The sequence below is a fragment of the Burkholderia pyrrocinia genome, assembly GCF_003330765.1.
Classification (GTDB): domain Bacteria; phylum Pseudomonadota; class Gammaproteobacteria; order Burkholderiales; family Burkholderiaceae; genus Burkholderia; species Burkholderia pyrrocinia_B.
Genome location: NZ_CP024903.1, coordinates 2505431 through 2559918, shown reverse-complemented (window position 1 = coordinate 2559918; position 54488 = coordinate 2505431). Strand labels below are relative to the sequence as shown.

Below are 54488 nucleotides of genomic sequence, written 5' to 3'. Positions count from 1 at the left end.
TCGAACACGATCCGCTCGTCGAGCGCGAGCGTGCCGCGCGCGAAGATCAGGTCGAGATGGTGGCTGCCGTTTTCGCCGCCGCCGAGCCCGAGATGCAGGCCCGGATGGCGTTCCTCGAACCCCGCGTTGCGGCCGTACAGGCCCCGGATCCCGAGGTTCGTGCCGATGCCGAATTCCTCGATCCGCCGGTGATTCGCGTGCCGGTCGAGATAGGTCGAGAAATCGCGCCGGAAGCCCGGATCGTCGCTGTCGAAATCGACGATCGTGCTGCGTTCGACATGCAGCGTCGCGAGCCGCTCGGCCACCTTGTACTTGATCGCGAACGGCACGGTGCCGAGAAACGTGCCGCTGAACACGACCGAGCCGCTGAGGTCGGTGACGTGCGTCGCGATCTCGCCGGGCACGACGTCGAGATTGCCCATCCCGTCCACGCTCGTCCATTTCTGGTCCGGCGCGAGCGAGCCCGTCAGCGTGTTGCCGGCTTCGTCGATGAAGCGGATGTGCGATGCGCGCGCGGCCGCGTCGATCAGCCGGCCGTTGCGCGCGGCGATGTCGTCGAGCGATTCGGCGAAGGCCTCGTCGAGGTGCGGGCCGTAATCCTTGAACAGTACCGACTTGCTCCAGTGCTCGACGATCGCGGGGCGGATCGCGGCGAGGAACGGTGGCCCGCTCGGCGACGGCGTCGGCAGGCACGACGAGTCGTACAGCAGCACGAACAGGTCGGCGGCATTGAGCGCGGCGGCGATGTCGGCGGGTGGGGTGGTTTCGAGGCAGACGGTGGTCGCGTCGAGCGAATCGGGCAGGGCGGAAAACGCGCGCAACGCGATGTCGCGGTTGCGGATGTCATAGCCGACCAGCAGTTTTCCCGTATCGCCGCGCGCAAGCTTGTCGCGCAGCGCGGGGTGAAAGCCGAGCGCGCGGTGCAGGTTCAGCATGCGTGTCTCCGGAGGCGGCGGAAGGGCGGATGCCCTTCCGCGAGAACGGGTGGCCCGCTCAGACCGGCCAGAGCGCGGTGCCGAACGGCACCACGGCGTCCTCGACCATCATATCGATGGCCTCGGGGTGCGTATCTTCCTGCATCCAGTCAAGCAATTCGATCTGCTGGGTTTCCTGCATGTCAATTCTCCTGTGGTGAACATGAGTGATTCAACATGAAAGCGCGGCGAATGGATTGCCGCCACTCATCCGCTATTTCGTGAATACCGGATGAGTGGCGTCGATATTAGTCTGATGATTTAGCGAAGGCAATGCACTGCAAGGTTTTTAGCCGAGGGGTGCTAAACATCGGACGTGCGCGATCCGGCGCGGCAAAGGAAGCAGATAACGCGAATCGCGCAGGTACCCAAGGAGGCCGCTGCCCGCATCAACCGAGCAGCGCTTTCCCGAGCGGCTTGGCCGGCTCGGATCGGAGTACCAGCGAAGTCGTGACCGCGCCGAAGCGGGCAATCGCGTCGACGATGGTTTCCAGTTGCTCCGGTGTCGGCACCCGTACCTTCAGCAGGAAGCAATCCTCGCCGGTCATGCGGTGGACTTCGATGACATGCGGCATGTCGGCGAACGCGCTCAGGGCGGGCTTGATGTGTTCGTGCGTCGTTCTCAGCCGGATGATGGCCATCATCCCCAGCCCCAGTGCCGCCGGATCGATCCGCGCGCCGTAGCCCGTGATGACGCCGCGCTCTTCCAGGCGTTTGACGCGCTCCGAGGTCGCGGGCTGCGACAGTCCGATCTGCCGGCCCACTTCGGAGAGCGGCATCCGCGCGTTTTCCTGCAGGGCTTCGAGGATGGCGATATCCAGGCGATCGAGCTCTCCGTTCGGCATTGCTGCGCTCCTGTTCCGTTAAGTCATCGGCATTTTGTCTCAATAACCGATGACTTGCCATTCCGCGCGTGTTTCAGGCAGGCCAGACTGCAAACTCTTGTGTTCATGGAGGCGGGGATGGAACAAACGATTGTCATCGTGCCGGGTATCGGCAACTCGGGAGCGGATCATTGGCAGAGTCATTGGGAGGCGACGCTTCCCGGCGCCACGCGCATTACCCCGGCTTCATGGGACGCGCCCGATCTGAACGACTGGATTGCGGCGCTGGACGAGGCCGTCGCAAAAGCCGCGGTGCCGCCGCTGGTGATTTGTCATTCCCTGGGTTGCCTGTTGTTCGCGCATTGGCATGCTGCTTCGACGCGCAGCTTGCGCGGTGCGTTTCTCGTCGCGGTGCCCGATCCGGGCGGCCCGCATTTTCCCGTCGCCGCAAAGGCGTTTGCGAATTTGCCGACCGGTGATTTCGACGGCCTGCCGGTTCTGGCGATCGCAAGTTCGGATGACCCGTACGACCCGTCGGGGCGAGGCGTTGCGTGGGCAGCAGAGTACGGCGCGACGCCGCTTCTGCTCGGCGCGCGTGGCCATCTGAACGAGGCCGCGGGGTTGGGGGAATGGCGCGAAGGATGTGCGTTGCTCACGGCCTTTACCGCCAGATTGGGCGGATAGAGCAGGCAAGTGGCTGGCGTGCTCCCGAGCTTTTCGTCGCCGCATGGAAGAACCGGAAGCGGTCGCGATCGTCATTGGACTCCGGTCGCCGAGGTACGCCGTCGGGACGAGCGGTCAAGTATGATCGCTCGGCGGCGCCGTCAGCCTCGGCAATCGGGATTGACGCATGCCCGGAGGCGGATTCCGCGTCGACGGCGCAGCGACTCACGTTCGCGACGTCACGTCGACGTTGCGGGTGCGCGCGTCCTGGCCTGGAACGACAACGGAGACAACCTGATGCCCACAGCGACGCAACCGGAGCGAGCCGGCCCATCGCGGCCGGACGCCGGCACGACCGACCCCGACCGCATGGCCGCGTGGCGGCTTGCGATCTGCCTGTCGCTCGGCAGCGCGATCGCGCTCGGCCTCGCGCGCTTTTCGTATGCGCTGCTGCTGCCGCCGATGAAGGCCGATCTCGACTGGACGTTCGCGCAGGCCGGCGCGCTGAACACGGCGAACGCGGCCGGCTACCTGATCGGCGCGCTCGCGTTTCCGCTCCTGTCGCGGCGCTGGCGCACGGGCACGCTGCTGGCGGCCGGCTGCGCGCTGACCGCGTTGCTGATGGCTGCGTGCGGGTTCACGTCGGACATGCACGCGCTGCTCGCGCAGCGGCTCGCGACGGGCGTCGGCAGCGCGCTGATCTTCATCAGCGGCGGCGTGCTGGCCGCGCGGCTGGCGTCGGCGTCGCCGCGCGATGCAGGGTTGCTGCTCGGCCTCTATTACGGCGGTACCGGGTGGGGCATCGTCGCGTCGTCGCTGCTCGTGCCGGCGACGCTCGCGCATGGCGCGCACGGCTGGCAGCCCGCGTGGTTCGCGCTCGCGTTCGCCTGCGTGCTGTTCTCGGCGGTGGCCGTGTCGGCCGCGCGCCGCATCGAGCGCGCGCATGCGGCACCGGCCGCGCCGCGCGACGGCGCGGTGCCTGCCGCCAGCGCGAGCCCGACCCGCTTCGCGCTCGCGCTGGCCGGCTACGGCCTCTTCGGCGTCGGTTACATCGGCTACATGACGTTCATCGTCGCGCTGCTGCGCGGTGCGGGGATGAGCGGCACGGTGGTCTCCGCGTTCTACGTGATGCTTGGCGTGGCGACCGTCGTGTCGGCGCGGCTGTGGTCGGGGCTCCTCGACCGGATGCGCGGCGGCCAGGCGCTGGCCGTGCTCAACGCGCTGCTCGGCGTCGCGACGCTGATGCCTGCGATGTTCGTGCATCCGGTCGCCGCGTTCGCATCGGGTGTGCTGTTCGGCGCGACGTTCCTGTCGGCCGTCGCATCGACGACCGCGTTCGTGCGGCACAACCTGCCACCCGATGGTTGGGCGAAAGGGATCAGCGCGTTCACGACGGTCTTCGCGTTCGGTCAGATTGTCGGGCCTGTCGCGATCGGCTGGGTGTCGGACAGCGCGGGGCTCGCGCGCGGGCTCGTGTATTCGGCGCTGACGTTGTTTGCGGGTGCCGCGCTTGCGGTGGGGCAGCGCGCGTTGCGTGCGTCCGCGTAGTCAGGCCCGGGCGGGCCGCCGGGCCGTCACCGCACGCACGCCGTGCGCGACACGCGATGAAACGCGCGGCTGAAGTAGATGAGGCTGTCGCCGTCGTCGCGCACGCGGATCGACGTCGCCTCGATGAACATCACCGAATGCGAGCCGACTTCCTTCATCTCGGCGATCGTGCCCTGCAGGCTCGCGAGCGCGTCGCGCAGCACGGGCACGTCCTGCTCGCCGCGATCCCACACGGGCAGGTCGAAGCGCCGCTCCGTCGGCAGATCGGTGAGCCCCGCGAAATGCCGCGCGAGCAGTTCGTGCTCGGCCGGCAGCACGTTGATGCAGACATGGCGGTTGCGCTCGAAGGTCGCGTGCATCGCGCTCGACCGGTTGAGGCACACGAGCAAGGTCGGCGGCGCATCGGTGACGGAGCAGACGGCGCTCGCGGTGATTCCGCAGCGGCCGTGCGGCCCGGCGGTGGTGATTACGTTGACGGCCGCGCCGAGGTGGGCCATCGCTTGCCGGAAGGCCTTCTGCGCGTCGGACGGTTCGACGCGCACCGGTCGCTGGATATCGGTCGTGGAAGACATGGGCGCTCCTGGTTGGACGAAAGCGGCGATCGCGCGCGCTGTCGGTACAGCGGCGAATCGTCGACGATGACCCAAGCGTACGTCGCGAAAATGCGGACGACCATTCGCACGATTGACGATGGAGATGGCGTTCTCGCCAACGCATCTAAAGGTTCTACCTAGATGCGCGGCGCATCGCGCGAAAAAAAGCGCGATTGCGCGTTCGTGCGGCACTTGAAGGGGTATTCAGCGGGTTTTCGGCTCGTTATGATGTGCCGCACACCCCCAGCGAACGACGCGCGCAACAAGCCGGCAACCGGCTTCGTGCGCGCCGCGTGCGATACCCATACCGATACTCAGCGAGACACCCGCGATGACGCCACCCGCTCCGATCGTATACATCGTCGACGACGACAGCGGCATGCGGACGTCGCTCGCGTGGTTGCTCGAATCGGTCGGCATCGCGTCCGAAGGGTTCGCGAACGCCGCCGACTTTCTCGCGCGCTTCGACGTGAACCTGCCCGCGTGCCTGGTGCTCGACGTGCGGATGCCGGAGAAAAGCGGCTTCGACGTGCAGGCCGAACTGAATGCGCGCGGCGCGACGCTGCCGGTGATCTTCGTCAGCGGGCACGGCGACATCCCGATGTCCGTGCGCGCGCTGCAGAACGGCGCGATCGATTTCGTCGAGAAGCCGTACAACTCGCAGCAGATGCTCGAGCGCGTGCAGCGCGCGCTGCGGCTCGCGCAGCAGCGGCATGCGGTCGGCCAGCGTCATCGCGAATTGCGGCAGCGGCTCGATGCGCTGACCGCGCGCGAGAAGGAAGTGCTGCGCGGCGTGGTCGACGGCAAGGGCAGCAAGCAGATCGCGTCGGACCTGTCGATCAGCGTGAAGACCGTCGACGTGCATCGCGCGAGCATCAAGGAGAAGCTCGGCGCAACGTCGATCGCCGCGCTCGTGCGCGACGTGATGGTCGTGTGGGGCGACGACGGGGAGTCGTTGCGATAGCGGTCCGCATGCACACGGACGCAGCCGCACCCGAACGTGCCTCGCGCGCGGCACCGGTCGGCACCGCGCAATCGATGCTGACCGCCGCTCAGCGCATGTACAGCCCGCCGTTGATGTCCCAGCATGCGCCGTTCGCGAAATGCGCGTCGCCCGACGCGAGCAACACGGCTGCGTCCGCAACGAAACCGGCTGACCCGAGCTTGCCGCCCGGCAGGCTCGCGAGCACCTGACGCAGTTTTTCCGGCGCGACGCTTTCATGGACGATCGGCAGATCGAGCGGGCCGGGCGAGATCGCGTTGACAGTCACGCCCTGCGAAGCGAGATCGCGTGCAAATACCTTGGTCAGCGTCAGCGTGCCGCCTTTCGCCGCTGCGTAGTGCGCGCCCGTCGCCGAGCCGCCGTTCTGCCCGGCGAGCGACGCGATGTTGACGATGCGGCCCGCGCCGCGCGTCGCGAAATACTGGCCGAACACCTGGCACCCGAACAGCACGCTGCGCAGGTTCACGTCGATCACCTGGTCGAACTGCTCGGCCGTGATCTCCATCGCGGGCACGACCTTCGATGCGCCCGCGTTGTTGACGAGCACGTCGATCGTGCCCCAGCGCGCGACGAGCGCATCGCGCGCGGCTTCGAAATCGCGCTTCGACGTGACGTCGAGCGGCAGCGCGATTGCGCGTTCGCCGTTGGGGTCGAGTGCGCGCGCATGCGCATCGATGGCGTCGGCGGCGATGTCGGCCAGCGCGACGCGGTAGCCGGCCGCATGAAAGCGCTCGGCGATGACGGCGCCGAGCCCGCGCGCGGCGCCGGTGACGAGGACGACTCGATCTGACATGGTGCGTGATTCCCTGGTTCGCGTGCGCGCGCATGTCGAAGCGGCGCACGCATCGTGGTTCATGCGGCGAGTGCCGCTTCAAAATGCGCGGCGATCGCGCACACGTGTTCGTCCGCGCCCTTGCGCCCGACGATCTGCAAGCCGGCCTTCAGCGGCGAACCGGCCAGCGGCAGCGGCATGCTGAGCGCCGGATGACCGCTCAGGTTGAACGGCCGGATCAGCGACGACATCGCGATGACCGATACGCCGTCGCGCGCTTGTTGCAGCGTAATCGGCAACGCGGGCAGCGTCGGCAGCACGAGCACGTCCGCGTGTTCGAGCGCGGCGTCGACCTGCGCGGTGAAGCGTGCGCGGACGGCTTCGGCTTCATCGAGCGCGGCCGGTGTGGTCGTCGCGGCCATGCGCAGCCGCGCATCGAGATCGGCGCCGAGCCTGCCCGTCGCGACCAGATGGCCGAATGCGCGCGACGTTTCCGCGTTGATCACGGCGAGCCCCGCGGCGAACGCGGCCGGCATCGCGTCGAGCACGATCGCGTGCGAGCGCAGGCCCGACGTGCGCACCGCCGCATCGAGCGCGGCGGCGATCGCCGGATCGGCATCGACGGCGACGTGCGCGACCGTGCAGCCTGCCGAAGAGGCCGCCGCGCGCGCACGATCGAAGCCCGGCGCGATCGCGGCCATCACCGCAGCCAGCGTGCGGATCTCGCGTGCGAACGGCCCGACGCAATCGAGCGTGGTGTCGGCGGGCGCGACGCCGCGCCGCGACACGCGACCGAACGTCGGCTTCAGCCCGGACACGCCGCAGCACGCGGCTGGCCCGCGAATCGAGCCGCCCGTGTCGGTGCCGAGCGCCGCGTCGACGATGCCGAGCCCGACGAGCGACGCGGAACCGCTCGACGAGCCGCCCGGAATGCGCGACGCATCCTGCGGATTGACCGGCGTGCCGGTGTAGTCGTTGATGCCGGTCATGCCGAACGCGAGCTCGTGCATGTTCGCCTTGCCGGCGATCTGCCAGCCCGCGTCGAGCAGCAGGCGGACCACGTCCGCGTGCTGTGCGGCGGGCGGCGCATCGGCGAGCGCGCGGCTTGCCGCGCGGGTCGGATGGCCCGCGATGTCGATCGTGTCCTTGATCGCGATCGTCGGGCCCGGGCCGCCGAGCGTGAAGGTGTCGATGAAGCCTGTCATGGTCGGTCTCGTGCGGAAGCAGTGGGAAGCATCACGACCGTGGCGCGGCGGCGAGCGGCCACGGGCCGTCGAGCACGCGCTCGGTGCGGAAATGGCGGATCAGCCAGGTCGAGCCGTCGCTGGCCGGCGCGAAATCGACGGTCAGCCGCGCGGCGATCAGCTCGGCCGTGCCGCTCGCATAGCGCGACGCCTGCAGCATGATCCAGCGGCCGCGCGCGGTCGCGTTGCCGGTGCCGACCTCGATCGACTCCGACGTCAGGAAATGCAGGTTTGCCGAGAAGTGCGGATCGGGCGGCAGATAGCGGCGCAGCATCGCGACGATCGCGGCCGTGCCTTCGAGGCGGCCGAACTTGCGCGCGTACTGCGGGCCGATGCCTTCCCACACGGCGTCGGCCGTGAACAGGCCGGCGAGCGGCGGGCCGTCGCCGGCATCCTCGGGCACGTCGCACAGCGCCATGTAGCGCGTGATCGTCGCGCGCACCGCGCGCTCGGCGTCGAGCGCCGCCACACGCTGCGCGAGCGCGGCGATCACGTCGGGTGACAGGTCGGTCATCGCATGCCTCACGACGCGGGCCGCGCGGCCGGCGGCACGGTCAGCGCGCGGCCGACCCGCGCCTCGATCTTGCCGTAGCGCCACAGGTTGTATTCGCCGACGGGCGTCGTGCGATACAGGTTGCACACGGCGACCGTCGTGTCGAAATCGGCGACGTCGGCCATGATGTAGAAGGTCCACGGCGCGCCGTCGGCCTGGCCGACCACGAGGCGATCGTCGTCCATCACGCCGAGCACGCGCACGCCGGGCATCGCTTCGACGGCGGCGAGCATCGCGCCGTACGCCTGCCACACTTCGCCGATTTGCTCGCGCGGCAGGTCGAAGAAGTTTTGCGACACGCCGCAGCAGAACAGGACGCGCAGCGGCAGCGGATTCGAATCGGACATAGCAGGTTCTCCAGAGGAATCGGTTGCGTGCATGAGCCGGCCGGCGACGGTGCTTCGGCATCGGCTTCATGCACTTTCAAGGAAGCGGCTTCAGCCGACGCAAGTTACAGATAGCCGGGAAACGGCGTGACGCCGGTGAACACCGCGCCGGCGCCGTCGAAGTTGCCTTCGGCGAGAAACGCGTGCTGCGTGACGACCATCGCGTCGCGCAGCAGCCGCTGCAACGGATGCGACCGATAGATCGCCGCCGTGCCGCCGAGGCGGTACGCGCGTTCGACGACGCTCGCGCCTTCGCGCGCGATGTGCGTGGCCGCGAGCCGCAGCAGGCTGACCTGGTCGGGCGTCACGGGGTTGCCGGCGAGGATCGATTGCCAGACCGTGTCGGTCGCATCGTAGAAGAATGCGCGCGCCGAGCGCAGCTGCGCCTCGGCCTTCGCGAGCTCGATGCGGAAATATGCGCGATCGGCGAGGCGCGGCGCGCCGGTCGTCGTCTGGCGTCCGCCCGACATGCGGTTCGCGACATCGAGCGCCGCACGTGCGAGGCCGAGGTTGACGACGGCCAGCACCTGCGCCGCATACGCGACGGTCGGATAGCGGTACAGCGGCTCGTCGACGGTCGGCTCGCCGCCGCGCACGAAGGTCCAGGCCTCGGGCACGAAGCGATCGTCGACGCGCAGGTCGTGGCTGCCGGTGCCTTGCATGCCGACCACGCTCCAGTTCTCGACGATCTCGACCTCGGCGGCGCGGAACACGGCCGTGCGCGGCTTGTTCGGCGCGGCGTCCTGCGTGCCCGGCACGGCGATACCGACGCCGAGCCAGTCGGCGCCCTTGCAGCCGCTCGCAAATTTCCACGTGCCGTTCACGCGCCAGCCGCCGGGTGCGGGCTGCGCCGGCTGCACCGGGAACAGGCCGCCCGCGAACACCTGGTCGGGGCCGCTCGCGTACAGCTCGGCCTGCGTGTCGAGCGGCAGCGCGGCGAGATAGACGTTCGCGGAGCCGAAGCTCGCGACCCACGCGGCCGAGCCGTCGGCGGTCGCGATCCGTTCGATCATGTCGAGGAACGCGGTCGGCGCGAGCGCGTCGCCGCCGAAGCGGCGCGGCGTGCCCGCGCGATAGATGCCGGCCTGCTTGAACAGCGCGATCACGTCGCGCGGCACGTGCGACAGGCGGTCGAATTCTTCGCGGCGCGCGGCGACGGTTTCGATCACGGCGTCGAGCGGCGACAACTGCCCGGCCGGGGGGCCCGCCACAGGCGGCGAAGTCGGCGCGGGTTCGATAGCGAGGACGGCTTGGGGCATGGGTGTCTCCTGGGCGGATAAGGGTTCGAATGCGGGGCGGCATGCGTAGAGATGTGCGGCACGACGATGCAGCCAGTCTAGAAACGCCGAAAACACCCAGCAATTGGTGCGTTGGGCCGTGCGACTGGTGACGTTCTGTGTCGGACTAAAGAAATCTTCAGATGCGGGCGGCGCGCGCCGGTGCTATGTTGGGTTTCCGGTCGCGCGACACCGCGCGCCTTTCTCCGAATCCGCTCATGAGTTTCCCCGACGAAGACGATTTCCACCGGCTGCTCGACGCGCTGACCACCTGCGTGCTGCTGCACGACGCGCAGTCCAAGGCGATCGTGTGGGCGAACCGCGCCGCGTGCATCGCGCTCGGTTTTTCCGTCGAGGAACTGCTGCCGCTGAAGGCGCGCGACATGACGCGTCCCGAACCGAGTGCCGAATACCAGCGCGAGATTGCCGTTAGCGCGATGGACCGCGCGCTCGCCGACGGGCCGCAGGTGTACGAGTGGTGCTACCGGTCGCGCACGGGCGTCGACATGCTGTCGGAGGCGATCGCGACTTATGTGCCGCTGCGCGGGCACGACGTCGTGATGGTGCAGTTTCGCGATATCAGCGCGGAGGAGGCGATCCGCCAGCAGTTGCGCCGCTACGAGGCGCGGCTGCGCGAGTTCATGCAGGATCTCGACGAAGGCGTCGCGGTCGTGTCGCCGCACGGCGGCGCACAGTTCATCAGCGAGTCGGGGCGCCGCGTGCTCGGGCTCGGGCCCGACGAAGCACTCGGCGAGGTGCTCGACTACTGTAGCGAGGCCGATCGCGACCGGCTCGTCGCGCAGTTGCGCGATGCGCCGTCGACGTGCCCGTCCGAGCCGCAACGCTACCGGATCGTGCGGCGCGACGGCTCGACATGCTGGCTGCGCATCACGTGCCGGCAGGTCGAGATCGAAGGCGATCTCGACGGGTTGCTCGTGCATTTCCGCGACGTCAGCGACGAAGTCGCGATCGAGGACGCGCGGCGCGCCGAGGCGCGGATGCTCGAATACGCGGGCCGCTACAACGCGATGGGCGAGATGGCGACCGTGATCGCACACGAGTTGAGCCAGCCGCTCGCGGCCGTGCGCAACTTCATCGAAGGCGCGGTGCGGCGGCTGAACGGGCACGGCGCCGTCGACGACGTGATCTGGGGGCTGCGCAGCGCGGACCGGCAGGCCGAGCATGCGGCGCTGATCATCAAGAGCGTGCGCGAGTTCATCGTGAAGCGCGAGCCGGCCGACGTGGTCGCCGACCTGCGCGACATCCTGGCCGACGTCGCGTATTTCATCGAACTGCGTGCGAAGGAGGCCGGCGTGACGGTCGCGATCGTGCAGGCCGATGCGCCGCTGCCGATCCGCTGCGAGCGCGTGCTGATCGGGCAGGTGATCCTGAATCTCGCGTTCAATGCGATCGAGGCGTTCGCCGGCTGCGAGCGCGTGCCGCGCATGCTGACGCTCGGCACCGCGAACGTGGCCGGGCACGCCGAGTTGCGCGCGATCGACAACGGCCCGGGCATCGCGGAAGGCGCGCACGACCGGCTGTTCGACGGCTTCTCGTCGTCGAAGGCCGGCGGCAACGGCATCGGGCTGTCGCTGTGCAAGAGCATCGTGACGCGTCACGGCGGCCGGATCGGCGCGAGCCCGGCCGAGGGCGGCGGCCTCGACTGCCGCGTGACGCTGCCGCTCGCCGGCGCGCGCGTATAGCGGCTTCGTCGCGTTACGGCGGCTTAGCGACGCCCGACGTAGCGATGCCCGACACATCGTCAGCGTCCCAGTGCTCGCGCGGTCTGGCCGCCGATGCCGAAGTCGGTGTTCGGAATGTCCTTGATGATCACGCGCGTGGCCTGTAGCGGCGCGTCGAGCACGTTCGCGCCGGCATCGGACAGCGCGGCGATCAGCGCGCGTTTCTGCGCATCGGTGCGGCCGGCGATCAGGATCGCGACGATCACGGGCAACGACGGCGGCGCGCCGTCCGCGGCACTGCGGCCGCCGAGGCCGATGTGGGTCGCGGGCAATTCGGTGAGCAGCACGCGCACGGATTCGAGCGGCGCGCCGATCGCGTCGACGGTTGCGCCGGTCAGCCGCTCGATCAGTTCGGCCTTGCGTGCGTCGTCGTGGCCGGCCGGCAGGAAAACTTCGAGTGTGGGCATGGTCGTGCTTGAAGTCGGGGCGCGAAAACGCGGGATGCCGGTCAGCCGCCGCGCATGCGGCGCCCGACCGGCGGCGGCTTACAGCAAAAAGCCGATCGCGCTGAGCGCTTCGGTCGAGTCGATCAGGCGCACGACCTTTTCGGCGATCCGCATCTCGCCGTCGGCATCGACGTGCAGCAGGTGCGTGACGTCGGCCGCGAACAGCGTCGCGACGCCGCGCTTATACGCAACGACGACCTGCGCGGATTTCAGCTCGACGGTATCGGCGCTGCCGCTTTCCAGCGTGAAGCGCGACACGGTGCGCACCGTGCGCGCCGCGTCGGTTGCCGACGCCGAATAGCCGGACAGCATCCGCTGCACGCGCTTCTCGCGCATGTCGTGGTCGTCGAACACATAGTTCAGCGTCGCCGCGAAATCGGTCGCGTCGGGATCGATCGGCACCACGTAGTGGCCGGCCGGCTCCCACAGATCGAGCCACGCGCGATAGTCGCGGCGATCGAGCATCTCGGCTTCGCGCCACACGAATTCGACCGCGCGGGCGAAGGTCTGCTGCGAGAAAAGGGCGTTGCGGTCGTCCATCATGCGTGCTCCATCATCTTGCGCCATTGCTGGTAGGCCTCGCGCATGCCGGTCTCGTCGGTCGCATGCGCGGTCTTTTCGCCGTTCGCGGCGGTCGTCTCGCGGTTCAGCCCGCGATTCACGAGGATCGGCACGTCGGGGCCCGCATGCGCGCCGCGCTGCACGCGCTCCCACGCTTCCGCATCGTCGGGGCTGCCGAAGCCGAACGGGCCCTGGAAGTGCTCGTGGATGCGCAGCCGCTCGCGGTTCGCTTCGTCGGGGCCGCCGTCCATCGCGAGCGCGACGTGGCGGATCTCGGTTTCGTGCGCAGAGATCGGCCGCAGCACGCGGAAGAACGCCATCGACAGCGCGAGGTTCGGGAACAGGTTCAGGTTGAAGCCGACACCCATCAGCGAGCGAACGATGCGGCGCACTTCGTCCGGCGCGTGGCGATCGGCGAGCTTCGCCGCGAGCGGCGCGAAACGTTCGGGCAGCGGCGCGCCGTCGTCTTCGTCGAGGTCGATCAGCTCGGGCATCAGCACCGCGAGGCTGTGGCCGTTGCCGAGCCCGCGGCAGAACGCGTCCTCGCTCGTCATGAAGCTCGTGATCGCGGCGGCCGTTTCGTCGTCGATCGACTTCATCCACGACTTGTGCACGACCGGGAAGTGATAGAGGTCGGTCGTGTTCTCGAGCTGGATCTTCCAGTTGCCCTTGAACCTGAACTTGTGCTCGCCGTTCGCCTTGATCGGGTAGCCGGCGCCCTGCTTCATGAACAGGTCGATCCACGGCTTCGCGCCGCCGAGGAAATCCTCGAGCGGTTCGATGTCGTCGTTGAAGCTCGCGAAGATCAGCCCCTGGTACACGCCGACGCGCAGCTTCACGAGCGGCAGGTCGCCTTTGTCGCATACGCCTTCGTAGCCGTCGCCGTACGGCAGCGCGCGCAGCGTGCCGTCGAGCGCGTACGACCAGCTGTGATACGGGCACGTGAAGCCTTTCGCGTTGCCCTTGTGCGATTCGCACACGGTCGCGCCGCGATGGCGGCAGCGGTTCTGCAGCACGTTGATCTCGCCGGTCTTGTCGCGCACGACGATCACCGGCTGGCGGCCGATCGTCGTCGTGATGAAGTCGCCCGGCTGCGGCAGTTCGCTTTCGTGCGCGACCCAGATCCAGGTGCGGTAGAAGATGCGGTCGAGCTCGGCTTCGAACAGCGCGGGGTCGTGATACATCGCGGGCGCGATGCGGTCGGGCTGCGCGAGACCGTGCAACGCGCGGGTGTCGATCGTCTGGTAGGGAATGTCGCTCATCGTCGTCGTGGGGAAAGAGTCGCGAGGAAGTGCAAGGCCCGGTCGGGCGGACCTCGTGCGGATAGCGGGACCAGTGTCGTCGTCGCGTTGCCATCCGTCAAATTGATCTAAAAGAGTCAATCAAATAAGCCGGATGGATAATTAGGCGGGCGACTCGCGGTCCGTCGTGCGCATGCATGCGATTCATGGGCGCCATTTTTGGCGGGAATTTGACCGGGCCCGGCTGCGCTCTTATCGTTGGTCGGACGCAGTGCACAGATTCGATCGCGGACCTGCCGCCGGATACCGGATAAGCAGGATAACTGACCTTATTCCCGACACCCCATGAACTCACCAGCGCCTCTTTCAGCGGTTACGTTGCCCGTTTCACGCAGCACGAATGCGGTCCGACGTGCGGTCACGACGGCCGTGCTCGGGCAGGCACTCGAATGGTACGACTTCTTCCTGTACGGGACGGCGGCCGCGCTGCTGTTCGGCAAGCTGTTCTTTCCGGTCGGCAGCGATCCGCTGACCGGCACGATCGCGGCGTTCGGCGGCTTCACGGTCGGGTTCGTCGCGCGCCCGATCGGCGGGCTGATCTGCGGCCACATCGGCGACCGTTACGGCCGCAAGACCGTGATGATGCTGACGATGTTGACGATGGGTGCGGCGACGGTCGGGATGGGGCTGTTGCCGACCTATCGCGAGATCGGCATCGCCGCGCCGGTCGCGCTCGTGCTGCTGCGCGTGCTGCAGGGGCTGGCCGCGGGCGGCGAATGGAGCGGCAGCATCCTGCTGATCCACGAGAACGCGCCGGCGGACCGGCGCGGCGCGCTGGCCGCGTGGAGCCCGTGCGGCGCGGCGTTCGGCTTCGTGCTGTCGACCGCGGCCTTTCTGCTCGTGCAGCAGTTGCCGGTGGCCGATATCGAGCGCTGGGGCTGGCGCATCCCGTTCCTCGCGAGCATCGTGCTGGTCGGGTTCGGCTTGTGGATGCGCCGCTCGATCGGCGAAAGCGCGGAATTCGCCGAAGCGCGCTCGGCGCGGCGTGCGAGCGCGACGCCGCTGGTCGACGTGCTGCGCGAGTGCCCGCGCGAGGTGCTGACCGTGTTCGGCCTGCGTTTCGGTGAAGGCGCGGTGTCGTATCTGTTCTTCGCGTTCTCGCTCGCGTACGGGAAGTTCATCGGCCTCGACGCATCGATGCTGCTGAGCGGGCTCGTCATCTCGATGCTGCTGATGATTCCGGTGACGCTGCTCGCGGGCCGCCTGACCGACCGGATCGGCCGCAAGCCCGTCTACCTGCTCGGCGCCGTCGCCGTCGTGCTGATCGCGTATCCGTATTTCACGCTGCTGCAGTCCGGCCGGTTCTCGCACGTGATCGTCGCGCTGATCCTGGCCAACAGTATCGCGATCGGCATCCTCGAAGGCGCGCAGCCGGCGTTCATCAGTGAACTGCTGCCCGTGCACCTGCGGTTCTCGGGGCTCGGCATCGGCCGCGAGATCGCGTCGGTGCTCGGCGGCGGACTGTCGCCGGTGATCGCGACCGCGCTGCTTGCGCACTATCGCAGCGCGACGCCGATCGTCATCTATCTCGTGATCCTCGGCGCGGTCACGGTCGTCGCGACCTGCTTCGCGCCGGAAACCCATCCGAAGGCGATGCGCGATGCGGCCCGATCGCGTTGACGGTCGCATCGTCTTTCGTTCCGATCCTTCGTCCTTTCAGGAAGTCACCATGCAAGCCAATTCCGTGATTCGCGCCGTCGTGCCCGACGCGCCTATTCCGCCGCATCCGGCCGACCGGTCGCCGCTGTCTCTCGACGCAGTGATCGCCGAGGTCGAACGCAGGCGCGACGAATTCGACCGGCTGTCGCACGTGCCGCGCGACGTGATCGCGATGATGAAGCGCGCCGGCATCTTTCGCGCCGGCACGCCGGGCCGGTTCGGCGGCGACGCGCTGCCGCCGCACGTGTTCCTCGCGATGCTCGAACGGATCGCGACCGCCGACGGGTCCGCCGCATGGGTCGCGGCGTTCGGCTCGGCCAATACCTACCTCGCCGCGCTGCCGCTCGACACGCAGCGCACGATCTATGCGGACGGCCCCGACCAGGTGTTCGCGGGCGGGCTTTACCCGCTGCAGCCGGCCCAGCGCGTGCCGGGTGGCTACCGCGTGACGGGGCGCTGGCGCTTCGCGAGCGGCTGTAAGGGCGCGGACTGGATCGGCGTCGGCATCGGCGGCGCGCCGGGCGATGGCGGGGCGCCGGGCAAGCCGTTCACGGCCGTGTTTCCCGCCGGCGAAGTCGAGATCGTCGAGAACTGGCGCGTGGTCGGCATGCAGGGCACCGGCAGCCATGACCTCGCGCTGGATGACGCATTCGTTGCCGAAGCATGGACGTTCGTTCGCGGCGGCGAGCCGACCGTCGACGAGCCGTTGTACCGCTATCCGGCGGTTGCGTACCAGGCGCAGGTGCATGCGGCCGTGAACGTCGGCATCGCTCGGGCCGCGCTCGACCTGCTCACGGCGATGTCCGGCGCGACGAAGACGACGACGGGCGCACCGCGCCTCGCCGATCGTGCGTACTACCGCGAGGGCCTCGCGAAGGCCGAAGCGGACTGGCGCAGCGCACGGGCATTTTTCTACGAGACGGCGGAAGCGGCGTGGGCGTCGCTGGCCGCCGGGCGGCCGGTGTCGCCGCAGCAAGCCAACCTGTTACGGCTGAGCGCGACGCATGCCGCGCAGGTGTGCGCGAAGGTCGTGATGCAGGCGTACCAGCTGGCCGGCACGGCCGCGATCTATCGGGAGAACCGCCTGCAGCAACTGGTGCGCGATTCGATCGTGGTCACGCAGCACGCGTTTCTCGGCGAGGCGACCTACGACGGTTCCGGCGCCGTGTTCGCCGGCATCGCGCCCGTCACGCCGTACCCGTGACCGGCGGTCACAGCGGTTTTACGCAGCAGGAGCTTTCAATGAACGATGCGCTGATCCAGAACGACGTCCGCCAGGATTTTCGCGAGGCGATGTCCCGCCTGCCGGCAGGCGTCAACGTCATTACCACGGACGGCGCGCATGGCCGCTGGGGTATCACGGCGAGCGCGGTCTGTTCCGTGACCGACACGCCGCCGACGATGCTGGTGTGCGTCAATCGCGGCAGCCGCGCGCACGACATCATGCGCGGCAACGGGCGCGTCGCGATCAACCTGTTGCCTTCCGCGTGCCAGGAGGTCGCGAGGGCGTTCGCCGGGATGACGCCGGCGCCGGGCGACGCGCGCTTCGACGACACGCGCTGGCTGGACGGGAAAACCGGCGTCCCGGTGCTGGCGGACGCGAACGTCAGCCTCGAAGGGCGCATCATCGACAGCAAGTCGGTCGGCTCCCATTCGGTGATGTTCGTCGAGATCGACCATATCGCGCTGCATTCGGCGGCCGACGGGCTGATCTATTTCGGCCGCGCGTTCCACCGGCTCGCGCATCCGCTTGCCGCGCAGGCGGGGTGACGCATGGAAGTCTGCCTGTTCCTGGTCGTCGATCATGGCGGCGACGCCGGCGCGCCGCCGCCCGGCACCGACGATGCGGTGGCGGCGCTGCGCGCGGTGCCCGGGCTGACGCAGCTGGTCGTGCATCGGCCCGTCGCGCTGGCCGCCGACCGCGCCGACCCCGTTGCGCGGCCGGCGTCGCCCGCGTGCGTGCTGCAATGCTATTTCGCCGATCTCGGCACGCTCGAAGCGATGCTCGCGCCGACGGGCGCCGCACACGCATGCGTCGCGCGATGGCAGGCGGCGGGGCGGCGCGTCGTCCAGCAGGCGATGGCCGTGCGCCGGATGCCGGTGGCCGCCGAACGCGCGGCCGCGCAGAGCTGCACCTACCTCGTCAGCTACGACGGCGAGGCCGCGGACCCGAACGCGTGGCTGTCGCACTATCTCGATCATCATCCGCCGTTGATGGCGCAATTGCCGGGCATCCGCGCGATCGAGATCTACACGCGCGTCGATTACCGGACGGCGCTGCCGGTGCCGCGCGCGCACGCGATGCAGCGCAACAAGGTCGTGTTCGACGATGCCGGTGCACTGGAGCACGCGCTGGCGTCGCCGGTCCGCCTGCTGATGCGCCGCGATTTCGACGCGCTGCCGCCGTTCACGGGCGCCACGCCGCATTTCCCGATGGCGAGCGAAGTTTTTGAGATAACATCGGCCGAGTAGCCTGCGCCGCGTCGCGCGGCCGCTTGTCCGGCGTTTCGACGCACATCCGCCGCGGCTCACGAGCGCCATGACCAAATCCCATCCGGTCGTCACCGACCTCAACCTGCTGCGGGTGTTTCTCGCGATCTCGGAGCTGCGCAGCCTGACCGCGGCCGGCGAGCGGCTCGGGCTCACGCAGCCGGCCGTCAGTCACGCGTTGCGACGCCTGCGCAATCTGTTCGACGATCCGCTGTTCGTGCGCACGCCGGCCGGCATGGCGCCGACCGATGCGGCGCGCCAGCTGCATGGTCCGCTGACTCGCGCATTCGGCATCATCGATCTCGCGGTGCAGCAGGTCGCGCATTTCGATCCGGCTACCGCGAGCCGCAGCTTCCGCATCTCGATGTCCGACATGTCGGAGTTCTATTTCCTGCCGCCGCTGCTGGCGAGGCTCGCGGAAGTCGCGCCGGGCATTCGCGTCGACATCGCGAGCGCGGCGGTCGACGCGGTCGGCGCCGCGATGCGCAGCGGCGAGATCGATCTCGCGCTCGGCTACGTGCCCGATCCGGGCCCGGGCTGCGTAAGCGAAACGCTGTTCTCGGACGAGCACGTGTGCATGGTGCGGGCCGGGCATCCGCTGCGCAAGCGGACGCCGACGCAGGAGGACCTGACGGCGCTGCGCTACATCTACGCGAGCAGCAATGCGACCGGCCACCGGATGGTCGAGAAGTGGCTCGACGAGCTGCACGTCGAGCGCACCGTCGTGCTGCGACTGCCGCATTTCATCGTCGCGCCGGAAATCGTGCAGCACACCGATCTGGCGATCATCTTCCCGCGCAGCGTCGCCGAGCGTTTCAACCGCGGCCGCGCGTTCCGGATTCTTCCGCTGCCGTTCGTGCTGCCGCCGATCGAGATCCAGATGCATACGCACATGCAGTTCTCGTCGGACCCGGGCATCGCCTGGCTGCGCGGCGTCATCCACGAGATGTTCCATCGTCCGGAAGCCTGACGGCCATCCCGCGCGCATGCCGCATCGCGGCCGGTCGTTCGCCGGCGCGGCGTCGTGCGCGAAAATATCCGCTTCACTGATTTAGAATGCGTTCACGCATCAATTTGACGAATAGTGGAGGCGGTCATGACGTCGGTCGATCATCTCGATCTGAACCTGTTGCGCGTATTCCAGGCGATCGTCGAGGAACGCAGCCTGACGAAGGCCGGTGAGCGGCTCGCGCTGTCGCAGCCGGCCGTCAGCTATTCGCTCGGCCGGCTGCGCACGTTGTTCGACGATCCGCTGTTCGTGCGCACGCGCTCGGGCATGCAGCCGACGCCGGTGGCGCTCGAACTCGCGAGCATCGTCGGCAAGGCGCTCGACATGGTGCGCGTGGCGTTGCGCTACGCGGAACGCTTCGATCCGGCGACCAGCACGCGCACGTTCCGGCTGTCGCTGTCGGACGCGGGCGAGATGGCGTACCTGCCGGCGATCTGCCAGGCGCTGCGCGAGCGCGCGCCGCGCGTGATGCTGAGCGTGCAGCCGCTGCCGGTCGAGGAGATCGAGGAGGCGCTGCGTGCGAGCCGGCTGGATTTCGCGATCGGCAACCTGCCGGAACTGATGCCGCGCACGCGCCACCAGGTGCTGTTCGAGGAAACCTACGTGTGCATGACGGGCCGCCGCCGCGGGTTGCCGACCGGCGCCGCGCTGAATCTCGAACAATTCGTGCGCGCCGCGCACGTCAACGTGAAATCGGTCGAGCACAGCCACCATGCGCTCGACGACGCGTTGCGCGCGCAGGGCGTGGGCCGCAACATCGCGCTCGAAGTGCCGCACTTCGTCGCGCTGCCGAGCGTGCTGTCGGTCACGGATCTGTACGCGACGCTGCCGAAGCGGCTCGCGCAGATCCTGAACCGCGACAACGCGTTCCGGCTCTACGGCCTGCCCGTGACGCTGCCGGCCGCGCCGGTGACGATGCACTGGCACGAGCACTTCCACGAGGACGAGGGCAACGCGTGGATGCGCGCGTTGCTGGCCGAGATCGTCGAGCGTTTCGACGACGCGTGACGGCGCGGCCCGCGCACGTCAGAGATCGAGAACGAGCACCGCCGAGCGCGCGCGCGACACGCAGCAGCAGATCACCGTGTTGCTCGCGCGTTCGGCCTTGCTGAGGCAGTGGTCGCGATGATCGGGCTCGCCGTCGATGACGGGCACCATGCAGGTGCCGCAGACGCCTTCGCCGCATGACGTATCGACTTCGATGCCGATGCGCGCGAGCGCGTCGACGATCGACGTGTCCGGCGTGACGCGTACCGATTGCCCGCTGCGCTGCAGGCGCACTTCGAAGCCGTCGGCCGGGCCAGCATCGGCATTCGCATCGGCGACGGCCGGTTCCGCCGCGAAGCGTTCGAGATGGATCGCATCGTCGGGAACGCGCAGCGCGGCTGCCGCGACGACCGCATCCATGAACGGCGCCGGGCCGCACGTATAGACATGGGCGTGCGCATCGACCAATTCGACGCAGCGGCCGAGTTCGGCCGCGAGCGCGTCGGGCTCGACGCCGTAGTGGAACGTCACGTGCGATGCGAACGGTTCGGCCGACAGTGCGTCGACGAACGCCGCGTGTTCGCGGCTGCGCGCGAAGTAATGCAACTGGTAGCGGGCGCCGCGCCGGTGCAGCGCATACGCCATCGACAGCAGCGGCGTGATGCCGATGCCGGCCGCGATCAGCACGTGCTCGCTCGCGTTATCGGTCAGACGAAACAGGTTGCGCGGCGCGCCGATCGATAGCTCGGCGCCCACCGTCACATCGTCGTGCAGCGAACGCGAGCCGCCGCGCGACTGCGCTTCCTTCTTCACCGCGAACAGATAGCTGCCGCGCTCGTCGGGGTTGCCGCACAGCGAGTATTGCCGCGTGACGCCCGACGGCGCGGTGACGTCGATATGGGCGCCCGGTTCGTACGCGTCGAACGGCTGGCCGTCGACGCGCGAAACCCGGAAACAGCGGATGTCCTGCGCCGCGTCGATCAGCGCGTCGATCCGGACCTGGTGGCGGTTCGCTTGCATGGAAAATTCCGTGGGGTAGGAGGAAAGCGGCGCGGCAGGCACCGCGCCGTCATGCGATCGAGAATAGGGATGGGCATCGCATAAATCAAATCGATTAAAAAGCGATGCCGGAATCAGTGGGATGGATAATCGCCCGTCGCCCGTCGCCCGTCGCCCGTCGCCCGTCGCCCGTCGCCCGTCGCCGGCTGCGATCGGCGATCGGCGATCAGCGGTCAGCGATCAGCGCGCGGCGATCGCGTCGCCGGCATCGGCCGCCTGCGGCGCCGCTGCAGGCGCATGGCCGCGTTCGCGATCGAGGCTGCGGCGATAGTGCCGGCACCCGGCGGTGAGCAGCACTGCAGCGAGCGTGGCCGCCGCGACGTTGACGATCGACATCGAGTGGCCGACCGCCGCCGGCACGCCGAACACGCGATCGGTGAACAGCGCGACGACGGTCGTGCCGATCCCGAGCGCGATCAGGTTCGACACGAGCAGGAACAGCGCGGAGATTTGCGCGCGCATCTGGTTCGGCGCGAGCGTCTGCATCGCGGCGGTCGACGTCGGCATCGGGAACGACGCGAAGAACATCGCGACGACGAGCATCGCGAGCGATGCCGGCAGGTGGTCGAGCTGCGTGAACAGCGTCGCGGGGATCACCATGCACGCGGCGCCGATCGCGCCGGCGCGCATCGGCGCATCGCTTCGGCCGCGCCGCAGCAGCCAGTCGTTGAGCCAGCCGCCGCAGAACACGCCGGCCGTGTTGGCAACCAGCAGCACGATGCCGAGCGTGTAGCCGGCTTCGACGGCCGTCATCCCGAAGCGGCGGATGTAGAACGCGGGCGTCCAGCTCAGCAGGCAGTACAGCGTCATCGCGTAGAACGAGAAGCCGAGGTAGTGGCACGCGAAGGTCGCGCGGTGCGTGCCGACGAAGCGCAGCGAATCGCGCATCGACACGCGCCGCACGGCGCCCGAGCGGTCCTGCGCGAGCCCCTTGCGCTGCGGGTCGCGCACGGTCGCGGCGAACAGCAGCGCAACGAGCAGCCCCGGCAGCCCGACGATCAGGAACGTGACCTGCCACGCATGCACCTGCCCGACGACCGGCAGCGTGAACGCGCTCGCATGCTTGAGCAGCGCGATCACGTAGCCGCCGATCAGGAACGCGACGCCGCCGCCGATGAACGAGCCGAGCGAATACACGGCGATCGCGCGCCCGAGCTTCTCCTTCGGAAAGTAGTCGGCGAGCATCGAATACGCGCCGGGCGACAGCGCGGCTTCGCCGACGCCCACGCCCATGCGCGCGATGAACATCTGCACGAAATGCTGGCTGAGCCCGCACGTGGCCGTCGCGACGCTCCACAGCGCGATGCCGATCGAGATGATGCGAGGGCGCGCGTAGCGGTCGGCGAGATACGCGACGGGCAGCCCCATCACCGCGTAGAACAGCGAGAACGCGAAGCCGTTCAGCAGGCTGAACTGGGTATCGGACAGCTGCAGGTCGCGCTTGATCGGTTCGATCATCAGCACGAGGACCTGGCGGTCGACGAACGAAAAGACGTACGCGAGCATGCAGATGACGACGACATACCATTCATACGTATAGCGCTTGCCGTCGGCAGCGCGGGCCGTGGGTGCGGACATGCGGATTCTCCAGGAGCGGGCGGTGGGGAAGCGCGGCATCGGCCTGGCGGGCCGGGCGCCGTCGCGGCGCGAAAGCGTGCGGATGGCACGATCGGAGACGCAGCGTAGTCGGCCAAATTCGGCCGCCATAGCCGGAGTGACAGCCGCGCCACACAGACATTTACCGACCCGGATAAAGAAAACACCAGGGCCGTGCGCGCCGGCCGCCGCGCAGCGCGCGTGCGGCGGGGCGCGCGCGCATCATGCGGCGCATCTATAAGCGTTATAGAGCGCGTTGCGTCGACGTCCGAAATTGTCGTTCCTAGACTCGGCCCGTTTTTCATCGGCAGCGTTGGCCCTTTGCGGCGAACGCGTTTCACACCAGACGGCGCGATGCCGACAGGCGCCGGAATTTCTACGGGACGACGAAGATGAACCATCCGAACGGGCGGGCCGACCGGCTTGCCGTACCGCTTGCCGCGCTGCTCGCCTGCATGGCGCTGCCCGCTGCCGCGCAATCGAGCGTGACGCTCTACGGCCGCGTCGACACCGCGATCGAATACGCGAACGCCGGGCCGAACCACGTGACACGCATGGGCAGCGGCAACCTGTTCGCGTCGCAGTGGGGGCTGAAGGGCGTCGAGGATCTCGGCGGCGGCTACGCGACGATCTTCAAGCTCGAGGACGGCTTCAACGCGGCGAGCGGCGCGCTGTCGAACAGCAGCGCGCTGTTCGGCCGCGAGGCGTGGGTCGGCATCACGGGGCCGTTCGGCGGCGTGCAGTTCGGCGAGCTCTACACGATCGTGCACACCACGCTCGTCACGTACAGCCTGCCCGGCCTCGGCGCGGGGCTTGCATGGGGCAACGCGACCAACAACTTCGTCGGGCCGGCGTTCCTGCGCGTGCGCAACTCGATGCGCTACACGTCGCCGCGCTACGCGGGTTTCATGCTGCGTGCGATGGCCGCGCGCGGCACGAACGGCGCGGCCGGGCAGCCTGCGACGCTGGGCGACACGTACGGCGCGGGGCTCAACTACGTGCACGGCGGCCTGTCGGTCGACGTCGACTACATGCAGCAGAAGTTCAGCCCGGTGGCCGCGTCCGCGCTCGGCGACACGAGCCCGGCCGCGAACGGCAACTACACGGTCGGCGCGATTTCGTACGACTTCAACGTCGTGAAGGTCGCCGCGCTGTACCTGCGCCATCGCGGCGGGCCCGACGTCGCGACCGCGATCGACAGCCAGAGCGCGTATCCGCACAGCGACATCATGGAACTGAGCGCGACGGTGCCGATCGGGCGCGCGTCGCTGCTGCTGAGCGTCGGCCATTACCGGAAGGTGGCCGATAGCGAGGGCAACGCCGATTCGTACGGCATCCGCTTCGACTATCCGCTGTCGAAGCGCACGGTGCTGTACACGGGCGCCGCGATGGTGCGCAACGGCGCGCATGCGCGCTTCGTCGTCAACGGCGCGGCGGGCGGCGGCGTCGCGGTCGCCAAACCGGGCGCAACGGCGAGCTCGATCGTCGCAGGCATCCTCACGTCGTTCTGATCGTCGCGGGCGGCCCGATCCGCCCGTGCCTGCGCGCGCCGCTATGCGCAGGCGGGCGGTTGCGGCGCGAGCCATGCGTCGAACGGCGCCTGCTGGCCGATATTGAACAGTTCGAGCAGCAGCGCGCGCAGCCAGCGATGGCCGGGGTCCGCGTCGAAGCGCCGGTGCCAGTACGCGTTGACGGCCCACTCGCCGGCGCCGGCGATTTCGTACAGCGTGCAAGGCTGCCGCGCCGCGAACGTGATCGCGATCGTCTCCGGCAGGATCAGCGCGTAATCGCCGTCCTGCAGCAGCGCGGGCACCACCATGAAATCGGGCAGCGCCGCGCGCACGCGCGGCATCAGCCCGTGCCGTTCGAGCAACTGCATCGACTGCGGATGCGACGTGACCGCGACGAAGCGCAGCGCGTCGGGCGCCGCGCCGTCGAGCACGAAATCGTCGGGCAAGGCGACGCGCTGCGCGGTGCGGCGCGGCATCAACAGCACGCAGCGCTCGTGCAGCAGCGCGGTGCGCTGGAAGTGGCTCGATGCGTCGGCGAAATGACCGAGCGCGAAATCGATGCGCCCCGATTCGAGCGCGACGTTGAGCTGGCATTCGTCGACATGCAGCGTCTCGATCACGGCGCCCGGCGCGCGGCGATCGAATTCGGCGAGCAGCTTCGGCAGGAACGCACTCGCCGCGAAATCGCTCATGTGCAGGCGGAACACGCGTTGCGTGCTGTCCGGCGCGAAGCGCGAGCCTTCGTCGAGCACGTCCTGCAGGATCGCGAGCGCCTTGTCGACCGACACCGCGAGCCGCTGCGCGCGCGGCGTCGGCTCGACGCCGATGCCGGTGCGCACGAACAGCGCGTCGCGGAACATCAGCCGCAGCCGGCCGAGCGCGTAGCTGACGGACGGCTGCGTGACGCCGAGCCGCAGCGCCGCACGGCCGACATGCCGCTCCGTGTAGACCGCGCGAAACGTCTTCAGCAAGTTGAGATCGAGATCCTGCACGCGCAGGCCGTCGGGCGCGTCGCCGTCGTGCGGCGCGGATTCGGCGCGTGGCGGGGCCGCCGGGCGGCCGGTTGCGGGATGCATCATCGTGTTTGCCTCGCGGTGACGGAAGGCGCGTGGCCGTAACGCCGCGCATACGCCTTCGCGAAATGGCCGAAGCCATGGATGCCGTGCGCGATCAGCACGTCGGTCACGCTGCGCGCGTCGCCGCGTTGCAGCGCCACGTGCACGGCGGCGAGCCGGCGCTCGCGTACATACGCGGCCGGCGAGGTGTGCAGGAACGCGCGGAACGCATGCTGCAGCGTGCGCGGCGCGACGCCCGCGACGGCCGCCAGCGCGGCGAGCGCGAGCGGCTCGCCGAGGTGCGCGTCGACGTGGTCGCACGCGCGGCGCACGTGCGCCGGCAGTGGTGGCGTGCCGCGCGCCAGCGCGTCGCTGTACGAATGCGGCAGGTGCGTGAGCAGCAGCGACATCAGCCACGCGGTGAGGTCTGCGCCGAACGCCGTCGCGGCCGTGCCGATGTCCGGTTGCGCGCCGAGCCGGCACAGGTATTCGAACGTCGGCAGCACGAGCGCGGCGCCCGCGCCGGCGCCGCCGGCCGCGAGTTCGAATTGCAGCGGGCGCGTGAGCGTCGCGTGCAGCAGGTCCTGCAGCTTGCGTTCGAGCGCACCGCGTTCGAGCCGCAGCACGAGGTTGCGGCAATCGGGGCTGGTGCTCAGGCGGCTCGCGAGCGCGGGTGACGACACGGTCAACTCACCGGGGCCGGCGCGCGCGACGACGGCGCCGGCCTGCAGCTCGCATGCGCCCGACAGCGTCAGCCGGAACAGGAAGTGATCGGCATCGTCGCCGAAGTCGATGCGCGTTTCGCGGCCGTAGCAGAGTTCGAGCAGCGCGCCGTGATGCAGCGGCACCTCGTACAGCTCCGCGCGAAACGGATCGCGGCCATGCGCGGCCATCCGGTGCGGCCCGAGCCGGTGCGCGACCGCACGTTCGACTTCGTCGGGCGCATGCAGCGTGCCGAGCCGGTTCGGTGCATGGCGGGAAAGGGCGATATCCATTCGAGGGCCTCGGGTCGGATGTGTCGGCACGGCGGTTTGCGCGGGCGGCGCGAGCGGCGCGCGCGCATCGTCGCGATTGCGTTGCGCGAACGGGCGTGCCGTTGCGCGTTTTGAAGCGACGCGGCGGGTGCTGCCGCGTAGTCTCGGAAACACTCAATCACCGGGAGACGAACATGAAGGTATGTGTACTGGGCGGCGGCCACGGCTGTCATGCGGCGGCCATCGACCTGCTCGAGAAGGGGCACGACGTGACGTGGTGGCGGCGCGACCGCGAGCCGCATGCGCGACTGCGCGAGCTCGGCGCGTTGAACGTGACCGACTATCGCGGCAAGCGGCCGGTTCCGCTCGGCGACGGGTCTGGCGCGATCCGCCTGACCGACGATCTCGCGGCCGCGCTGCGCGGCGCGCGGCTCGTCGTGGTGCCGCTGCCCGCCACCGTGCACGACACGCTCGCCGCGCAGGTCGCGCCGCTGCTCGAGGACGGCCAGGTCGTGTTCCTGCCGCCCGGCACATTCGGCAGCGTCGTGTTCGCGCGCGCGGCAGCCGACGCCGGCAACCGCTCGCGCATCGCGTTCGCCGAGACGGGCACGCTGCCATACCTGGTGCGCAAGCATGGCGACAACGAGGTCGTGATCAGCGCGTATGCGACGCGTCTGCCGACCGGCGTGTTTCCCGCGAACGCGGCCGGCTGGGCGTTCGACGTGCTGCGCGCGGGCTATCCGTCGGTCGAGCCGGTCGAGGACGCGTTGTCCGGCGCGCTGATGAACGCGGGGCCCGTGATCCATCCGCCGCTGATCCTGATGAATGCCGGGCCGCTCGAACACTTCGACGCGTGGGACATCCACAACGAAGGCACGCAGCCGGCGATCCGCCGCGTGACGAACGCGCTCGACGCCGAACGCATCGCGGTGCGCGAAGCGCTCGGCTACCGCGCGCCGCATTTCCCGCTCGCGGATCACTACGCGGCCGAAGGCGACGAATGGATGTACGGGCGCGGCGCGCACGGCAAGCTGACCGATAGCGGCGACTGGCGCGAGAAGATCGATCTGCGTACGCATCGCTACATGCTCGAGGACACCCGGCTCGGGCTGTCGTTCATCGTGTCGTGCGGGCGCTGGGCCGGCGTGCCGACGCCCGTCGCGCAGGGGCTGCTGAGCATCGCGAGCGCCGTCGCGGTGCGCGACCTGTATGCGGAAGGCCGCACGCTGGAGCGGCTCGGGCTCGCGGCGCTGTCGCGCGACGCGATGCGCGGCCTGCTCGACGCGGGGTACGCAGCATGATGGCGGCCGCCGACGTGACGCGCGTGCACGTGCTCGGCGCGGGACGCATGGGGCAGGGGATCGCGCTCGTGTTCGCATTCGCCGGCATCGACGTGACGCTGATCGACTTCAAGCCGCGCGACGCGGCCGGATGGCGCGCATTCGACGCGCGCACGCGCGACGAGATCGCGCGGCCGCTGCACGCGCAGGTCGCACTCGGTCGTGTCGATGCCGCGCAGGCGAATGCCGTCGTCGCGCGCATCGCGCTGGTCGCGCGGGACGGCGCGGCTCACGCCGTGCGCCGCGCGAATGTCGTGTTCGAGGCGCTGCCCGAAGTGCTCGACGCGAAAGCCGGCGCGCTGCGCTGGCTCGGCGATCATGTCGATGCGCGCGCAACGATCGCGTCGACGACGTCGACGTTCGTCGTCACCGAGCTGCAGCGCCATGTCGCGCATCCCGCGCGGATGCTGAACGCCCACTGGCTGAATCCCGCGCTGCTGATGCCGCTCGTCGAGATCAGCCGCAGCGACGCGACGGATCAATCCGTCGTCGACGCACTCGCGGCGCTGCTCGTGCGCGTCGGCAAGAAGCCGGTGATCTGCGGGCCGGCGCCCGGCTACATCGTGCCGCGCATCCAGGCACTCGCGATGAACGAGGCCGCGCGGATGGTCGAGGAAGGCGTCGCGAGCGCAGAGGACATCGACATGGCGATCCGCACCGGCTTCGGCCCGCGTTTCGCGGTGCTCGGGTTGCTCGAATTCATCGACTGGGGCGGCTGCGACATCCTGTATTACGCGTCGAAGTACCTGGCCGGCGAGATCGGCCCGCGCTTCGCGCCGGCCGACAGCGTGGTGCGAAACATGGAAGCCGGGCGCGACGGCGTGCGCACGGGCGCCGGCTTCCACGACTATGCGGCGGTCGACGTGCCCGCGTACATGCGTCAGCGGCTCGGCGAATTCGCGCGGCTGCTCGACCATCTCGGGCTCGCGCCGGCGTTCGACGGCGCGCGGCGCGACGCCGGGCACTGAGCGTCGCGCGGTCACGCCGCGTCGCCGCGCGAACCTTCTGCATGCGTGGTGCGCGTCTCGCGCATCACGCACAGCGTCGCGACGGTGACGAGGCCGAGCGCGACGAGGAACAGCGACACGGGCCACGACGCGTGATAGCGCGCGAGCAACGCGGTCGCGATCAGCGGCGACATTCCGCCCGCGAAGATCGACGCGACCTCGTGGCCGAGCGCGACGCCCGAGTAGCGCACCTCGGTGCTGAACAGCTCGCCGACGAGCGCGGGCAGCGTGCCGATCATCGCGCCGTGGCTGACGGCCGTGCCGATCGTGAGCGCGAGCCACACGAGCGGCGTCGCGCGCGTGTCGAGCAGCCAGAAGAACGGGAACGCGCATGCGACGAGGCTCAGCGCGCCGATCAGGTACACGGGCTTGCGGCCGATCCGGTCGGACAGCCGGCCCCACGCGAGCATCGCGCCCATCTCGACGATCATCGCGATCATCACGCCGGTCAGCATCACGCCGTTCGGGATCCCGACATACTTGCCGTAGACGAGCGAGAACGCGAGGAAGATGTACGCGCCGCCGTTCTCGGCCACGCGCAGCCCCATCGCGAGCAGGATTTCCTTCGGATGGCGGCGGATGCACTCGACGATCGGCAAATGCGTGTGCGCGCCGCGCTTGCCGGCCTGCTCGAAGTCGCGGCTTTCCGGCAGATGGCGGCGGATATAGATGCCGATCGCGAAGATGGCGATGCTCGCGAGGAACGGCAGCCGCCAGCCCCACGCGTGGAACGCGTCGTCCGGCAGCGCCTGCGCGGCGAGAAACGCGGCCGACGACAGCACGAAGCCGCCGCCCACGCCGAGCTGGCTCCAGGCCGCGTAGTAGCCGCGCTGTTCGGGCGGCGCGTTCTCGCTGATCATCAGCACGCCGCCGCCCCATTCGCCGCCGGACGCGACGCCCTGCAGCAGGCGCAGCACGACGAGGGCCGCCGGCGCCCACATGCCGACTTGCGCGTAGGTCGGCAGCAGGCCGATCGCGAAGGTCGACGCGCCCATGATCAGCAGCGTCCACACGAGCGACGCCTTGCGCCCGTAGCGGTCGCCGATGTGACCGAACACGATTCCGCCGAGCGGCCGCGCGACGAAGCCGAGCGCAAACGCCGCGAACGCGGCGAGGCTGCCCGCGAGCGGCGATGCGCCGGGCGGAAAGAACACGTGGCCGAACACGAGCGCCGCGGCCGTGCCATAGACGAAAAAGTCGTACCACTCCATCGCGTTGCCGGCGACGGAGGCGATGACGATCCGGCGAAGCTGCCGGTCGGCGAGCGGCCGGGCGGCGCTCGGGGATTGCACGGTGTCGGTCGGGTACATGGCGGACTCTGAAGGGGGAGGCGGGCGCGTGCCGTCTGTGCGGCACTGCGGGCTAGTGTTGTCGGCACCGCCTTCCCGGTCAAATCCGCAGAAAAAGGGGAGTGTCATCACTCCCGCAAATGATGGTCGCGGCGCTACGCCACGCTTTCCCGCAGCAGCGCGATCATCCGCTGCGCGAGCGGAGGCACGTATGCGCCTGCCCGGTGCATCGCACCGATGCGCCGGTCCAGTTCGAGTTCGCCGGCCCGCAGATCGAGCGCACGCAGCCCGGTCACCGGGTCGAGCGCATCGGTGCCGCCGACGCACAGCAGCGGCGTGCCGCGCAGCAACTGCAGCAGCGACGTGTTGCCGAAATCGGTCTCGACGCGCAGGCGCGGCGCCGGCAACCCGCGTGCGCGGAACGCGTCGTCGATCCGGTGCCGCACGGGAATCGTCGCTTCCGGCAACAGCCATTCCTGATCGGCGAGATCCGCGAGCGTGAGCGCGCGCTTGCGTTGCAGCGGGTGTGCCGAGTCGGCGAGCACGGTCAGCCGGTCGTCGAACAGCGCGATGGTGGCGAGCCCGGCGTCCGGCCGTTGCGGTTCGGGCGCGACGACGAGGTCGAGCTCGCCGGCCGCGAGCAGGTCGAGCAGTTCGCGCGCGAGCCGGCAGCGCAGCCGCAGCCGTGCAGCCGGCCGTTCGCGAATCAACTGCCGGCATGCGCCGAGCACGACCGCGTTAGGCACGGTCGGCGAGTAGCCGATCCGCACGAGGCCCTGCTCGCCGCCGCGGATCGCACGCATCTCCTGCATCGCATCGTCGAATTCGAGCGCGATCCGCTGCGCGCGGGCGACGAAGCGCGCGCCGGCCGGCGTCGGCGTCATCCCGTTCGCGGTGCGCTCGAACAGCGTCACGCCGACCTGCGCCTCCAGCCGCTGCACGGCCTTGGTCAGCGCGGGCTGTGACAGCCCCAGCGCCTCGGCGGCCTTGCCGATGCTGCCGTGCCGCTCCACGGCCAGCAGGTACTCCAGATCGCGCGTGTCCATCCGGGGGATTCCTGTCGGTTATGACTTTATATCCGTTGATGCATTGTAGTGATGCCTTGGCATCTTACAGACTGGCGGCACTGTTCGACCAGGAGAATCGCTTTGAGCTTCACCTACTTCCTGCGGCGCGCGGCCCGTTACTGGGGCAGCCAGCCCGCCGTGATCCACCGCGACCGCGCCGTCACATACCGCCAGCTCGACGAGCGTTCGACGCGGCTCGCGAATGCGCTGCGCGGCCTCGGCTTCGCACGCGGCGAGCGCATCGCCGTGCAGGCGCGCAACTGCATCGAACTCGTCGAGATCGAGTGCGCGCTGTACAAGGCCGGCCTCGTGAAGGCCGCGTTGAACCCGCGCTTCACGGCTGCCGAGGCTGCCGACGTCGTCGGCAACTGCACGCCCGTCGCGTTCATCGGCGGGCGCGGCTATACGGAATACACGCCCGATTCGCCGGGCTTCGGCATGGTCGAGCGGTTCGTGTCGCTCGATGGCGCGGTCGCCGGCTATCTCGACTACGAAGCGTTGCTCGCCCAGGGCGGCGACATGCCGCCCGACTACACGTCGGCACCCGATGATCTCGCGGTACTGCATTTCTCGTCCGGCTCGACTGGGCGGATCAAGGCTGCGATGCAGAGCTACGGCAACCGGCTCGCGTCGCTGCGCAAGATCGTGCAGGGGATGGACCGTCCCGCGCAGCCCGGCGACCGGCTCGCGCTGATCGGGCCGATCACGCACGCGTCCGGGATGCTGATGCAGCCGTACCTGTTCTGCGGCGCAACGCTCGTGCTGTTCGACGCGTTCGAGCCCGCGCATTTCCTCGCCGAAGTGGCGCGCCAGCGCATCACGCACACGTTCATGGTGCCGGCGATGGTCAACATGCTGCTGAACGAGCCCGATCTCGCGCAGGCCGACCTGCGCAGCCTGAAGGTGCTCGGCTACGGTGCGGCGCCGATGGCGCCGGCGCGCATCGAGGAGGCGTGGGCGCGCATCGGTCCCGTGCTGTCGCAAGGCTATGGCGCGAGCGAATCGACGTCGGGCGTCACGCGGCTCGGCATCGCCGATCACGCGCAGGCGCTGCTGCACGACCGCGGGCGGCTCGCGTCCTGCGGCCGGCCGCTCGGCGAGACCGAGGTGCGCGTGGTCGACGCTGACGGGTGCGAAGTCGAAGGCGACGCGATCGGCGAGATCGTGATTCGCGGTGCGGACGTCTTCCAGGGCTACTGGAACGCGCCGGAGCTGACGCGCGAGGTGCTGGTCGACGGCTGGCTGCACACGGGCGACCTCGCGCGCACCGATCGCGACGGCTTCGTCTATCTGGTCGACCGCAAGCACGACATGATCATCTCGGGCGGCTTCAACGTGTATCCGACCGAAGTCGAAGCGGTGCTCTACCGGCATGAAGGCGTGCTCGAGGCATGCGTCGTCGGCGTGCCCGACGACAAGTGGGGCGAGGCCGTGAAGGCCGTCGTCGTGCTGCGTTCCGGCCGCAGCGCGCAGGCGGCCGATCTCGTCGCGCATTGCCGCGCGCTGCTCGCCGACTACAAGCTGCCGCGCACCATCGATTTCGTCGCGGAACTGCCGAAGAACGCGAGCGGCAAGATCGCCCGCAAGCTCGTGCGCGAGCAGTACTGGCGCGGTGTCGCGCGCCGCGTCAACTGAAGGAGCCTGTCATGTTCGATCATCTGCAACGCCCCGAATTCGTCGCGCTGCGCGCGGCCGTGCTGCGCTTCGTCGACGACGAACTGCGCCCGATCGAGCGCGAGCTGCGGCTCGGTTCCGAAGATGCGTGGCCGCGCGACGTGCTGCGTCGGGTGTGGCAACGCTCGGCCGCACTCGGCTTCTATACCGCCAGCCTGCCGGTCGAGATGGGCGGCCAGGGGCTGTCGATCGTCGAAGTGTGTGCGCTGAAGGCGGATCTGGCCGCATCGGGCGCGGCACTCGCGCCGCACGTGCTCGGTGAACTCGGCGGGCCGCCGCGCATCGGCAACATGCTGAAGTACGCGACGCCCGCGCAGCTCGAACGCTATTTCAAGCCGGTGATGCGCGGCGAGAAATCGACGTGCTTCGCGCTGACCGAACCGCACTCGGGTTCGGATGCGATGAGCATTCGCACCACGGCGGTCGAGGTCGGCGACTCGTTCATCATCAACGGCACGAAGCACTACATCAGCGGCGCGCCGTTCGCCGATTTCGCGATCGTGATGTGCGTGACCGATGCGTCCGCGACGCCGCCGCAGATCACGGCAGTGCTGGTCGATCTCGACCTGCCCGGCGTGAGCGTCGAACACGAGTATGTGCCGATGTCCGGCCAGCATATCGACGCGGACATTCGCTTCGTCGACGTGCGTGTGCCGCGCGAGAACGTGTTCGGCGGGGTCGGCAACGGCTTCAGGCTCGGCATGTCGCGCATCAACGTGAACCGGCTGCTGCATTGCCCGACGATGCTCGGCCTCGCGATGTCCGCGTACCGCGCGTCGCTCGACCATGCGCGCACGCGCCGGCAGTTCGGCGGCCCGATCGCGCGTTTCCAGGCGATCCAGCACATGCTTGCCGACATGGCCGCCGCGCTGTGGGCATGCGAAAGCATGATCGCGCACACGGCCGCGCTCGCCGACGCAGGCGCCGACCTGCGGATGACGGCGTCCGCGTGCAAGCTGTATGTGTCCGAGCGCTGCTTCGAGGTCGCGGACAAGGCGGTGCAGATCCACGGCAATGTCGGCGTGACGCGCGGCCACCCGGTCGAGCAGACGTTTCGCAAGCTGCGGATGTTCCGGATCCTGACCGGCACGAGCGAGATCCAGCGCAACGCGATCGCGAAGGCGATTCTCGATCCGGCCGGCGCGGGGCGCGACGCATGACGGCGCGCGACGATGCACGCGGCGCGTGCGGCGCCTGGCCGGATGGCGACGACCAGGCGCCGGCGTGGTCGTGCCTGCGCGGCGTGCGGATCGTCGATGCCGGCCAACTGCTGCCCGGGCCGCATGCCTGCGCGCTGCTGCGCCAGCTCGGCGCCGACGTGATCAAGGTCGAGCCGCCCGGCGGCGACGCGTTGCGGCGGTTCGGCGACGACACGTTCGCACAGTTCAACCGCGGCAAGCGCTCGATCGTGCTCGACCTGAAGACACCCGATGGCCGCGCGCACTTTCTCGATCTCGTGCGCGATGCCGATGCGGTGGTCGAAGGCAACCGGCCCGGCGTGATGACGCGGCTCGGGCTCGATTACGACACGCTTGCCCGTGCGAACCCGCGCGTCGTGCTGTGCTCGATCACCGGCTACGGGCAGGACGGCCCGTATGCGAACCGTCCCGGCCACGACCTGAATTTTCTTGCCGATGCCGGTTACTGGTCGGTGCCCGCGCAACTGCATGACACCGTCGCGCGGCCGCGCGTACGGCTCGCCGATCATGCGGCCGCGCTGCATGCGGCGCTCGCGCTCGCCGTCGCGGTGATGAGCGCACGCGCGAACGGGCTCGGCCAGCATCTCGACGTGTCGATCCACGACGCGATTTTTGCGTGGACCGCGCCAGCCGCGTGGGCGCTGCGCACGGGCCGCGATACGCCGAACACCGCGCGCTGGGTGATGCCCGACAACGACCTGTTCGAGACCGCCGACGGGCGGCACATCGTGCTCGCGACGCTCGAGGACAAGTTTTGGGCGACGCTTGCCGATGCGCTCGGCGACGCGTATCCGGCGCTGCGCGAACCGCGCTTCGCGCAGCGCGCAGGCCGGCAGCAACATCGGCACGCACTCGGTGCGTTGTTGCGCGCGACCTTCGCAACGCGCACGCAGGAAGACTGGATGCGCGTGCTCGGCGCGCTCGGGCTGCCCTTGTCGCCGGTGCCCGACGCCGGCGCGGTGTTCGACGATCCGCACGTGCGTGCACGCGGCGTCGTGCGCGAGGTGGCGGCCGACCGCACGCTCGCGGTGCGCTTCCCGGTGAAATTCTCGCTCGGCCTGCCGGACGGCGACGACCGCGTGCCGGCACCCGGCGAGCACGGCGGCGGCTAGCGCGACGCACCCGGCCGCCCACGATAACGAAACAGGAGACAGCCATGACGAATGGTGCGCAGTACCGCCCCGGACGGGCGTGGTCCATCGCGACGATGCTCGCGCTGATGATGCTGGTGAATTTTCTCGACAAGGTCGTGCTCGGCCTCGTGTCGGTGCCGATGATGCGCGACCTGCATCTGAGCCCGACGCAGTTCGGCGTGATCGGCGGCAGCCTCAACTGGCTGTTCGCGGTCGCGGCGGTCGCGGGCGGTATCGCCGCAAACCGCTGGCCCGCGAAATGGCTGCTGTTCGCGATGGCGGCCGCGTGGGCATTGCTGCAACTGCCGATGCTCGCCGCGAGCTCGATCTGGGTCGTCATCGCATGCCGCGTGCTGCTCGGCATCGGCGAAGGGCCTGCGTCGCCGGTCGCCACGCATGCGATCTACAAGTGGTTTCCCGATACGCGGCGCAATCTCCCCGTCGCGCTGCTGCATCAGGGCAGCGCGCTCGGCCTGCTGATCGCGGGGCTCGCGATTCCGGTCATCACGACGCACTGGGGCTGGCGCGCGAATTTCGCGGTACTGGCACTGCTCGGAGTCGTGTGGTGCATTGCATGGGCGGTAGTCGGCGAGGAGGGCACGCTGTCGCGCGGCCCGCGCGCGACCGGTGGCGAACGCGTGCCGTACGGGCGGCTGCTGACCGACCGCACGGTGCTCGGCAACTTCCTCGGCCATTTCGCGGCGAACTGGATTCTCGCGATGACGCTCACGTGGATGCCGACCTACCTGCAACTCGGGCTCGGCTTCGGGCCGCACGAGGCCGGGCGCATGTTCGCGCTGTTCGTCGCGGTCACGTCGCCGCTCAGTCTCGCGCTCGCGTGGCTGTCGCAGACGCTGCTCGCGCGCGGCATGCCGTCGCGCCACGGGCGCGGCACGTTTGTCGCGGTCACGCTTGCGGTCGCCGGCGCGATGCTGGCCGTGCTGCCGGTGCCGGAGGTGCCGAGCGCGGCGAAGCTCGTGCTGCTGACGCTCGGCAGCGGCTTGACGCTGACGATGTACTCGATCGGTCCCGCGATGCTCGCCGAGGTGACGCCGGATACCCAGCGCGGCGGCGTGCTCGCGCTCAGCAACGGCTTCGCATCGCTCGCAGGCCTGGGTGCGCCGGTCGTCACGGGGATGCTGATCGAGGCGGCCGGCGCGTCGGTCGCGCGCGGCTTCGAACAGGCGAGCGTCGTGTGCGGCGTCGTGCTGATCGCATGCGGCGTGCTCGGCGCATGGTGCCTCGATCCGCAGCGCTCGCTGCGGCGCCTCGCCGGCGAACCGGAGCGTGCCGTGCCGCCGGTCGGCGCGTGCGGCCGCTAGCACCGCGCATCGCATTCGGCGCGCGGCCCGAGTGTCGGGTGGCGGCGCCTTTCGACGGTAGGCAGTACAACGATACGCCGCGCAACGACGCGGCAGGAGGAGACATGAAGAAGATGATCGCGGCGGCGCTGGTGGGCGCGCTGTGCGGGAGTGCGCACGCGCAGTCGAGCGTGACGCTGTTCGGCCGGATTGGCGGTGGCGTGCGCTGGGTCAACGGGCTGCCGGGCGGCAGCCAGGTCGGCTTCAACAACAACATCATCGCGGGCAACGAGTTCGGCATTCGCGGCAAGGAGGATCTCGGCGGCGGGCTGAAGGCACTGTTCGTGCTCGACGGCGCGTTCAACAGCGGCACCGGCGCGTTGAAGACGTCCGGAACGCTGTTCTCGCAGGCCGCGTATGTCGGCCTGACCGGCGATTTCGGTCGCTTGACGCTCGGCCGCCAGTTCAACGTCGCGGAGGATCTCGGCATCGCGCTCGATCCGCTCGGCGGGCGCGGGCAGTCGCTCGCCGTCGAACCGGGCGTGCTGTTCGACGGCAACTTCTTCACGCTCGACTCGCGCTTCAACAACATGATCAAGTATCTCGGGCAGGCGGGCGGCTTGCGGTTCGGCGCGAACTATTCGCCCGGCGGCGTCGCGGGCAGCACGCATGCGGGCACCAGCTATTCGGCCGCCGCGATGTACACGTTTTCAGACTTGATGGGCGGCGTGTCGTACGCGAAGACCTACAGCCCGGACGGCTCGCAGTCGGCGCAGACGATCCAGGCGGGCGGTACGCTGCAGCTCGGCCGCGCGCGCTTCTACCTGAGCTATGCGTCGCTGAACGTGACCGCGAGCAAGGCCGGTGCGCCGTCGCGGCGCGACGATATCCCGTCGTTCGGTGTCGTCGTGCAGCCGCTGCCGTCGGTGCAGTTGAGCGCGGCCGCGTTTTACGACCGCGCGCGCAATCTCGGCAACGTGTCGGACGCAGACGGCCACAAGCTGACGACCTATGCGATCGCCGAGTACTTCCTGTCGAAGCGCACCGAGCTGTATGTCGAGGTCGATCGCAACGGGATGACCGGCGCGTACATGCGCGACCCCACGACGATCGCGGCGCTGAACATGCGGCGCGGCGCGAGCGCGACGACCGGTGTGTCGATCGGCCTGATGACGCAGTTCTGAGGTTTTGTTCAACGATTTTTCAGGAGTGCGATTCGATCATGCGTATTTCATGCCAACTTGCCGCGGGGCTGCTGATGGCTGCCTGCTGGACCGTCGCCGCGCACGCGCAATCCGACGCCGCGAGCGCGGTGGTTCGATCCTCGGCGGCCGCGCAAGAATCCGTGCAGGCGTCTACGTCAGCCAGCCTGTCGCCTGCGCAACGCAAGGCGGCCGACCGCAAGCTGAAACGGCGCGTCAGCACCACGCTCGCGCGCACGAAAAACCTGAACGTGACGCGCATCCTCGTGCGCGTGCGCGACGGCAGCGTGACGCTGGCCGGCTCGGTCACGGATACCAACCAGGCGAATCTCGCGGCTGCGGTCGCGCGGCGCGTCGACGGTGTCGCGTCGGTGGCGAACCTGTTGCGAATCGACGGCCAGCAACCCTGATGTCCGGGCGCATCGCCCGTTCACTTTCCACTAAGAGGCATGACTCGATGCGATTCGATCGATGCTTTACTACTACCCGGCGCACCGGCCGGATTGCCGGCACCTTCGTGCTGGCCGGCGGGCTCGCGTTCGCCGCGACTGCGCCCGCCGCAACCGACGCCGCCACGCCGGGCGTGATGCAGAGCTTTCCGCCGCCGGCCGACCAGGTCGTCAACAAGGCGAACGCGTTCACGCCTGCGCGCCTGCGCTGGGCGTTGGGCAACACGCGGCTGCTCGCGCCGACGGCCGGCATCCGGCACGCGGCCGCGCCGATGCCGCTCCCCGAGCGCCCGGCGCCCGGTCTCGACACGCTGCCCGTGACAATCGGCGGCGAGACGCTGACGCTCGACGCGTATCTGCGCGCGACCCATACCGACGGCTTCATCGTCGTGCAGCGCGGCCGGATCGTCTACGAGCGGTATTTCGACGGCTTCCGGCCCGACCAGCCGCACGCATGGGCGTCGATGACGAAATCGGTGACGGGCCTGCTGGCTGCACAGATGATCGAATCGGGCGTGCTCGATGCAGGCGCGCCGCTGTTGCGCGCGGTGCCGGAACTGGCCGACACGCCGTTCGGCAGCGCGACGCTGCAACAGAACCTGGACATGGAAGTGCCCACCGCGTACGCGCCGGGCATACCGCCCGATCTCGGCTTGTTCGGCGCCGTCGGGCTGGTGCCGCACCGCGAAGGCGCGCCGGCCAGCATCGTCGATTTCCTGCTGACCGTGCAACGCGTGCCGGACGTGGCGCCGGGCAGCGCGTGGTTCTACCAGAACGGTTCGCCGGAAGCCGTCGCGTGGGCGATGCAGCGCGCGACGGGGCAGTCGTGGAGCGCGCTGGTCGAGCGGTGGCTGTGGCGCGATTTCGCGGAAGACGATGCGTACGTCGCGGTGGATCGCAACGCGATGGCGATGGCGAGCGGCGGGCTGTACACGACGCTGCGCGATGCCGCGCGCTTCGCGGAACGCGTGCGCACCGGGCTTGGCGGCGCGCCGGGCACGCTGCCAGCCGCGACGATTCGCGCGGCGTTGCAGCCTGCGCACAACGCGGCGCTGTTCGCGAAGGGCAACGTGATCCCCGGCAAGGACGGCTATGCGTATCGCGACTACTGGTACCAGGTGAACGACGGCGACGGATCGTTCGCGGCGGCGGGGCGGTTCGGCCAGTCGATCCTGGTCGAACCGAAGACCGCGTTGACGATCGTCAAGTTTTCGTCGTCGCCGGACTTCGCGCCGCGCGCGCTCGATGCACAGGGCGAAGCGTCGCGGCCGCGCGCGGCGCTCGAACGCGGCGATGCGCTGAGCACCGTGGCGCGCGCGGTCGCGGATCGGCTGCGGTAGCGCGCCCACGCGCCCGCGTGGTTACCGCTCGATCTGCCGGTTCCAGCGCGTATCCCACTGCGCGCGGCGCGCGTTGATCGCGGCCCAGTCGACCACCGTCACCTTGCGCACGAGATCGTCGACATTGCCGAGGCTCTGCTGCATCGCGGCCGGCATTTTCGCACCGCGGTTGGTCGGGATCTGCTTGCCGGCCTCGGCAGCCTTCGTCTGCGCGGGCGCGGACAGCAGGAACTGCGCGAGCTTCTGCGCGAGTTGCGGATCGGGATTGTTCGCGACGACGCACAGGTCGACGAGCAGCAGCACCGGGCCTTCCTTCGGGTTCGCGTACGCGACGGGAATGCCCTTGTCCTGCAGGTCGCCGACGCCCGTCGGCGTGAGCGGGAACAGGCCGGCTTCGCCGGTCTGCACCATCTCGGAGATCTTCGCCGAGTTCGGGATGTACTCGACGACGTTCGGCCCGACCGTGCTCGCCCACTTGCTGAAGCCGGGCTCGACGTTCTGCTCGCTGCCGCCGAGCAGCCGGTTGATCGCGAGGAAGCCGTGCAACCCGAACGTGCTGCTCGACGCCGACTGGAACACGACCTTGCCCTTGTATTTCGGATCGGCGAAATCCATCCACGACGTCGGCGGCGCCCAGCCCTTGTCCGCGAACAGCTTCTTGTTGTACGCGATGCCGGTCATCCCGAGCTGCACGCCCGCGCCGACGTCGTCCTTCATCCGCGCGAACGGGTACAGCTCCTTCAGCACCGGCGAATCGTCGAGCTTCTGGCACACGCCGAGGCTGACCGCGCGCGCCATCACGCCGTCGTCGAGGAACGCGACGTGGATCTGCGGCTTGTTGCGGTTCGCGAGCAGTTTCGCGAGCACGTCCGACGACGTGCCGGGCACGACGACGACCTTCACGTTGTTCGCCTTCTCGAAGTCGGGCAGCACCTGGCTCGTATAGGCCTTTTCCATCGGCCCGCCGTTCATGCCGACGTAGATCGTCTTCGTTTGCGCGAACGCGGGCACGCTGGCGCCTGCGATGCAGAGGGCGGCGGCCGCCGCGATCGTTCCGTGCAGTTTCATCTTTGGGTCTCCTCGTGGGGAAGTGGGACGGTCGGCTCAGACTGCGGTGCGAAGCGGCCGATCGAGAATGCATCGAGTGGCGTGGCGGTTTCGCCGGTCGTGACGAGATCGGCGAGCACGTCACCGACGCCCGGCGCGAGCAGGAAGCCGCCACCGGAAAAACCGAATGCATGCAGCAGGTGCGGTGTCGTGCGGCTCTGGCCGATGATCGGGTTGTGGTCGGGCGTGCAGCCTTCGACGCCGCTCCACGTGCGGATCAGCAGCGCGTCGCGCAGCGCGGGCAGCAGCGCGCACGCGTCGCGCATCACCGCGCGCGTCGTATCGACCGACGGCTGGCCGAACTCGCCGTCGCCGCGGCCGCGCCCGCCGCCGATCACGCAGTTGCCGCGCGCGACCTGCCGCGCGTACACGCCGCCGCCGTACACGCCGAGGTTGTGCGCGATGACCGGCGGCAGCGGTTCGGTGACCCACATGTTCGGGTAGATCGGCTCCATCGGCACGGCTTCGCCGAAACGTCCGGCGATCGTGTTCGCCCACGCGCCGGCCGAATTGATCAGCCATGTCGCGGTGCTCGCGCGGCCGCCCGCCTTGACGTGGAAACGCGTGCCGTCGTACCGGACGTCGTCGACAGGCGTGTGCTCGAACACGTCCGCGCCCGCCGCGCGGGCCGCGCGTGCGAACGCGGGCGACACGAGGCGCGGGTTCGCATGGCCGTCGGTTTCGCACAGCGAGCCGCCGAGCGCCGCGCGGCCGAGCCACGGATAGCGGCGGCGGAACGCATCGCCGCGCATCACCTGCAGCGGCAAGCCGTGTTCGGCGGCGAGCGTCGCGTACGCGTCGAGTGCGTCGAGATCGGCGTCGCTGCGCGCGAGCCGCAAGTGGCCCGACACGACGAATTCGCCGTCGATGCCGATCAGCCCGGGCAGGTTGTCCCAGATGCGCCGCGCGCGCAGCGCGAGCGGCAATTGCTCGGCGGGGCGGCCCTGACAGCGCACGCCGCCGTAGTTCACGCCGCTTGCCTGCGCGCCGCAGTCGCGCCGCTCGAACAGCCCGACGCGCAGCCTGCGTTGCGTCAGCGCGAGCGCAGCCGACGCGCCGACGAGGCCGCCGCCGACGATCGCGACGTCGTAATGCCGGATCTCACTCATCGCGCGCCTCGTCGGGAATCGCCGCGACGTCGTCGCCGCCGAGCGCGGCGGAGATCGGGAACGGCTTCACGGGCGGTTGCGCGCGCAACCGCCCGACGTCGGCGAGCGGGCGGCCGGTTTCGGCGGCCAGCACGAGCGCGGCCGCGTCGCCGCACATGCGGCCCTGGCAGCGGCCCATCCCGACGCGCGTGAGCGCCTTCAGCCGGTTGAGTTCGGTCGCTGCGCCGCCGCGGATGCAGCGCCGCAGCGTGCCCGCGTCGATCTCCTCGCAGCGGCACACGATCGTGTCGTCGGGGCAGCGCGCGGCCAGCCCGGCCGGCGGCGCGAACGCCGCTTCGAGGCCCGCGCGGAACGCGCCGATGCGCGCGAGCGTGCGATCGAGCCGCGCCGCATCGGGTTTGCCGGGCGGCGATGGCGACGCGATGCCGGCATCGTCGAGCAACGCGAGCGCCGCGCGCCGGCCCGATGCCTCGGCCGCGTCGGCGCCCGCGATGCCCGCGCCGTCGCCCGCGACGTAAATACCGCGCACCGACGTGCGGCCGGCCGCGTCGCGCTCGGGCAGCCACGCGCGATTGACCGGATCGAAACCGAACCGGCAGCCGGCGAGATCGGCGAGCTGCGTTTCCGAACGCAGGCCGAAGCCGAGGCCGAGCGCATCGCAGTCGAGCCGGCGCGGCTGCGTATCGTCGCCAGCGGCACGCCACGCAAGCCCCGTCACATGCTGTTCGCCGAGCACGCGTTCGAGCGAGACACCCGTCTCGATTGCGACGCCACGCGCGCGCAGCCAGCCGATGTAGTAGAGCCCCTTCGCGAAGGTCGACGGCATGCGCAGCAGCGCGGGCGCGGCGGCGGCCTGGCGGCGCAGCGGGCTCGTATCGAGCACGGCCGCGACCTGTGCACCGGCCTTCGCATATTGGTACGCGACGAGGTAAAGCAGCGGCCCCGTGCCCGCGAACACGATGCGCCGGCCGATCGCGCAGCCCTGCGCCTTCAATGCGACCTGCGCGCCGCCGAGCGTATAAACGCCCGCGAGCGTCCAGCCCGGCACGGGCAGCATGCGATCGGTCGCGCCGCTCGCGACGATCAGGTGCGAGTACGGCACGGTCACTTCGTGGCCGTCCTGCAGCGTATCGATGCGGCCCGCGCCGCACGCCCACGCGAGCGTGCCCGGCCGGTAGTCGACGTGCGGCAGCAGCGCGGCCATCGTCCGGTGCACGGCGTCGGCTTTCGCGGTCTCGAAGCCGTACAGCGCACGCTTGCCGCGCGCGAAAGCGCCGTCGGCGGGCGGTTGCCGGTAAATCTGCCCGCCCCAGCGCGCGTTCTCGTCGATCACGACGGGGCGCAGCCCCGCGTCGACCAGCGCCTCGGCCGCGCGCACGCCGGCCGGCCCCGCGCCGACGATCACCGGTTGCAGTGCGTCGTTCATTGCGCGCCTCCGTCCGGTGTGGGCTGCGCGCCGGTCACGATCCGCATGCCTTCGGCGATCGGCGTCGAGCACGCACGCATGCGCGCGCCGGCCTCGGTGCGCACCCAGCAATCCTGGCACGCGCCGATCAGGCAGAAACCCGCGCGCGGCTGGCCGCTGAATTCGCTCGTGCGCACGCGGCGCTGCGCGACGAGGATCGCGGTGAGGACGGTGTCGCCGGCGAGCGCCTGCGCGGGGTGGCCGTCGAGCGTGAACGCGATGGCGGCGCGCTCGCGCTCGGCGACGCGCACGAACTGCGCGCCGTCGGCTGCCGTACCGGTGGAACGGGAAACGGGAGTCGTCATCAGTGTTGGCCGATCAGGATGCGGTTCAGGCCGTACACGCGATCGAGCAGCAGCATCGCGCCGGCGGTGATGAAGATGACGAGCGCCGACACCGACGCCATCATCGGGTCGATCGATTCGGTCGCGTACATGTACATGCGCACGGGCAGCGTGACCGTTTGCGGCGACGTGACGAAGATCGACATCGTCAGTTCATCGAAACTGTTGATGAACGCGAGCAGCCAGCCGCCCGTGATGCCGGGCACGATCATCGGCAGCGTGATGCGGCGGAACGTCGTCCACGGGTCCGCGCCGAGCGAGCACGCGGCCTGCTCGATGCTGCGGTCGAGGCCCGCGACGGACGCGAGCACGAGCCGCATCACGAACGGCGTGATGACGATCATGTGCGCGAGCACGAGCCACGCGAACGAGCCGGTCGCGCCGATCAGCGCAAAGAAGCGCAGCAGCGCGATGCCGAGCACGAGGCCGGGGATCACGAGCGGCGACAGCAGCAGGCCGTTCAGGAACGCGCGGCCGGGAAACGCCGCGCGGCCGATGGCGAGGCCGGCCGGCAATGCGATCGCGAGCGACAGCGTGGCCGATGCGAACGCGAGCTTCACGCTGTTGAAGAACGCGGTGACGAAGTCGGGATAGTCGAGGATCGCGCGGAACCAGCGCAGCGACAGCCCGTGCGTCGGCAGCGTCAGCGTTTCGTCGGGCGTGAACGCGACGAGCACGACGATCGCGAGCGGCGCGAGCACGAACAGGATCACGAGCGTATGGAATGCGAGGGCGAAGGGGCCGTTCTTTCTCATCGGGATGCGCCTCCGAGGCTGCGCGCGTAGCGGCGTTCGAGCACGCGGTAGTAGGTGAGCATCACGACGAGGTTCGCGACCAGCAGCAGCACCGCGATCGTCGCGCCGAGCGGCCAGTTCAGCGAGCCGAGGAATTCGTCGTACACGGCCGTGGCCGCGACCTTCAGCCGGCGTCCGCCGAGCAGGCCGGGAATCGCGAACGCGCTCGCCGACAGCCCGAACACCATCAGGCTGCCCGACAGCACGCCCGGCATGAGCTGCGGCACCACGATGCGGCGCAGCGTCGTGAACGGCGATGCGCCGAGCGACAGTGCCGCGTGCTCGGTCTGCGGATCGAGCCGTTGCAGCGCGGTCCATACGGGGATCACCATGAACGGCAGCATCACGTGCACCAGCGCGATCACGATCGCGAAGGTCGTGTATTCGAGCTTGTAGGGCCCGAGGCCGACGAGCCCGAATGCCTGGTTCACGAGCCCGCTCGTGTTCAGCAGCATGCTCCAGCCGAACGCGCGCACGACGACCGACACGAGCAGCGGCGCGAGGATCGCAAGCAGGAACAGCGAGCGCCACGGGTCGCGCATTTTCGACAGCACGTACGCTTCCGGCGTGCCGATCGCGACGCAGATCGCGGTCGTCAGCGCGGCGATCCCGAACGTGCGCGCGAAGATCGTGTGGAAGTACGACGAGCCGAGCACTTCCGTGTAGTTGCCGAACTGGAGCGCGGCGATCGGCCCCGTGGCCGGGTCGAAGCGGTAGAACGTCAGCGCGAACGTCATCGCGAGCGGCACGAGCACGAGCGCGGCGAACAGCGCGAACGCGGGCGCGCACATCAGCCACAGCGGCGCATGCGCGCGCCACGTCGCGCGTCGCACGGGTCCGGTGGCGGCGCGTGCCGGCATGGCGTCGGGCGCGGCCGGCCGCGCGAGGCCGGCCGTCGTGCCGTCGGTGGGCAGCGGGCGGGAAGGCTGTCGCATTCAGGCCTCCCGGCGCATCACGCGCACCGCGTCGCTGTGCCAGTCGATGCCGACCGGCGCGCCTTCGGCGAGGGGCTCCGCGCCTTCGTTCTGGCAGCACACCAGCACTTCGCCGAGCGCGCTGTCGACGCGGTACAGCCACTGGCTGCCGAGGAAGAAGCGGCTCGTGACGGTCGCGGCGAAGCGGCCCGCATCGGGTGCGCACAGCCGCAGCTTCTCGGGACGGATGCAGACCGACACGGCATCGCCGACGCGCACGTCGCGCTCGCGCGGCGGCAGGTGGGCAGTGCGTCCCGTTTCGGCGAGATCGTGCCCGAGGTCGATGCGGATCGCGTCGCCGTCGTGCGCGACGATCGTGCCGGGCAGCAGGTTCGCCTTGCCGATGAACTGCGACACGAACCGGGTTTCCGGGCGCTCGTACGCGCGGTACGGCGTGTCGGTCTGCGTGATGCGGCCGGCTTCCATCACGACCACGCGGTCGCTGATCGACAGCGCTTCCGATTGATCGTGCGTGACCATGATCGTCGTCGTGCCGATCTTGCGCTGGATCGCGCGCAGTTCGAACTGCATGTCCTCGCGCAGCTTCGCGTCGAGGTTCGACATCGGTTCGTCGAGCAGCAGCACCGGCGGCTCGATCACGACCGCGCGCGCGATCGCGACGCGCTGTCGCTGGCCGCCCGACAGCTCGCGCGGAAAGCGGTGCGCGAGCGAATCGAGGCGCACCAGCGCGAGTGCCGCGCGGATGCGCTCGGCGCGTTCGGCCTTGTCGACGCCGCGCATGTCGAGGCCGAAGCCGACGTTCTCCGCGACGCTCATGTGCGGAAACAGCGCATAGCTCTGGAACACGATGCCGAGCCCGCGGCGGTTCGGCTTCAGGTGCGTGATGTCCTGTCCGTCGAGCGCGATGCGGCCGCGCGTGACGTCGACGAAGCCGGCGATCATCTGCAGCGTCGTGGTCTTGCCGCAACCCGACGGCCCGAGCAGCGACACGAACTCGCCTTGTTCGACCGACAGGTTGACGTCGGCGACGGCGGTGAGCTCGCCGAAGGTTTTCGTCAGATCCGTAAGCGTGAGAAACGACATGAGGCACTCCGGGTTCGCACACCGCGTAGCCGGTGCGCCATTGACGCGGACTCTAGCCAGCCATATTTCGGCGCGTCAATTTCGAATTCTGCTGATCGGGATGAATTTCGGAAAAATTCCGTTGAGTGGAACAGATCGACGAATTGCGTGCAAATCGTTCCGATGGATGAAGGGCGACCGGACCGCGAAACGCACACGTCAATCCCGTGCACACCCGGATGCCCGCGGCGTTTCGGCGGGCCGACAATGGCGGCTACCGTATTCCGTTCAATGAAATCGTCGAGGAGCGCCAGCATGCAGGAACCCCAATCGCCCGGAATGTCGCCGGCCGCACACGCGCCGCGCCCGGACGAGGACGCCGTCGATCAGGCCGGCGCGCCGGGCGCCGGCATGCTGCAGCGCGCGTTCGCGATCCTGCGCGCGCTGGCCGGCATGCAGCAGGACGGCGTGCGCGTCACGCATCTCGCGAAGGCCGTCGGCCTCACGCAGGGCACCGCGCACCGGATCCTGCAATCGCTGATCGCCGAAGGGATGGTCGAGCAGGACGAGCAGTCGAAGCTGTACCGGCTGAGCGTCGACTTCTTCGCGCTCGCCGCGCTGGCCGGCAACCCTAGCAGCATGCGCACGCTGTGCCGCCCCGCGCTGCTGCGGCTGTGCGCGAGTCTCGGTGAGACCATCTTCCTGCTTGTGAAGAGCGGCTTCGACGCCGTGTGTCTCGACCTGTGCGAAGGGCCGTTCCCGATCCGCTCGTTTACCGGCGACATCGGCGGGCGCATCGCGCTCGGCGTCGGGCAGGGCAGCCTCGCGATCCTCGCGTTCCTGCCCGAAGCCGAACGCGAGGAAGTGATCCGCTTCAACGTGCCGCGCATTCGCGGCTACGGCGTGCTCGACGAGGTGTACCTGCGCACCGAGATCGAACGCGTGCGCCAGCTCGGCTACGCGGGCCGCAACAGCGGCGTGCTCGACGGGATGGCCGGCGTCGCGGTGCCGATCCTCGATCGCACCGGTTATCCGGTCGGCGCGCTGAGCGTCGGCACGCTCGCGTCGCGCCTCGGCGACGACCGGATGCCGATGGTCGTCGAGCTGCTGCGGCGCCAGGCCGACGCGATCGGGCCACGCACCAATCCGTTCGACGCCGCGCTGCGGCGGCCGATGCACGGGCTATCAGGGAAAACCGTATAGCCGCGTCGCGCGTCGCCGATTCGTCAGCTTGCTTACGCGAGCCATTCACGTCTGATCAAAACGCGCCCCGTGCAGCCGGCCTGCGGGCTTTCGTTTCGCTTGTGGCGGCGCATCGGCCCCGTTCATTTCCTCTCCGTTCTCCTGACATTCGATTTCCAACTGCCGCCCAGTTGAACATTTCATTTCTTGATGCGTTTGCGGCTGGATACCATCCAGCGACTGTCTATACAACCTCGTCGAGGCGATAGGCAGATCCAACAAAACATCAATGAGCAGGTTTGGAGAGGAGATGACGGAGATGGTGCAAATGAAGGGTGGGAAGACGGGCGCCGCAAGCGTGGGCGCTGCCATCGCCATGCTGTTCGCGAGCGCCGCGCACGCGCAGTCGACGGTGACGCTGTACGGGATTGTCGACGCGGGCGTGACCTACACGAACAACGCGAAGGGCCATGCGCTGTGGCAGTTCACGGGCGGCAACGAATCGGGCCCGCGCTGGGGCTTGATCGGCTCCGAGGACCTCGGCGGCGGCCTGAAGGCGAACTTCCGCCTCGAGAACGGCTTCAACGTCGCGAACGGCGCGCTCGGGCAGGGCGGCCGGATGTTCGGGCGTTCGGCATGGGTCGGCCTGAGCGGCGCGAACTGGGGCGCGGTGACGCTCGGCCGCCAGTACAACTCGACGCAGGACATCCTCGGCTCGCTGCAGATGAGCAGCTTCCTCGCGCAGTACTCGACGCACCCGTTCGATAACGACGACATCAACAACACGTTCCGCACCAACAACGCGGTCAAGTACGTGTCGCCGACGATCGCGGGCCTGCAGGCGAACCTGGTGTACGGGTTCTCGAACTCGACGGGCTTCGCCAACGACAACAGCTGGAGCGCGGGCGTCACGTATGCGAACGGGCCGCTCAACGCGGGCGCCGCGTATGCGCGGATGAACCATCCGGCGAGCAGCGCGACGGGTGCGGTCGCTTCGGATAACTACTTTCCTTCGTCGGCATCGGTGTTCGGAGCCGGCATGTCGAGCGCGGTGCGCCAGCAGATCTGGGGCGCGGGCGGCAGCTACGCGATCGGGCAGGCGACGCTCGGCCTGCTGTATACGGGCTCGAACTTCGGGCAGGCGACGGGCGGTGCGCTGCGCTTCAACAACTACGAAGGCAGCCTGCGCTACATGGTCACGCCCGCGCTGATGGCCGCGGCCGGCTACACGTATACGAAGGTCGCGCGTGGCGGCGACAGCGGCCACTACCAGCAGGTGTCGGCCGGCATGCAGTACCTGCTGTCCAAGCGCACCGACGTGTACGTGAACGGCTTCTACCAGAAGGCGTCGTCGGCTGTCGGCCACGCGTGGATCGACGGCACCGACAGCCCGTCGTCGTCGACGTCGCAAGTGGCGGTGGTGGTCGGCATCCGCCAGAAGTTCTGATGTTCTGACGCGTTCGCGCGTCTTCCGGAGGAGGCACTGATGAAACTCAAACTGTTGCTGGCGGCGTTGCCGTTCGTCGGGATGTATGCAGGCGGTTCCCTTGCCGAGGCACGTCCGCTGCTGTTCGGGCTGCCGTTCCTGCTCGTCTGGAACCTGATCTGGATGGCGGCGACGGCCGCGATCCTCGCGATCCTGTTTTGTCTCGACGAGCGCGACGCGGCCCGCGACGGCCGCACGGGAGACGCGCGATGAACGCATCGATCGTCATTATCGCGGCGTTCGCCGTATTCGCGCTCGCGATCGGCGTGATGGCGCGCCGCGGCCGCAAGCTCACGCTCGAGCAGTGGGCGGTCGGCGGGCGCGGCTTCGGCTCGCTGCTCACGTTCCTGCTGATGGCCGGCGAGGCGTTCTCGACCTTCTCGTTCCTCGGCGCGAGCGGCTGGACCTACAGCAAGGGCGTGCCGGCGTTCTACATCCTGTCGTACGGCTGCCTCGCGTTCGTGATCGGCTACTGGATGCTGCCGGCGGTCTGGCGCTACGCGAAGGAGCACGGGCTCGTGTCGTTCGCCGATTACTTCGCGTCGAAGTACGACAGCCGCGCGATCGGCGTGCTGGTGTCCGTCGTCGCGGTGTTCGCGATGGTGTCGCTGCTGATGATCCAGCTGCGCGGGCTCGGCGTGATCGTGTCGGAGATGTCGTACGGGCTGATTCCGCAGGCGGCCGCGATCTGGATCGCCGCGACGCTGATGGCCGTTTACATGATCGTGTCGGGCATCCACGGATCGGCGAGCATCGCGATCTTCAAGGACGTGCTGATCCTCGCGATCGCGATCTTCCTCGGCCTGTACCTGCCGATGCATTATTACGGCGGCCTCGGCGAGATGTTCGCGAAGATCGACGCCGCGCATCCCGAACTGCTGCGCATGCCGCAGCACGGCTTCAACCTGAGCTGGTACAACTCGACGATCCTGCTCACGTCGCTCGGCTATTACCTGTATCCGCACGGCTTCACCGCGATCTACGTCGCGAAGGACGAGCGCGCGCTGCGCCGCAACGTGATCCTGATGCCGCTATACCAGGTGCTGATCGCGTTCCTGTTCCTCGTCGGCTTCGCGGCCGTGATGACCGTGCACGGGCTCGAAGGCGCGCAGACCGATCTCGCGCTGCTGCGGCTCGTGAAGCAGACGTTCCCCGCGTGGTTCGTCGGCATCGTCGGCGGCACGGGGTTGCTGACCGCGCTGGTGCCCGGTTCGCTGATCATGCTGAACGCATCGACGACGATCGCGCGCAACATCTACCGAGAAGGCTTCGCGCCGAATGCGACCGACCGCGAGGTGACGCGCGTCGCGCGGATCGCGCTGCCGATCTTCACGCTGGTGGTCGTCTACTTCGTGCTGCGCGGCGGTGCGACCTTCGTCACGCTCGCGATCTTCTCGTCGAGCCTGCTCACGCAGCTCGTGCCGATGCTCGCATCGAGCTTCCTGAAGCGGCCGTTCGGCACGCGTGAAGGCGCGTTCGCGGGCATCGTCGCCGGCGCGATCGTGATCGCGATGACGAACTACTATGGCGTGACGCTCGCGTCGTTGTTCCCCGGCGCGTCGAACACGCTGACGTCGATCAACCCCGGGCTCGTCGCGCTCGCCGTGAACGCGGTCGTGTTCATCGCGATCAGCGCGGCGCAGCGCAAGCTGAAGGCCCGTGTCTCGGCGCCGGTCGGCTCCGCGTGACAGCCGCTTTGTCGTTCGACGGCGCCCCGATCATCCCGAACCACAACAGGACAACACGCCATGACTACCGAGGCCAAACCCGAGGACAAGCGCGAAGCGATCGACATCCTGATCACGAACGGCTGCGTGATTACGATGGACCCGCAGCGGCGCGTGATCGAGAACGGCGCGGTTGCCGTGAAGGGCGATCGCATCGTCGCCGTCGGCGGCACCGATGAATTGCAGGCGCGCTACCGCGCCGCGCGCACCATCGACGCGCGCCGCAAGGCCGTGCTGCCGGGCCTGATCGATGCGCATGCGCACGCGGGCCACGCGATGCTGCGCACGATCGGCGGCGCGGACGGCGATGCATGGTCGGCCGCGGCCGAGACGATCTACACGCGCGCGTCCGACGAGGCGTTCTGGGAGGCCGAATCGCATCTCGCGGCGCTCGAACGGCTGAAGGCCGGCGTGACGACGGGCGTGTCGCTGCTCGGCGGCGGCAACTCGATCATGCGTGTCGACGATCCGGTCTACGCGCGACGCCATTGCGACGCGGTCGTGCGCACCGGCACGCGCTCGATCGTCGCGGTCGGCCCGTCGCGTCCGCCCGCGCCGCGGGCGTACACGCGCCACACGCCGGACGGCAGCGACACGCGCGACATCGATTTCGACACGATGTACGACGTGTGCGAGGACATCATCGACGCGTGCCATGGCGATGCCGACGGCCGGATCCGGATCGCGCTCACGCTGCCCGTCTACGGCCCCGAGCACGACCCGGAACTCGCGCAGTACGAGCGCGACTTTCGCGACCAGGCCGCGCGCTACGGCGCGCTCGCGCGCGAGCGCGGGCTGACGTTCACGCAGGACGGCCACCGCGCCGGCACGCTTGCGTTCGCGCATCGCGAGCTCGGGTTGCTCGGCCCGACGTCGTTCATGTCGCACAGCATCGACCTGACCGACGACGACATCGCGGCGTGCGTGGAGACCGGCACCGCGATCGTCCACAACCCGAGCGCGATCATGTCGATCATCGGGCGCTGCCCGGTGCCCGAGCTGATCGATGCGGGCGTGACGGTGGCGATCGCGTCGGACGGCGCGGCGCCCGATCGCGGCTACGACATGTTCCGCCACATGTGGCAGTGCATGCACTATCACCGCCGGCATTTCCGCGACCCGGACGTGCTGCCGCATGGCAAGGTGCTGGAGATGGTGACGATCGACGCAGCGAAGGCGCTGTCGATCGATCACGAGGTCGGTTCGCTCGAGGCGGGCAAGCTCGCCGACATCATCCTCGTCGACCTGTTCAAGCCGCACATGATGCCGATGAACATGCCCGTGTACCGCGTGACCTGCTTCGCGAATGCGGCCGACGTGTGCATGACGATGGTCGGCGGGCGGGTGCTGATGGAAGACCGGCGCGTGCTGTCGGTCGACGAGAATGCGGTGCTCGAACGCGTGACGGAAGTCGCGGAAGCGACGTATGCGCGTAGCGGGTTGCGTCATCTGCTCGACGAGCCGGCGACGCTGTGGGGGCGCAGTCATTACTGATTGACCGCCTGGGGCGCTAGATCGCCGCGCGCGGAAGGCGTGACCCTGTGCCGAAGGCCTTGACCAGGAGGCCGCGTACGCACATTGAGCGGCCTGCCGTTTTGTGCGAATCTATGCTGTGGCCTTGGGCGCTTGGCAACCCACCGGCCCGGCACGGGAGACCGTCATGCTCGTCGATCGAAGCGCTCGTCCGGAAGTGACCGCTTTCGTCTTTGCGGGCGGCGGCAGCCTCGGTGCGATCGAGGTGGGTATGCTGCGCGAGCTGCTCCGGCACGGCGCGCGGCCCGATTTCGTGGTGGGCGCGTCCGCAGGTGCGATCAACGCCGCGTACTTCGCCGGGGAGCCCGACAGTGATGGCGTCGCGAAACTCGAGGCGCTGTGGTGCACTATCCGCCGGCGCGACATCATGCCGTTTTCGATGCTCGGCCTGCTGAGGACCGTTCTGCAAAACCGTGCCCACCTCATCGAGGCGACCGCGCTGCGGATGCTGCTGGAAAAGCATCTGCGGTATCGAGAGGTGGAGCGCGCGTCGCTGCCGCTGCACGTCGTCGCGACCGACATGCTGAGCGGTAACGAAATCGTGTTGTCGTCGGGCCCGGTGGTCGACGCCGTGCTCGCCAGCGCGGCGATCCCGGGTGTGTTTCCGCCGGTGCGGATCGGTGATCGGCTGATGGTCGATGGCGGCGTCGCGAACAATACGCCGGTGTCGATTGCGGTCGCGCGGGGCGCGACGCGCATCGTCGTGCTGCCAGCCGGCTTCGCCTGCGCATTGCACAAGCCGCCGAGCAGCGCGATCGCGCAGGCGATGCATGCGCTGACGCTCGTGATCGCGCGTCAGCTCACGCGCGACCTGGCGTTTTACCGGGATCGCGCCACGATCGTCGTGGTGCCGCCGCTGTGTCCGCTCGATGTCTCGCCGTATGACTACACCCGTTGCAGGCAACTGATCGACCTCGCGGCCGAGCGGACCCGCGCGTGGCTCGGCGACGGCGGCCTCGAACAGACCGTCATTCCGGAGGCGCTGCACGAGCACACGCATTCGGCGGAGCGGCCGACCTGCGATACCGGCGCTTGAGGCCGGAGCGCGCTGATGACGCGCGTCAGGCTTTCGCTTTTCCCGGCGCCAGCAGATAAGTGTTGAAAGGCAGTGAAGGGTCGTTTGTCGCCGATCGTGATCGGCGACAAACGCGTGATCGGTTCTATCCGCGTTTGCGCAGCGGATCGAGCAAGCCCTTCAGGCCGTTATGGTCGATCTCGTGCATCAGCGCGAGCAACCGGCCGACCTCGCCGCGCGGGAACCCTTCACGGGCCAGCCAATTCAGGTAATTCCCGGGCAGATCGGCGATGAGTCGGCCCTTATATTTGCCGAAGGGCATGGTGACGCTGACAAGGCGTTCGAGGTCCGGGGTTTGCATGAGGGATATCGTGCACGGATTTCCGTTCCCGCCCGCCCTTTACGCGTCTTTCAGCCAGGGCATTTCCACGGGTGACACCACCAGCTGCCGGAATTCGCGTTTCAGATCGAAGATGAACCCGACCAGGATCATCGAGTCGGCGTAAGGAATCGGAAAGACGTGCGGATTTTCCGGAGTACGCAGCGGTTGCGCGGGCGTGTCCGCTGTCGCTGCGGCGTTCTCGCGGACGCTTTCCAGTTCGTCGGCCATTGCCTGGCCACTGACTTTCAGCACACGGCTACGCAGATCGCTGAAGGGTTCGATGCGCGCGGCGTCTTCGTGGAATTCGGGCACTTCGTAAATGAACCAGGACATTTTCGTCTCCCAGGAGAAGGGGCGCTATTCTAACGCTGCTCGATGATCCGTCGAAAATCGGCCGGGTCTTGCGATTGCTACTGTCGTCGCGAGGCAGTCGCAAAGGCATGGCTTCCGACGCGGCGGCCCGCCGCTGCAGTACCGGAAGACAGGGCGGGGCGATCGATGGCAGCGGGGCAGGCCATGCCGGTGGCGACGGGCGGCAGGCAGCCGGCCACCCGCTGCCATCCGCCAGCGCGCGCCCGCAGACGCTCGGACGGCCGTTACACGATCGGCAAAGGATATTCATGCGCCGTCACGCTTGCCGGGCTGCCGGCCACTTACGCTTGCGTTCGTTATCTCCGTGGCTAGACTGAAAAATGCCGCAGGAGGCTGCTTGACGCAGTCGGTCGCCACGAATCGTCAGACGGTCGGCGGATGCGGAAGTCGCGCGACCGGGAGGAAGCATGAAGCGCTTCAGTGCAAGGCTCGGAAAGGGCACGGCATCAAGGCGAGCACGGGGCATCGAGGTAGCTGCGGTGCTGCTCGCGTCCTCCGTCTGTTTCATGTCGGCGCATGCCGAGCCCGTCGACACGGGGCCGCTCAGCATCAACGGGGCGCTCGTCGTACTTGGGCCACTGACCGTCGATGGCCCGTTGACGGTGGCCGGCGACATTCACGCTCGTGGGCCGATCGTAGCGGCCCGGATCGAACGCATCCCTTCCGACGATCCCGCCCTACGCAGGCGCGAAGGAAAAAACATGTTTTATGGCCCGCTTACCGTGCACGGCGCGTTGGTCGTGCACG

General features: G+C 69.0%; 55 protein-coding genes (2 of these 55 running past the window's edge). 27 read left to right on the top strand and 28 right to left on the bottom strand.

Going from position 1 to position 54488, the window contains the following annotated elements:
• From CUJ89_RS29260 to CUJ89_RS29255, 3 genes are all read right to left on the bottom strand, one after another.
• Positions 1-935, bottom strand: partial view of a leucyl aminopeptidase gene (locus tag CUJ89_RS29260; protein ID WP_114180767.1) — the 5' portion only. 19 nt of this gene lie to the left of the window's left edge; the window shows 935 of its 954 coding nt (coding positions 1-935); it begins with the start codon at positions 933-935; its stop codon lies beyond the left edge, outside the window.
• A 58-nt stretch (positions 936-993) separates the two neighbouring features.
• Positions 994-1116 (bottom strand): hypothetical protein, encoded by a 123-nt coding sequence (locus CUJ89_RS38895; RefSeq protein ID WP_265341766.1) that lies wholly within the window; start codon positions 1114-1116, stop codon positions 994-996.
• Between the two features lie 247 nt (positions 1117-1363).
• Complete coding sequence (locus tag CUJ89_RS29255) at positions 1364-1819, bottom strand: Lrp/AsnC family transcriptional regulator (RefSeq protein ID WP_114180766.1); 456 nt, start codon at positions 1817-1819, stop codon at positions 1364-1366.
• A gap of 117 nt (positions 1820-1936) precedes the next feature.
• On the opposite strand from CUJ89_RS29255, the gene CUJ89_RS29250 reads away from it, so the two are divergent.
• Positions 1937-2482 (top strand): RBBP9/YdeN family alpha/beta hydrolase, encoded by a 546-nt coding sequence (locus CUJ89_RS29250; protein ID WP_114181618.1) that lies wholly within the window; start codon positions 1937-1939, stop codon positions 2480-2482.
• A gap of 276 nt (positions 2483-2758) precedes the next feature.
• Entirely contained in the window at positions 2759-4009 is a 1251-nt protein-coding gene (locus tag CUJ89_RS29245) for a YbfB/YjiJ family MFS transporter (RefSeq protein ID WP_114180765.1), read from the top strand.
• A 26-nt stretch (positions 4010-4035) separates the two neighbouring features.
• On the opposite strand, the gene hpaC is transcribed toward CUJ89_RS29245, so the two are convergent.
• Positions 4036-4581, bottom strand: a complete 546-nt coding sequence (gene hpaC, locus CUJ89_RS29240; RefSeq protein ID WP_114180764.1) for a 4-hydroxyphenylacetate 3-monooxygenase, reductase component — start codon at positions 4579-4581, stop codon at positions 4036-4038.
• Between the two features lie 352 nt (positions 4582-4933).
• Between hpaC and CUJ89_RS29235 the strand changes: the two genes are divergently transcribed.
• Complete coding sequence (locus tag CUJ89_RS29235) at positions 4934-5566, top strand: response regulator transcription factor (RefSeq protein ID WP_114180763.1); 633 nt, start codon at positions 4934-4936, stop codon at positions 5564-5566.
• 88 nt (positions 5567-5654) lie between these two features.
• Here the strand turns inward: CUJ89_RS29235 and CUJ89_RS29230 are convergent, their stop codons facing one another.
• The 5 genes from CUJ89_RS29230 to CUJ89_RS29210 all read right to left on the bottom strand — a co-directional run bounded on the left by CUJ89_RS29230 (position 5655) and on the right by CUJ89_RS29210 (position 9819).
• Positions 5655-6398 (bottom strand): SDR family NAD(P)-dependent oxidoreductase, encoded by a 744-nt coding sequence (locus CUJ89_RS29230; RefSeq protein ID WP_114180762.1) that lies wholly within the window; start codon positions 6396-6398, stop codon positions 5655-5657.
• A gap of 59 nt (positions 6399-6457) precedes the next feature.
• The gene (locus tag CUJ89_RS29225; protein WP_114180761.1) at positions 6458-7582 is read right to left on the bottom strand and encodes an amidase; all 1125 of its coding nucleotides are present in this window, start codon (positions 7580-7582) and stop codon (positions 6458-6460) included.
• Between the two features lie 31 nt (positions 7583-7613).
• On the bottom strand, positions 7614-8135 hold the full coding sequence (locus CUJ89_RS29220; RefSeq protein ID WP_114180760.1) for a nuclear transport factor 2 family protein: 522 nt from the start codon (positions 8133-8135) through the stop codon (positions 7614-7616).
• An 8-nt stretch (positions 8136-8143) separates the two neighbouring features.
• Entirely contained in the window at positions 8144-8521 is a 378-nt protein-coding gene (locus tag CUJ89_RS29215) for a hypothetical protein (protein ID WP_012365403.1), read from the bottom strand.
• Positions 8522-8625: 104 nt separating this feature from the next.
• Positions 8626-9819 carry an acyl-CoA dehydrogenase family protein gene (locus CUJ89_RS29210; protein ID WP_114180759.1) on the bottom strand — a complete coding sequence of 398 codons (1194 nt, stop codon included), beginning with the start codon at positions 9817-9819 and terminating at the stop codon, positions 8626-8628.
• Between the two features lie 161 nt (positions 9820-9980).
• Between CUJ89_RS29210 and CUJ89_RS29205 the strand changes: the two genes are divergently transcribed.
• Complete coding sequence (locus CUJ89_RS29205) at positions 9981-11540, top strand: ATP-binding protein (RefSeq protein ID WP_114180758.1); 1560 nt, start codon at positions 9981-9983, stop codon at positions 11538-11540.
• 59 nt (positions 11541-11599) lie between these two features.
• On the opposite strand, the gene CUJ89_RS29200 is transcribed toward CUJ89_RS29205, so the two are convergent.
• The 3 genes from CUJ89_RS29200 to CUJ89_RS29190 form a co-directional block, all read right to left on the bottom strand.
• The gene (locus CUJ89_RS29200; RefSeq protein WP_114180757.1) at positions 11600-11986 is read right to left on the bottom strand and encodes a tautomerase family protein; all 387 of its coding nucleotides are present in this window, start codon (positions 11984-11986) and stop codon (positions 11600-11602) included.
• Between the two features lie 78 nt (positions 11987-12064).
• A complete protein-coding gene (locus CUJ89_RS29195) occupies positions 12065-12568 on the bottom strand; it encodes an aromatic-ring-hydroxylating dioxygenase subunit beta (RefSeq protein ID WP_114180756.1) in 504 nt (167 codons plus the stop codon).
• Entirely contained in the window at positions 12565-13848 is a 1284-nt protein-coding gene (locus tag CUJ89_RS29190; protein ID WP_114180755.1) for an aromatic ring-hydroxylating oxygenase subunit alpha, read from the bottom strand. Before CUJ89_RS29190 ends, CUJ89_RS29195 begins: the two co-directional genes overlap by 4 nt.
• Positions 13849-14172: 324 nt before the next feature.
• On the opposite strand from CUJ89_RS29190, the gene CUJ89_RS29185 reads away from it, so the two are divergent.
• From CUJ89_RS29185 to CUJ89_RS29160, 6 genes are all read left to right on the top strand, one after another.
• Complete coding sequence (locus CUJ89_RS29185; protein WP_114180754.1) at positions 14173-15507, top strand: MFS transporter; 1335 nt, start codon at positions 14173-14175, stop codon at positions 15505-15507.
• Between the two features lie 49 nt (positions 15508-15556).
• Complete coding sequence (locus CUJ89_RS29180) at positions 15557-16750, top strand: acyl-CoA dehydrogenase family protein (RefSeq protein WP_114181617.1); 1194 nt, start codon at positions 15557-15559, stop codon at positions 16748-16750.
• 38 nt (positions 16751-16788) lie between these two features.
• Positions 16789-17316 (top strand): flavin reductase, encoded by a 528-nt coding sequence (locus CUJ89_RS29175; RefSeq protein ID WP_114180753.1) that lies wholly within the window; start codon positions 16789-16791, stop codon positions 17314-17316.
• A gap of 3 nt (positions 17317-17319) precedes the next feature.
• Complete coding sequence (locus CUJ89_RS29170; protein WP_114180752.1) at positions 17320-18018, top strand: ethyl tert-butyl ether degradation protein EthD; 699 nt, start codon at positions 17320-17322, stop codon at positions 18016-18018.
• A gap of 67 nt (positions 18019-18085) precedes the next feature.
• On the top strand, positions 18086-19006 hold the full coding sequence (locus tag CUJ89_RS29165; RefSeq protein ID WP_114180751.1) for a LysR family transcriptional regulator: 921 nt from the start codon (positions 18086-18088) through the stop codon (positions 19004-19006).
• Positions 19007-19132: 126 nt separating this feature from the next.
• Positions 19133-20053, top strand: a complete 921-nt coding sequence (locus tag CUJ89_RS29160; protein ID WP_114181616.1) for a LysR family transcriptional regulator — start codon at positions 19133-19135, stop codon at positions 20051-20053.
• Positions 20054-20071: 18 nt separating this feature from the next.
• On the opposite strand, the gene CUJ89_RS29155 is transcribed toward CUJ89_RS29160, so the two are convergent.
• Both CUJ89_RS29155 and CUJ89_RS29150 read right to left on the bottom strand, forming a co-directional pair.
• Positions 20072-21052 carry a PDR/VanB family oxidoreductase gene (locus tag CUJ89_RS29155; protein WP_114180750.1) on the bottom strand — a complete coding sequence of 327 codons (981 nt, stop codon included), beginning with the start codon at positions 21050-21052 and terminating at the stop codon, positions 20072-20074.
• Between the two features lie 219 nt (positions 21053-21271).
• Entirely contained in the window at positions 21272-22669 is a 1398-nt protein-coding gene (locus CUJ89_RS29150) for a spinster family MFS transporter (RefSeq protein ID WP_114180749.1), read from the bottom strand.
• 410 nt (positions 22670-23079) lie between these two features.
• On the opposite strand from CUJ89_RS29150, the gene CUJ89_RS29145 reads away from it, so the two are divergent.
• Positions 23080-24198, top strand: a complete 1119-nt coding sequence (locus CUJ89_RS29145) for a porin (RefSeq protein WP_114180748.1) — start codon at positions 23080-23082, stop codon at positions 24196-24198.
• Positions 24199-24239: 41 nt separating this feature from the next.
• Here the strand turns inward: CUJ89_RS29145 and CUJ89_RS29140 are convergent, their stop codons facing one another.
• A complete protein-coding gene (locus CUJ89_RS29140) occupies positions 24240-25277 on the bottom strand; it encodes a LysR family transcriptional regulator (RefSeq protein ID WP_114180747.1) in 1038 nt (345 codons plus the stop codon).
• Positions 25274-26248 carry an AraC family transcriptional regulator gene (locus tag CUJ89_RS29135; RefSeq protein ID WP_114180746.1) on the bottom strand — a complete coding sequence of 325 codons (975 nt, stop codon included), beginning with the start codon at positions 26246-26248 and terminating at the stop codon, positions 25274-25276. Before CUJ89_RS29135 ends, CUJ89_RS29140 begins: the two co-directional genes overlap by 4 nt.
• Before the next feature lie 173 nt (positions 26249-26421).
• Here CUJ89_RS29135 and CUJ89_RS29130 point away from each other — a divergent pair, with 173 nt between their 5' ends.
• A complete protein-coding gene (locus CUJ89_RS29130) occupies positions 26422-27528 on the top strand; it encodes an NAD/NADP-dependent octopine/nopaline dehydrogenase family protein (RefSeq protein WP_114180745.1) in 1107 nt (368 codons plus the stop codon).
• On the top strand, positions 27525-28535 hold the full coding sequence (locus tag CUJ89_RS29125; protein WP_114180744.1) for a 3-hydroxybutyryl-CoA dehydrogenase: 1011 nt from the start codon (positions 27525-27527) through the stop codon (positions 28533-28535). Before CUJ89_RS29130 ends, CUJ89_RS29125 begins: the two co-directional genes overlap by 4 nt.
• An 11-nt stretch (positions 28536-28546) precedes the next feature.
• Here CUJ89_RS29125 and CUJ89_RS29120 read toward each other — a convergent pair whose 3' ends face one another.
• Both CUJ89_RS29120 and CUJ89_RS29115 read right to left on the bottom strand, forming a co-directional pair.
• The gene (locus CUJ89_RS29120) at positions 28547-29884 is read right to left on the bottom strand and encodes an MFS transporter (RefSeq protein ID WP_114180743.1); all 1338 of its coding nucleotides are present in this window, start codon (positions 29882-29884) and stop codon (positions 28547-28549) included.
• A 134-nt stretch (positions 29885-30018) separates the two neighbouring features.
• Positions 30019-30909 (bottom strand): LysR family transcriptional regulator, encoded by an 891-nt coding sequence (locus CUJ89_RS29115; RefSeq protein ID WP_114180742.1) that lies wholly within the window; start codon positions 30907-30909, stop codon positions 30019-30021.
• Between the two features lie 102 nt (positions 30910-31011).
• Between CUJ89_RS29115 and CUJ89_RS29110 the strand changes: the two genes are divergently transcribed.
• The 7 genes from CUJ89_RS29110 (at position 31012) to CUJ89_RS29080 (ending at position 39228) form a co-directional block, all read left to right on the top strand.
• Positions 31012-32565, top strand: a complete 1554-nt coding sequence (locus CUJ89_RS29110; RefSeq protein WP_114180741.1) for an AMP-binding protein — start codon at positions 31012-31014, stop codon at positions 32563-32565.
• A gap of 11 nt (positions 32566-32576) precedes the next feature.
• Positions 32577-33764, top strand: coding sequence for an acyl-CoA dehydrogenase family protein (locus CUJ89_RS29105; RefSeq protein WP_114180740.1), 1188 nt, complete (start codon positions 32577-32579; stop codon positions 33762-33764).
• Positions 33761-34915, top strand: a complete 1155-nt coding sequence (locus CUJ89_RS29100; RefSeq protein WP_114180739.1) for a CaiB/BaiF CoA transferase family protein — start codon at positions 33761-33763, stop codon at positions 34913-34915. The genes CUJ89_RS29105 and CUJ89_RS29100 overlap by 4 nt, the downstream gene beginning before the upstream one ends.
• Positions 34916-34959: 44 nt before the next feature.
• Positions 34960-36258 (top strand): MFS transporter, encoded by a 1299-nt coding sequence (locus tag CUJ89_RS29095; protein ID WP_114180738.1) that lies wholly within the window; start codon positions 34960-34962, stop codon positions 36256-36258.
• Positions 36259-36362: 104 nt separating this feature from the next.
• Positions 36363-37421 carry a porin gene (locus CUJ89_RS29090; RefSeq protein ID WP_114181615.1) on the top strand — a complete coding sequence of 353 codons (1059 nt, stop codon included), beginning with the start codon at positions 36363-36365 and terminating at the stop codon, positions 37419-37421.
• Positions 37422-37459: 38 nt separating this feature from the next.
• Positions 37460-37849 (top strand): BON domain-containing protein, encoded by a 390-nt coding sequence (locus CUJ89_RS29085; RefSeq protein WP_114180737.1) that lies wholly within the window; start codon positions 37460-37462, stop codon positions 37847-37849.
• Between the two features lie 47 nt (positions 37850-37896).
• Complete coding sequence (locus tag CUJ89_RS29080; protein WP_114180736.1) at positions 37897-39228, top strand: serine hydrolase domain-containing protein; 1332 nt, start codon at positions 37897-37899, stop codon at positions 39226-39228.
• A gap of 21 nt (positions 39229-39249) precedes the next feature.
• On the opposite strand, the gene CUJ89_RS29075 is transcribed toward CUJ89_RS29080, so the two are convergent.
• The 7 genes from CUJ89_RS29075 to CUJ89_RS29045 are packed head-to-tail and all read right to left on the bottom strand — an operon-like array spanning position 39250 to position 46065.
• A complete protein-coding gene (locus CUJ89_RS29075; protein WP_114180735.1) occupies positions 39250-40296 on the bottom strand; it encodes an ABC transporter substrate-binding protein in 1047 nt (348 codons plus the stop codon).
• A complete protein-coding gene (locus CUJ89_RS29070; protein WP_114180734.1) occupies positions 40293-41444 on the bottom strand; it encodes an NAD(P)/FAD-dependent oxidoreductase in 1152 nt (383 codons plus the stop codon). The genes CUJ89_RS29075 and CUJ89_RS29070 overlap by 4 nt, the downstream gene beginning before the upstream one ends.
• A complete protein-coding gene (locus tag CUJ89_RS29065; RefSeq protein WP_114180733.1) occupies positions 41437-42870 on the bottom strand; it encodes an NAD(P)/FAD-dependent oxidoreductase in 1434 nt (477 codons plus the stop codon). Before CUJ89_RS29065 ends, CUJ89_RS29070 begins: the two co-directional genes overlap by 8 nt.
• Positions 42867-43214, bottom strand: coding sequence for a (2Fe-2S)-binding protein (locus tag CUJ89_RS29060; protein ID WP_114180732.1), 348 nt, complete (start codon positions 43212-43214; stop codon positions 42867-42869). Before CUJ89_RS29060 ends, CUJ89_RS29065 begins: the two co-directional genes overlap by 4 nt.
• Positions 43214-44008 (bottom strand): ABC transporter permease, encoded by a 795-nt coding sequence (locus CUJ89_RS29055; protein ID WP_048245245.1) that lies wholly within the window; start codon positions 44006-44008, stop codon positions 43214-43216. The genes CUJ89_RS29060 and CUJ89_RS29055 overlap by 1 nt, the downstream gene beginning before the upstream one ends.
• Positions 44005-44982 (bottom strand): ABC transporter permease, encoded by a 978-nt coding sequence (locus tag CUJ89_RS29050; RefSeq protein WP_114180731.1) that lies wholly within the window; start codon positions 44980-44982, stop codon positions 44005-44007. Before CUJ89_RS29050 ends, CUJ89_RS29055 begins: the two co-directional genes overlap by 4 nt.
• Positions 44983-46065 (bottom strand): ABC transporter ATP-binding protein, encoded by a 1083-nt coding sequence (locus CUJ89_RS29045; protein ID WP_114180730.1) that lies wholly within the window; start codon positions 46063-46065, stop codon positions 44983-44985. It lies immediately after the preceding gene.
• Between the two features lie 294 nt (positions 46066-46359).
• Here CUJ89_RS29045 and CUJ89_RS29035 point away from each other — a divergent pair, with 294 nt between their 5' ends.
• On the top strand, positions 46360-47247 hold the full coding sequence (locus tag CUJ89_RS29035; protein ID WP_114180728.1) for an IclR family transcriptional regulator: 888 nt from the start codon (positions 46360-46362) through the stop codon (positions 47245-47247).
• 45 nt (positions 47248-47292) lie between these two features.
• On the opposite strand, the gene CUJ89_RS38375 is transcribed toward CUJ89_RS29035, so the two are convergent.
• Entirely contained in the window at positions 47293-47604 is a 312-nt protein-coding gene (locus CUJ89_RS38375; RefSeq protein ID WP_201752342.1) for a hypothetical protein, read from the bottom strand.
• Between CUJ89_RS38375 and CUJ89_RS29030 the strand changes: the two genes are divergently transcribed.
• From CUJ89_RS29030 to CUJ89_RS29010, 5 genes are all read left to right on the top strand, one after another.
• Positions 47546-48673 carry a porin gene (locus CUJ89_RS29030; protein ID WP_114180727.1) on the top strand — a complete coding sequence of 376 codons (1128 nt, stop codon included), beginning with the start codon at positions 47546-47548 and terminating at the stop codon, positions 48671-48673. The two genes, CUJ89_RS38375 and CUJ89_RS29030, sit on opposite strands and share 59 nt — an antisense overlap.
• Positions 48674-48712: 39 nt before the next feature.
• Positions 48713-48925, top strand: coding sequence for a DUF3311 domain-containing protein (locus CUJ89_RS29025; RefSeq protein WP_114180726.1), 213 nt, complete (start codon positions 48713-48715; stop codon positions 48923-48925).
• Entirely contained in the window at positions 48922-50400 is a 1479-nt protein-coding gene (locus CUJ89_RS29020) for a sodium:solute symporter family protein (RefSeq protein WP_114180725.1), read from the top strand. Before CUJ89_RS29025 ends, CUJ89_RS29020 begins: the two co-directional genes overlap by 4 nt.
• Positions 50401-50460: 60 nt before the next feature.
• Positions 50461-51933: an amidohydrolase family protein gene (locus tag CUJ89_RS29015; protein ID WP_114180724.1), complete on the top strand. Its 1473-nt coding sequence runs from the start codon at positions 50461-50463 to the stop codon at positions 51931-51933.
• A gap of 166 nt (positions 51934-52099) precedes the next feature.
• Positions 52100-53008, top strand: a complete 909-nt coding sequence (locus CUJ89_RS29010) for a patatin-like phospholipase family protein (RefSeq protein ID WP_114180723.1) — start codon at positions 52100-52102, stop codon at positions 53006-53008.
• Between the two features lie 124 nt (positions 53009-53132).
• Here the strand turns inward: CUJ89_RS29010 and CUJ89_RS29005 are convergent, their stop codons facing one another.
• The gene (locus tag CUJ89_RS29005) at positions 53133-53348 is read right to left on the bottom strand and encodes a DUF3820 family protein (RefSeq protein WP_114180722.1); all 216 of its coding nucleotides are present in this window, start codon (positions 53346-53348) and stop codon (positions 53133-53135) included.
• A 39-nt stretch (positions 53349-53387) separates the two neighbouring features.
• A complete protein-coding gene (locus CUJ89_RS29000) occupies positions 53388-53702 on the bottom strand; it encodes a helicase (RefSeq protein ID WP_114180721.1) in 315 nt (104 codons plus the stop codon).
• 446 nt (positions 53703-54148) lie between these two features.
• Here CUJ89_RS29000 and CUJ89_RS28995 point away from each other — a divergent pair, with 446 nt between their 5' ends.
• Positions 54149-54488, top strand: the 5' portion of a protein-coding gene (locus tag CUJ89_RS28995) for a hypothetical protein (RefSeq protein ID WP_236654988.1). 95 nt of this gene lie beyond the right edge of the window; the window shows 340 of its 435 coding nt (coding positions 1-340); its start codon is at positions 54149-54151; its stop codon lies off the right edge, out of view.

Coding starts and splice junctions, on each gene's coding strand:
- CUJ89_RS38895 (WP_265341766.1), bottom strand. CDS start 1,116: ATGCAGGAAACCCAGCAGATCGAATTGCTTGACTGGATGCAGGAAGAT.
- CUJ89_RS29255 (WP_114180766.1), bottom strand. CDS start 1,819: ATGCCGAACGGAGAGCTCGATCGCCTGGATATCGCCATCCTCGAAGCC.
- CUJ89_RS29250 (WP_114181618.1), top strand. CDS start 1,937: ATGGAACAAACGATTGTCATCGTGCCGGGTATCGGCAACTCGGGAGCG.
- CUJ89_RS29245 (WP_114180765.1), top strand. CDS start 2,759: ATGCCCACAGCGACGCAACCGGAGCGAGCCGGCCCATCGCGGCCGGAC.
- hpaC (WP_114180764.1), bottom strand. CDS start 4,581: ATGTCTTCCACGACCGATATCCAGCGACCGGTGCGCGTCGAACCGTCC.
- CUJ89_RS29235 (WP_114180763.1), top strand. CDS start 4,934: ATGACGCCACCCGCTCCGATCGTATACATCGTCGACGACGACAGCGGC.
- CUJ89_RS29230 (WP_114180762.1), bottom strand. CDS start 6,398: ATGTCAGATCGAGTCGTCCTCGTCACCGGCGCCGCGCGCGGGCTCGGC.
- CUJ89_RS29225 (WP_114180761.1), bottom strand. CDS start 7,582: ATGACAGGCTTCATCGACACCTTCACGCTCGGCGGCCCGGGCCCGACG.
- CUJ89_RS29220 (WP_114180760.1), bottom strand. CDS start 8,135: ATGACCGACCTGTCACCCGACGTGATCGCCGCGCTCGCGCAGCGTGTG.
- CUJ89_RS29215 (WP_012365403.1), bottom strand. CDS start 8,521: ATGTCCGATTCGAATCCGCTGCCGCTGCGCGTCCTGTTCTGCTGCGGC.
- CUJ89_RS29210 (WP_114180759.1), bottom strand. CDS start 9,819: ATGCCCCAAGCCGTCCTCGCTATCGAACCCGCGCCGACTTCGCCGCCT.
- CUJ89_RS29205 (WP_114180758.1), top strand. CDS start 9,981: ATGCGGGCGGCGCGCGCCGGTGCTATGTTGGGTTTCCGGTCGCGCGAC.
- CUJ89_RS29200 (WP_114180757.1), bottom strand. CDS start 11,986: ATGCCCACACTCGAAGTTTTCCTGCCGGCCGGCCACGACGACGCACGC.
- CUJ89_RS29195 (WP_114180756.1), bottom strand. CDS start 12,568: ATGATGGACGACCGCAACGCCCTTTTCTCGCAGCAGACCTTCGCCCGC.
- CUJ89_RS29190 (WP_114180755.1), bottom strand. CDS start 13,848: ATGAGCGACATTCCCTACCAGACGATCGACACCCGCGCGTTGCACGGT.
- CUJ89_RS29185 (WP_114180754.1), top strand. CDS start 14,173: ATGAACTCACCAGCGCCTCTTTCAGCGGTTACGTTGCCCGTTTCACGC.
- CUJ89_RS29180 (WP_114181617.1), top strand. CDS start 15,557: ATGCAAGCCAATTCCGTGATTCGCGCCGTCGTGCCCGACGCGCCTATT.
- CUJ89_RS29175 (WP_114180753.1), top strand. CDS start 16,789: ATGAACGATGCGCTGATCCAGAACGACGTCCGCCAGGATTTTCGCGAG.
- CUJ89_RS29170 (WP_114180752.1), top strand. CDS start 17,320: ATGGAAGTCTGCCTGTTCCTGGTCGTCGATCATGGCGGCGACGCCGGC.
- CUJ89_RS29165 (WP_114180751.1), top strand. CDS start 18,086: ATGACCAAATCCCATCCGGTCGTCACCGACCTCAACCTGCTGCGGGTG.
- CUJ89_RS29160 (WP_114181616.1), top strand. CDS start 19,133: ATGACGTCGGTCGATCATCTCGATCTGAACCTGTTGCGCGTATTCCAG.
- CUJ89_RS29155 (WP_114180750.1), bottom strand. CDS start 21,052: ATGCAAGCGAACCGCCACCAGGTCCGGATCGACGCGCTGATCGACGCG.
- CUJ89_RS29150 (WP_114180749.1), bottom strand. CDS start 22,669: ATGTCCGCACCCACGGCCCGCGCTGCCGACGGCAAGCGCTATACGTAT.
- CUJ89_RS29145 (WP_114180748.1), top strand. CDS start 23,080: ATGAACCATCCGAACGGGCGGGCCGACCGGCTTGCCGTACCGCTTGCC.
- CUJ89_RS29140 (WP_114180747.1), bottom strand. CDS start 25,277: ATGATGCATCCCGCAACCGGCCGCCCGGCGGCCCCGCCACGCGCCGAA.
- CUJ89_RS29135 (WP_114180746.1), bottom strand. CDS start 26,248: ATGGATATCGCCCTTTCCCGCCATGCACCGAACCGGCTCGGCACGCTG.
- CUJ89_RS29130 (WP_114180745.1), top strand. CDS start 26,422: ATGAAGGTATGTGTACTGGGCGGCGGCCACGGCTGTCATGCGGCGGCC.
- CUJ89_RS29125 (WP_114180744.1), top strand. CDS start 27,525: ATGATGGCGGCCGCCGACGTGACGCGCGTGCACGTGCTCGGCGCGGGA.
- CUJ89_RS29120 (WP_114180743.1), bottom strand. CDS start 29,884: ATGTACCCGACCGACACCGTGCAATCCCCGAGCGCCGCCCGGCCGCTC.
- CUJ89_RS29115 (WP_114180742.1), bottom strand. CDS start 30,909: ATGGACACGCGCGATCTGGAGTACCTGCTGGCCGTGGAGCGGCACGGC.
- CUJ89_RS29105 (WP_114180740.1), top strand. CDS start 32,577: ATGTTCGATCATCTGCAACGCCCCGAATTCGTCGCGCTGCGCGCGGCC.
- CUJ89_RS29100 (WP_114180739.1), top strand. CDS start 33,761: ATGACGGCGCGCGACGATGCACGCGGCGCGTGCGGCGCCTGGCCGGAT.
- CUJ89_RS29095 (WP_114180738.1), top strand. CDS start 34,960: ATGACGAATGGTGCGCAGTACCGCCCCGGACGGGCGTGGTCCATCGCG.
- CUJ89_RS29090 (WP_114181615.1), top strand. CDS start 36,363: ATGAAGAAGATGATCGCGGCGGCGCTGGTGGGCGCGCTGTGCGGGAGT.
- CUJ89_RS29085 (WP_114180737.1), top strand. CDS start 37,460: ATGCGTATTTCATGCCAACTTGCCGCGGGGCTGCTGATGGCTGCCTGC.
- CUJ89_RS29080 (WP_114180736.1), top strand. CDS start 37,897: ATGCGATTCGATCGATGCTTTACTACTACCCGGCGCACCGGCCGGATT.
- CUJ89_RS29075 (WP_114180735.1), bottom strand. CDS start 40,296: ATGAAACTGCACGGAACGATCGCGGCGGCCGCCGCCCTCTGCATCGCA.
- CUJ89_RS29070 (WP_114180734.1), bottom strand. CDS start 41,444: ATGAGTGAGATCCGGCATTACGACGTCGCGATCGTCGGCGGCGGCCTC.
- CUJ89_RS29065 (WP_114180733.1), bottom strand. CDS start 42,870: ATGAACGACGCACTGCAACCGGTGATCGTCGGCGCGGGGCCGGCCGGC.
- CUJ89_RS29060 (WP_114180732.1), bottom strand. CDS start 43,214: ATGACGACTCCCGTTTCCCGTTCCACCGGTACGGCAGCCGACGGCGCG.
- CUJ89_RS29055 (WP_048245245.1), bottom strand. CDS start 44,008: ATGAGAAAGAACGGCCCCTTCGCCCTCGCATTCCATACGCTCGTGATC.
- CUJ89_RS29050 (WP_114180731.1), bottom strand. CDS start 44,982: ATGCGACAGCCTTCCCGCCCGCTGCCCACCGACGGCACGACGGCCGGC.
- CUJ89_RS29045 (WP_114180730.1), bottom strand. CDS start 46,065: ATGTCGTTTCTCACGCTTACGGATCTGACGAAAACCTTCGGCGAGCTC.
- CUJ89_RS29035 (WP_114180728.1), top strand. CDS start 46,360: ATGCAGGAACCCCAATCGCCCGGAATGTCGCCGGCCGCACACGCGCCG.
- CUJ89_RS29030 (WP_114180727.1), top strand. CDS start 47,546: ATGGTGCAAATGAAGGGTGGGAAGACGGGCGCCGCAAGCGTGGGCGCT.
- CUJ89_RS38375 (WP_201752342.1), bottom strand. CDS start 47,604: ATGGCGATGGCAGCGCCCACGCTTGCGGCGCCCGTCTTCCCACCCTTC.
- CUJ89_RS29025 (WP_114180726.1), top strand. CDS start 48,713: ATGAAACTCAAACTGTTGCTGGCGGCGTTGCCGTTCGTCGGGATGTAT.
- CUJ89_RS29020 (WP_114180725.1), top strand. CDS start 48,922: ATGAACGCATCGATCGTCATTATCGCGGCGTTCGCCGTATTCGCGCTC.
- CUJ89_RS29015 (WP_114180724.1), top strand. CDS start 50,461: ATGACTACCGAGGCCAAACCCGAGGACAAGCGCGAAGCGATCGACATC.
- CUJ89_RS29010 (WP_114180723.1), top strand. CDS start 52,100: ATGCTCGTCGATCGAAGCGCTCGTCCGGAAGTGACCGCTTTCGTCTTT.
- CUJ89_RS29005 (WP_114180722.1), bottom strand. CDS start 53,348: ATGCAAACCCCGGACCTCGAACGCCTTGTCAGCGTCACCATGCCCTTC.
- CUJ89_RS29000 (WP_114180721.1), bottom strand. CDS start 53,702: ATGTCCTGGTTCATTTACGAAGTGCCCGAATTCCACGAAGACGCCGCG.